This is a genomic window from Rhodospirillales bacterium (genome assembly GCA_016872535.1).
GTDB lineage: Bacteria > Pseudomonadota > Alphaproteobacteria > Rhodospirillales > 2-12-FULL-67-15 > 2-12-FULL-67-15.
Genome location: VGZQ01000015.1, coordinates 1 through 46150 on the forward strand (window position 1 = coordinate 1; position 46150 = coordinate 46150).

Genomic DNA, 46150 nt, shown 5'->3' on the forward strand with positions numbered 1-46150 from the left:
TTGAACGACCCGCAGAAAACGCACTTGCGGCCCCGCTCAAAGTTGGCCGCACACCCGAAAACCCTCGAACCCCCTATAACCATGCGCCTTTCCTCCTAGCACATGGTTACGAATCGCCCTAATTACCAATGTTTTTGTGGATAGGACTTTTGGGTTCGTTTCGCGATCCGACCGACCGGCGACGAACCCGTTTCCGGGTTTCGGAACGCCACCCAAACGACCGCCAGGTTTTGAGGAGAAACAGGATGTCGGAAGAATCACGACCGCTCTCCGGACGGGAGCGCACGTTCGCCAACGACGAGGTCATCGTCAGCAAGACCGATCTCAAGGGCAAGATCACCTACGCCAACCGCGTGTTCCTGCGGCTCGCCGACATGACCGAGAAGGAAGCCATCGGCGCGCCGCACAGCGTCATTCGCAATCCCACCATGCCGCGCTGCGTCTTCAAGCTGCTGTGGGACACGATCCAGAACGGCAAGGAAATTTTCGCTTACGTGGTCAACCGCTCCAAGAACGGCGACCATTACTGGGTCTTGGCGCACGTGACGCCGAGCCGGGATTCGTCGGGCAACATCGTCGGCTACCACTCCAACCGCCGCGTGCCCGACCGGCGCATCCTCGACCAGACCATCATCCCGCTCTACCGCAGTCTCCTGCAGGAAGAGGAACGGCACGCCAACCGCAAGGAGGGGATGCAGTCCGCCTACAACACGCTCGTCAACCTGCTCCAGGAAAAGAAGGTCGCCTATGACGAATTTATCCTCTCTCTCTAAAACCAACATGATGGCCGTCGCTACGGCCGTCATGGCGCTGGTCGCCTTAATCGATGAAATCGTATTGGGCGAACGGGCGATTTTGCTCATGACGCTGATGGTCATCACTTTGGCCCTGGCCGTCGGTGTCGTGTTCATGTCGCGCAAGGTCAGCGCGGCCGTCGTCCAAATGACCGCGGTGTGCAAGGCCATCGACCGCGGCGATTTTGAATCGCGCGTGGTCAACGTCACCGAAAAAGGCGACCTCGGCGAAATGATGCACGCCCTCAACGACGCGGTCGACCGCGCCGACGCCTACGTGCGCGAATCGGCGGCGTCGCTGGGCTACGTCGCCGAAAACAAGTATTTCCGCCGCATTCTCGAAACCGGCATGACCGGCGCGTTCCTCAACGCCAGCCGGGCGGTCAACGCCGCCGCCGGCGCCATCGAGAAGAAGGTCAAGGATTTCGGCAAGGTCACCCAGGCCTTCGAGACCAACGTCAAATCGGTGATCGGCACGGTCGCGGCCGCCGCGACCGAGCTGCAATCCACCGCCGAATCGATGGAAACCATCGCCAAGAACACCAGCGAGCGTTCGACCGCGGTTTCGGCGGCGTCCGAGGAGGCCTCGACCAACGTGCAGACGGTCGCGGCGGCGGCGGAGGAGCTTTCCGCTTCCATTTCCGAGATCAGCCGTCAGGTCAGCCAATCGAGCAAGATCGCGGCGACCGCGGTTGAAACCGCCAAGAACGCCGATGCCCGCATTCAAGGGCTGGCGTCGGCGTCGCAGAAGATCGGCGAGGTGGTGGAATTGATCACCTCGATCGCCGACCAGACCAACCTGCTCGCGCTCAACGCGACCATCGAGGCGGCCCGCGCCGGCGACGCCGGCAAGGGCTTCGCGGTGGTGGCGGCGGAAGTGAAGAACCTCGCCAACCAGACCGCCAAGGCGACCGAGGAAATCGGCACCCAGATCGGGGGCATTCAATCCTCGACCAAGGACGCGGTCGCCGCCATCGGCGAGATCAGCCGGATCATCGGCGAGATCAACCAAACCTCGTCGGCCATCGCCGCGGCGGTCGAGGAGCAGGGCGCCGCGACCCAGGAAATCGCCCGCAACGTCGAGCAGGCCTCCAAGGGCACCAGCGAGGTCGCGACCAACGTGGTCGAGGTCACCAAGGCCGCCGACGAAACCGGTCAGGCGGCCGCTCAGGTGCTGGAGGCGGCCTCCGAACTTTCCAAGCAATCCGAAGGCCTCGGCAAGAGCATCGACGACTTCCTGGTCGAACTGAAAAAAGTCGTCTGACATCCACAAAGCGAACTGTCCGCGCCGCGCCTCTATCAAGGCGCGGCGCGTTTCGTTTATGCTACCCGGGAATATCCGGAGTTTCCGTCATGCGTCCCCTCGCCGAATTTCCCGCCGCCGATCGCCGCCGCGTGACGCGGGTGATGGCCGACATCGACGACACCATCACCAGCGACGGCTTGGTGTCCTCGGCGGCGCTGGCGGCGATCGAGCGGCTGACGGCCGCCGGGATCGACGTCGTTCCGGTCACCGGCCGGCCGGCGGGCTGGTGCGACCACATCGCGCGCATGTGGCCGGTGGCGGCGGTGATCGGCGAAAACGGCGCCTTTTATTTCCGCTACGACCGCGAGCGGAAAACGTTGCAGCGGCGCTTTTTCCTCGACGCCGCGGCGCGCGCCGCCAACCGCCGCCGGCTCGAGGACCTCGGCCGCGACATCCTCGCCCGGGTGCCGGGCGCGGCGCTGGCCTCCGACCAGGCGTATCGCGACGCCGACCTCGCCATCGATTACTGCGAGGACGTGCCCCGCCTTCCGCAAACCACCGTCGACCGAATCGTCCGAACGATGACGGCGGCCGGCGCGCACGCGAAGGTCAGCTCGATCCACGTCAACGCCTGGTTCGGCGATTACGACAAGCTGACCATGGCCCGCATTTTGTTCCGTGAACGGTTCGCGGCCGACCTGGAAAGGGTCCGGGACACCGTCGTCTATGTCGGCGATTCGCCCAACGACGAACCCATGTTCCGGTTCTTCCCCTTCGCGGTCGGCGTCGCCAACGTTCGCGATTTCGGGGATCGCCTGAAAACCCGGCCGGCCTTCGTCACCCGCGCGCGCGCCGGGCTCGGCTTCGCCGAAGTGGCGGAAGCCTTGCTGGCGGCGAGAAAGGGTCGCCGCGTCAGCCGGTCTCGTTCGCGCCCTCGACCGCGTACACGACGGTCGGGGTCGCGCGCCCGCGCACGGTGATGGCGCCGATTTCGCGATAAGCGAATCGGTCGCCCGCCGCCACCCGGGTGCTGTGCGACGCCAGCACGTAGGTGCCGTGCTGCTTGTTGAGCTGTTCCAGCCGCGCCGCGACGTTGACTTCGTCGCCATGGCACGTAAACACCAGTTGCTCGCCCGCGCCGACCGCGCCGACGGTCATCGGACCGGTATTTATGCCGCAGCGGGTCTTGAGCGCGAGTCCGGGCCCGAACGACCGCGTTTCGCAAATTTTCCGGATTCCGAGGGCGGCGCGCAGGGCGTTGGCGGCGTGATCGGCATCCCCGACCACGGTATTGAACCCGACCAGCAGGGCGTCGCCCTGGAAATGGATGATGGCGCCGCCGTGGCGGACGATGACGTCGGACAGCGCGGTGAAATAGTCGTTGAGCATCGCCGACAGCGTCTGCGGCGAGACTTTTTCGGAAATGGTCGAAAAGCCCTCGATGTCCGTGAACAGCACCGTGGCGGTGCGCAACTCGCCCTCGCCCGCGCGGATGGGGCGTTCGGCCGACGCAATGCGCTCGGCGATTTCGGGCGACACGAAGCGCGCCAGGTCGCGGGCCGCGACACTGTCGGCGACCGCCCGCAACAACACGCGGCGGGCGCGCCCGACCGCGATCGCCAGGATCCCGGTGACCAGCAGGATGCTGAGAATTTTGTCGATCTCGCCGCCGACCAGAATCCTGTTCGAGGTCAGATAGGCGACGTAATCCCGGGTAACGGGATTCATGATCAGCATGCCGCCCGACACCGAATACCACAGCAGGCCGGCCCAACCGAGGGCGGCGACGACTCCGGCGACGATCACGTATTTCGGCTCGAACCTGAGCGCGCGCAGCGCGATGAAGATGAAGACGTACAGCAACGTCGGTGCCTTCAGGTAGAACGCCGGCGGCTGCATGTATTGAATGTGAAACGACCAGATCAGCCCCATCAGCAACGCCATGTCGAGGACGATGGAGGCCATCACCGCCCAGTCGGGCAGGCGGCCGCGATGGGCCGCGACCAGTCGCGCGGTCGTGAACGCAAGATAGGCGGTGAGCGCCCACGGCACCGGCTGAAACTCGGCCAGTTGCCCGGTCTTGGGCGCGACCGCCCACAGCGCCGCGAACACGAGGCCGAGGGCGAACTGCACCCAGCCGATCAGGATTTCGCCGTGGCGCTGCTGGCGGAGAATGATGTCCTGGACGCGGGCCGGTATCCGGCCGCCGGGCCGCTCGCCCAAAACCGCCGTCGCCAACCGGTCGAGAAACGCCGTCATGGGCGCGCGTTGTGCCGGCCCGTCGCCAGATTTTGTTTCCGCCCGCCGTCGTAACGGCGAACCGACTCTTTCAGCGCCTCCTGCTTGTTGATCAGATGGCGGCGGAGAACGGACGCCAGCGTTTCCCCGTCGCGGCTTTCGAGCGCGGCGAGCATTTGCCGGTGTTCCTCCATCGCCTCGTTCCAGCGCTCGGCCGACACGTTCGCCGCCTTGCGCGCGTGCCGCACGCGGCCCGCAAGCCCGAAATAGATGCGCGCCAACGTCGGATTGCGCGTCGCCGCCATGATCGCTTCGTGAATGCGCTGATTGAGGCGGAAATAGGAATCGAGATCGCCGCGCGCGTGATGTTCGGCCATTTGCCGATGGAGCGCGCGAATATCCGCGACTTCGTCGTCGGTGATGTGGCGGCACGCCAATTCGCCCGAGAGCGATTCGAGCGCGCCCATGATCGGAAACAGTTCGTCGATCGATTCGGCGGTAAGGGTGGCGATACGCGCGCCGCGCCGGGGCATCGGTTCCAGCAGCCCTTCGGCGGTGAGTTCGCGGAAGGCTTCGCGCAGCGGCGTGCGCGACACGCCGAGCTTGCGCGCGAGCGCGATCTCGGTGACGCGCGTTCCGGGTTCCAACTCGCCCGAATAGATCATGGCGCGCAGGCGTTCGGCGGTGACGCGATGCAGCGCGCCGCGCCGTCGCCCGCGATTGCGGCCTCTGGATTCGCGCGCGGGAGCTCCACGATCGTTCATGGTCGATTCTCCGTCAAGGATTGCTCGAGAAGCCTGGCGACGTGCATGGCGCTTTGTCCGGCGGCGTCGGCGATCTGGTGGCGGCAACTGGTGCCGTCGGCGACGACAATATCGTCCGCCCCGGCTTGCGCCAATGCCGGCAGCAGGGATTCCCGCGCCATGCGCATGGAAACGTCGAACGTATCGGCGCCGAAACCGAAGGCGCCCGCCATGCCGCAGCAGCCGGCGTCGATCGTTTCGACCCTGAGGCCGGGCACCAGACGCAACACCCGCTCGACGGCGGAAACGACGCCGAACGATTTCTGGTGGCAATGCGGATGCAGAAGCGCGCGCTTGGGCAAAGGCTTCAGCGGCAGCGCCAGCCGCCCGGCGGCGGCTTCCTCGGCGAGGAATTCCTCGAACAGCTTGGCGCGGTCGGCAAGCGCCTTGGCCTCGTCGCCGGGCAGGAGGGCAGGGATCTCGTCGCGGAGGCCGAGCAGGCACGAAGGCTCGAGGCCGACGATCGGCACGCCCCGCCTGGCGAACGGTACCAAATGGGCGAGCAGGCGGCCGGCCTCGGCGCGGGCCTCGGCCACCATGCCGGCGGCCAAATAGGTGCGCCCGCAGCAGAGCGGGCGCCCGCCGTCGTCGGGCTTGGCGAGATGGACGCGATAGCCCGCCGCCGCCAGCACGCGAACGGCGGCGCGCGCGTTTTCGGGCTCGAAATAGGTGTCGAAAGTATCGACCCACAGCACGATTTCGCGCGCGGCGGGATCGATGGGCGCGGCCGATGCGTCGCGCCTGGGATCGAACGGATCGGCCGCGAATTTGGGCAGCGAACGCCGCGCGCTCAAACCCAACACGCGCTCGGAAAGCGCCGCGAGGCCGGGAATCCGGTCGCGCAGCCGCATCAGCCACGGCATCCGCGCCATCACGGGCGCGTAGCGCGGCAGGTGCGCGATCAGCTTGTCTTTGAGCGGCACGCCCAGGCGGCGGGCGCGCTGGTACAGGACCTCGATCTTCATGCGCGCCATGTCGACGCCGGTCGGGCATTCGCGCCGGCAGCCCTTGCAGCCGACGCAGAGCTTCATCGCCTCCGCCATGTCGTCGGAGAGAAGCGCGTCGCGGCCGAGCTGGCCGGACAGGGCGAGGCGCAGCGCGTTGGCCCGTCCGCGCGTCACGTGCGCCTCGTCGAGCGTCGCGCGGTAGGACGGGCACATGACGCCGCCGTCGCGCTTGCGGCAGGCGCCGTTGTTGTTGCACATCTCGACCGCCGGGGCGAAGCCGCCCCATTCCGACCAGTCGAGCGCGGTCTCGAACTTTTCCGTCGCGTAGCCGGGCGGATAGCGGAACAGAGTCCGGTCGTCCATGCGCGGCGGATCGACGACCTTGCCGGGGTTCATCCGGCCCTCGGGGTCGAAGGCGCCCTTGACCTCGGCGAAGGCGCCGACCATGCGGCTCCCGAACATCGGCTGGTGGAACTCGGAACGCGCCAGGCCGTCGCCGTGTTCGCCCGAATGCGAGCCCTTGTATTCCCGCACCATCGCGAACGCCTCCTCGGCGATGGCGCGCATCTTCTTGACCTCGATCTCGGATTTGAGGTTGAGCACCGGGCGCACGTGCAGGCAGCCGACCGAGGCGTGCGCGTACCAGGTCCCGGTGGTGCCGTGCTTGCGGAAGACCGCGGTCAACCGGTCGGTGTATTCGGCCAGGTCTTCGAGCCGTACCGCGCAATCCTCGATGAACGAGACCGGTTTTCCATCGCCCTTCATCGACATCATGATGTTGAGGCCGGCCTTGCGCACGTCCCAGACGTCGCGCTGCAGTTTCGCGTCGGTGATTTCGATCACCGAGTCGGTTAGACCCAAATCGCCCATCAATTCGGAGAGGCGTTTCAGGCCGCGCAGTTGCTCGTCGCGATCTTCGCCCGCGAATTCGACCAGCAGCAGCGCTTCGGGCTCGCCCCGCACGAACTGGTCGACGGCGGCGCGGAACATGGGAATCGCGCGCGCGAGATCGATCATGGTGCGATCGACCAACTCGACCGCCGACGGATCGAGCCGGACGATGTGCTGGGCCGATGCCATCGCCTTGTAGAAGGTCGGAAAGTGACAGACGCCGAGCGCCCGGTGCGGCGGCAGCGGCGCGAGATCGAGCTCGAGGGCGGTGGTGAAGGCGAGCGTTCCTTCCGAACCGACCAGCAGATGGGCGAGATTGGCCGCCGCGCGGTTGTGGCCGCGGAGCGTGCCCGAGGCGGGCGCATCGCGCACCACGGCGTCGATGTTGTAGCCGCCGACCCGGCGCATCAGCGCCGGAAAGCGCGCCGCCACCTCGTCCGCCTCGCGCGCGCCCAGGGCGAACAGCTTTTCGGCCAATGGTCCGAGCGGCGCGGGGAGGCGGCCCAAGTCCGCGTCCCACGGGATTTCGCCGAAACGCACCGCCTGGCCGTCCGGCAACAGCGCCTCGATGGCGCGCACGTTGTCGCGCATGGTGCCGTAGCGAAGCGAGCGGGTGCCGCAGCTGTTGTTGCCGGCCATGCCGCCGAGGGTGGCGCGGTCGCCGGTCGAAATGTCGACCGGGAACCAGAGCCCGTGCGGCTTGAGGAAGGCGTTGAGCCGGTCGAGGGTAATGCCCGGCTCGACCGTGACGGCGCGGGCGCCCGCATCGAAGGCCAGCACCCGGTCGAGATACTTGGAGACGTCCACCACCACCGCCCGGCCGACCGTCTGGCCGCACTGCGAGGTGCCGCCGCCGCGCGGCAGCACCGGCGCGCCGGCATGGTGCGCGACTTCGAGCATGCGCCGGACGTCGTCGGCGGTGCGCGGCACCACCACGCCGAGCGGCTCGATCTGATAGATCGAGGCGTCGGTGGCGTAACGCCCGCGGCTGAAGGGATCGAACAGCACCTCGCCTGCGATCCGCGCCTTGAGGCGGCGGGCGAGGTCCGGATCGCCGGGCGAATAGGGAGATTTATTTTTCGCCGACGGGCCGAAATCGCGGCGGTGGACAAGGGTCGTGGTCATGGGATGTGGGCGAGCCTAAAGCGGTCGGTCCGAAACACAAGCCAAGGCGGCGGCTATGACGCAGCGCAATAAAAACATGTGCGTTTGCAAATGGTTAGCCCATCAGGGTAGGTCAAAACTACCCGTGCGCGGCGTTGTTGTCCCTGCCGCTGTATGCATAATGCCACCCTCCCGAAAAGTTTTGCATACAATCGAACAAAGGACTCCTCGCCCATGCCCCGTCAGCCCGGCCGCCATTTCCTCCAGATTCCCGGCCCCACCAACGTCCCCGACCGCATCTTGAGGGCGATCGACCAGGCGGTCATGGACCACCGCAGCGCCGAATTCGGCCAGTTGGCGCTCCGCGTGCTGGGCGAGGTCAAGAAGGTGTTCAAGACCAAGGGACCGGTGGTGATCTTTCCCTCCTCCGGTACCGGCGCGTGGGAAGCGGCGATGGTCAACACGCTCTCGCCCGGGGACACCGTTCTCATGTACGAGGTCGGCCAGTTCGCCATGCTGTGGGTGGACATGGCCAAGCGCCTCGGCCTGAAGGTCGAGTTGATCGAGGGCGACTGGCGCACCGGCGTCAACGCCGACACGATCGAGGAAAAGCTCCGCGCCGACAAGGCGCACGCCATCAAGGCGGTCTGCATGGTCCACAACGAGACCGCGACCGGCATCACCTCCAACGTCGCCGCGGTGCGCAAGGCGATGGATCGCGCCCATCACCCGGCGCTGTTGATGGTCGACACCATCTCCTCGCTCGCCTCCATCGACTACCGCCACGACGACTGGGGCGTCGACGTGGCGATCGGCGGCTCGCAGAAGGGGCTGATGCTGCCGCCGGGAATCAGCTTCAACGCCATCAGCGACAAGGCGCTGGCCGCCAGCAAGACCGCGAAGCTGCCGCGCGCCTATTGGGAATGGCAGATGATGCTGGAGCCGAACAAATCGGGTTTCTTTCCCTACACGCCGGCGACCAACCTGCTCTACGGCCTCGAGGAAGCGCTCAAGATGCTGTTCGAGGAAGGGCTCGACAATGTGTTCGCGCGCCACGAGCGCCACGCCGAGGCGACCCGGCGCGCGGTCCAGGCCTGGGGCCTCGAAAACCAGTGCGTCAATCCGGCCGAATATTCGGCGACCATCACGGCGATCCGCGTGCCCGACGGCTACGACTCGGATGCCCTGCGCGCCGTGATTTTGGAAAAATTCAACATGGCGCTCGGCACCGGGCTCGCCAAGGTCAAAGGCAAGGTGTTCCGCATCGGCCATCTCGGCGATTTCAACGACCTGATGCTCGCCGGGACCTTGTCGGGCGTGGAGATGGGCCTGCAGCTGGCCGGCATTCCCCACCAGCGCGGCGGCGTCGCGGCCGCCCTCGACTATCTCGCCACCGGCGACGCCCAGCGCGCCGCGCGGCCGAAACGGGTCGCAACCGCCTAATTTAAAGTAATTTTCCGGCGTTTTGGGCCCGGGACCTTGAGGTCCCGGGCCTTTGTTTTTGCGTTTTCGGGTCGGCTCCGGCAGGATTGCATACAATCGACCTCGGAGCCCTCGCCATGCCTCGCCGCGCGGGAAGGCATTTTCTGAACATCCCGGGCCCGACCAACGTGCCCGACCGGGTCTTGCGCGCGCTCGACCGCGCGGTCATCGATCATCGCGGACCCGAATTCGGCGAACTGGCCTGCGGCGTCCTCGACGCCGCGCGCAAGGTGTTCAAGACCAGGGGCCCGGTGGTGATCTTTCCCTCGTCCGGCACCGGGGCGTGGGAAGCGGCGCTGGTCAACACGCTCTCGCCGGGCGATGCGGTGCTGATGTGCGAGATCGGGCATTTCGCCACCTTGTGGGCGGAGCTCGCGCGCAAGCTCGGCCTCAAGGTCGAAGTCATCCCCGGCGATTGGCGCACCGGCGCCGCCGCCGACAAGATCGAAGAGAAACTCCGCGCCGACAAAGGCCACGCGATCAAAGCCGTGTGCGTGGTTCACAACGAAACCTCGACCGGGGTGGTTTCCGACGTGGCGGCGGTGCGCAAGGCCATCGCCCGCATCCGTCATCCGGCGCTGTTGCTGGTCGACACCATTTCGTCCCTCGGTTCGATCGACTATCGCCACGACGAATGGGGCGTCGATGTCACGGTCGGCTGCTCGCAGAAGGGCCTGATGCTGCCGCCCGGCCTCGGCTTCAACGCGATCGGCGAAAAGGCCCTGTTCGCCGCCAAGGGCGCGCGCTCGCCGCGCGCCTACTGGGACTGGCAGGGCATGCTGGAGCCGAACAAAACCGGCTTCTTTCCCTATACGCCGGCGACCAACCTGCTCTACGGCCTCGAGGAAGCGTTCAAGATGCTGTTCGAGGAGGGCCTCGACAACGTCTTTACCCGCCACGCGCGGCATGCCGAGGCGACCCGACGCGCGGTCCAGGCCTGGGGCCTCGAACTCCAGTGCGCCAATCCGGCCGAATATTCCGCTTCGCTGACGGCGATCCGCGTGCCCGACGGCCATGACGCCGACGCGGTGCGCCGCGTGATCCTGGAGCGTTTCGACATGTCCCTCGGCGCCGGGCTCGGCAAGATCAAGGGCAAGGTCTTCCGCATCGGGCATCTCGGTGATTTCAACGATTTGATGCTGGCGGGCACCCTTTCGGGCGTGGAAATGGGCCTGCACATCGCGGGCGTTCCCATCCAGCGGGGCGGCGTCGCGGCCGCCCTCGATTACCTCGCGGGCGGCGCATCCGGAAATAATTAGCGTTGGATCGCGGCCCGGAACGGGGCATAATTCCTGAAACTTTTGCATACAAAACAGGGAGGACGACCATGAAACCCAATCGCTTCATAATCGCCTTCGCCGCCGCCGCGCTGCTCGGCGCGTCGCCGGCGTTCGCCCAGGGTCTTGAGGTCAAGATCGGCCACGTGGGCGAGCCGGGGTCGCTGTTCGACATCTCGGCCAACGAATTCGCCAAGCGCGCCAACGCCAAGCTTGGGACCAAGGCCAAGGTCGTGGCCTACGGATCAAGCCAGCTCGGCGGCGACAAGGAGCAGATGCAGAAGCTGCTGCTCGGCACCCTCGAACTGGCGGTGCCCTCCACGGTCATGACCTCGGTCGTCGATCAGTTCGGCGTGTTCGAGATGCCGTATCTGGTCAAGGACCGCGAGCACATGAAGCGGATCGAAAAGGAAGTGGTGTGGCCCAAGCTCGCGCCGCTCGCCGCCGCCAAGGGCTACACCCTGATTGCGGTCTGGGAGAACGGCTCGCGCCACATCACCAACAACGTCCGGCCGATCGTCAAGCCCGAGGACCTGAAGGGCATCAAGCTGCGCGTCCCTGAGGGCAAGTGGCGGGTGAAGATGTTCCAGGCCTACGGCGCCAACCCCTCGGCCATGAAGTTCTCCGAGGTCTTCACCGCCCTCAAGACCGGGACCATGGACGGGCAAGAGAACCCCTATTCCCAGATCTACAGCGCCAAGTTCCACGAAGCGCAGAAATATCTTTCGATCACCGATCACGTCTACACCCCGGCCTACGTGATCGCCGGCACCAAGCGTTGGGAGGCGTTGCCCGCCGACGTGCGTAAGATCCTGGCCGATACCGCCAAGGAGACCCAGGCGTTCGTCTACGAAACGGCGGCGAAGATGGAGAAGGACCTGCTCGACAAGATCAAGGCCACCGGGGTCGCGGTGAACAACGCCGACAAGGACGCCTTCGTCAAGGCGAGCGCGGGCATCTACAAGGAATTCGGCGATTAGGTCGCCGGCGCGGGCGAAATGATCGCGCTGGCCAACAAGATCCGCTGACGGCGCCGGGTCGGCGCGGCGGGCGGACGCCATCGGCGTCCGCCGTCGCCCGCGTCCGCCCATGGGGGAACAACACGTGACCGTCAAGACCGCGCGCAGGGCCTTCGAGCGCCTGCTCGAAGGCATCGTCATCGTGCTCACGTCCGGCCTCTTTCTGCTGGTCGTGGTGGCGGTGATTTTCCGCAAGAGCGGCAATTCGATCATCTGGTACGACGAAATCGCCGAGGTGATGCTGGCCTGGCTCACCTATTACGGCGCGGCGCTGGCGGCGCTGAGGCGCGGCCATATCGGCGTCACCACCGTGGTCAACATGTTCCCGCGCTTCTGGCGGCTGGCGTCGTTCGTGGTCGCCGAGGCCACGGTCGCGGCCTTCTTCGTCCTGCTCGCCTGGGTCGGCTGGCGCGTGCTCGACGTGCTGACCATCGACTTTCTCGCCACCTTGCCCGAACTGTCGTCGGTCTACACCCATTCGGTAATTCCGATCGGCGCGGTGCTTTACCTGATCGCGCAGGGCTTGAGCCTGCCCGAAGGTTGGCGCGCGGCCCGGCGCGGCCGCGAGACGGCGGCGGAGGAGTTCTAGGCCATGCTGCTGCTGATCATGGTCGTGGCGCTGTTCGCGCTCGTTCTCATCAACGTGCCGATCGCGGTCGCGCTCGCCGTCGTCACCGTGGTGACGATGGTGGCGACGCAAGGAATCGATATTCTCCCCAACGTCGCGCTGGTGATGTACACCGGCGCGACCAAGTTTCCCCTGATCGCCATACCGCTGTTTATCCTGGCGGGCGCGATCATGAACGCGACCGGCATTTCGCGCCGCCTGATCGCGTTCGCCTCCGCCGTGCTCGGCTTCATCCGGGGCGGATTGGCGATGGTCAACATCGGCGCCTCGATGTTCTTCGCCGAGATTTCCGGCTCGGCGGTCGCCGACGTCGCGGCCATCGGCTCGATCCTGATTCCGGCGATGAAGAAGAAGGGCTATCCGGTCGCGTTCGCGACCGCGGTCACGTCCTCGGCCGCGACGCTGGCGGTCATCATTCCACCCTCGATCCCGATGATCCTCTACGCGGTGATGGCCGATACCTCGGTGACGCAGATGTTCGTGGCGGGCGTGATTCCGGGCGTGCTCGGCGGCCTCGGCCTGATGGGCGTGTCGTACCTGTTCGCGCGCCGCTACAACTACCCGGTCGAGGAAGTGTTCAACCTCTGCAACGTCTGGCGCACGTTCAAGGACGCCGCCTGGGCGTTGACCCTGCCGTTCATCATCCTGGGCGGCATCTTCTCCGGCTGGGTGACGGCGACCGAGGGCGCCGGGCTCGCCGTGTTCGCGGCCCTTTTCATCGGCGTGGTCATCTATCGCGAACTCGACGCCAAGCAGCTGGTCAAATCGGTGATCGAGGGCGGCGAGCAGACCGCCGTGGTCATGCTGCTGGTGGCCTCCTCCGCCCTGATCGGCGTCTACCTCACCGAAATCCGCATGCCGCAGGCGCTGGCGCAGGGCATCCTCGCCGTCACCGATTCCCAATGGGTGGTGCTGGCGATCCTGAATGTATTCTTTCTGGTCATCGGGCTGTTCCTCCATTCGGCGGCGGCGATCATCCTGGTGGTGCCGATCGTCATGCCGCTGGTGCTACAGATGGGGATCGACCCGGTCCATTTCGGCATCGTCGTCACCATCAACCTCGGCATCGGCCAGCAGACCCCGCCGGTGGCGAGCGTGCTGATGGCGGCCTGCGCCATTTCCAAGGCCGACATCTGGGAAGTGACCAAGGTCAACGTCTGGTTCGTCGGCGTGCTGGTCGCGGTGCTGCTGCTGGTGACCTACGTGCCCATCGTCGCCCTGTTGCCGATCGAGCTCTTCTACCGCTAGGCTCGCGTCATGACCGACACCGTTCTCGTCGCCCGCGACGGCGCCATCGCCACCGTCACCCTGAATGCGCCGGAAAAACTCAACGCCCTCGACCTCGCCGCCTGGACGCGGCTGGGCGAGGCGATCGGCGAATTGTCGGCGGACGAGGCGCTGCGCTGCGTGGTGATCCGGGGCGCGGGCGATAAGGCGTTCGCCGCTGGCGCCGACATTTCCGAATTCGCGACGGTGCGGAAGGATTCCAAGGCGTCCAAGGTCTACGGCCAACGGGTCGCCGCCACCATGCAGGCGGTGATGGATTGCCGTCACCCGACCGTGGCGCTGATCCGGGGTGCCTGCGTCGGCGGCGGGCTCGAGGTCGCGGCCTGCTGCGATCTCCGCATTTGCGGCGAATCCTCGCGCTTCGGGGTGCCGATCAAGAAACTCGGCCTGGTCATGGCCTACGGCGAGTTGTCGAAGCTGGTGGCGCTGGTCGGGCGCGCGGTTGCGCTCGAAATCCTGCTCGAAGGCCGCGTGTTCGGCGCCGCCGAAGCGATGGAAAAGGGTCTCGTTACCCGCGTCGTCCCCGACGCCGAAGTCGAGACGGAAGCCTACGCCGCGGCCACAAGGATCGCCGAAGGGGCGCCGCTGGTCGCGCGCTGGCACAAGAAATTCGTCAACCGGATGCTCGATCCTCGTCCCTGGAGCGAAGCGGAAAAGGACGAAGGCTTCGCCTGCTACGACACCGAGGATTTCAAGGAAGGCGTCAAGGCGTTCCTCGCAAAGCGCGATCCCGCCTTCAAGGGACGCTAACCATGCCGCGATCAAGCGGACCCGTGTGCCGATCATGCCACCCCCCACCCCAGCCCTCCCCCGCAAGGGGGGAGGGAGCTTTATTTCCAGAATTCCCCCTCCCCTCGCGGGAGGGGGTTAGGGGGAGGGGGTGGGTCTGGCGAATGTCGCTGGCTAGGCCATGACCGCGCGCCCGGGGAATCTCCAAGGTCCGCTCGCCGGCCTGAGGGTCGTCGAATTCGCCCACATCATGGCCGGGCCGGTTTGCGGCCTGATGCTCGCCGACATGGGCGCGGACGTGATCAAGGTCGAAAAGATTCCGGACGGCGACGATTCGCGGCGCTTTCTTCCGCCCCTGCAAGGGGGCGAGCCCGCCGCCTTCATGATGATGAACCGCAACAAGCGGGGCATCGCCCTCGATCTCAAGAACCCGGGCGGGCGCGAGGCGGCGCGGCGCCTGATCGCGCGCGCCGACGCGGTGATCGAAAACTACCGCAAGGGCACCATGGAAAGGCTCGGCCTCGGCTACGAGGCGTGCGCACGGGAAAACCCAGGCCTCGTCTGGTGCGAGCTTTCCGGCTTCGGCCGCACCGGCCCCTACGCCGACCGCGGCGGGTTCGACCTGATCGCGCAGGGGATGAGCGGGCTCATGAGCATCACCGGCGAAGGCGAAGGCCGCCCGCCGATGAAGGTGGGGGCTCCGCTCACCGACATCACCGCCGGCATCCTCGGCGCCATGGGCATCCTCGCCGCCATCCATGCCCGCGGCCAGACCGGCAAGGGCCAGCGCGTGGATACCTCGCTGTTCGAGGCGGGCATCGTCCACACCTATTGGCAATCGGCGATCGCGTTCGCCACCGGCGTTTCGCCCGGCGCGCTCGGCACCGCGCATCCCCTGAACGCGCCCTATCAGGCGTTCCACGCCGCCGACGGCTGGATCACCGTCGGCGCCGCCAACCAGGCCAACTGGCTGCGCCTGGTCGAGGCGTTGGAAGCGCCCGAACTTGCGAATGACGCCCGTTTCGCCGACAACGCCAAGCGGATGGCGAACCTGAAGGCGCTCGAAGCGGCGCTCGCCCCCCATTTCGCGCGGCGGACGGCGGCGGAATGGCTCGCGCGGCTCGAGGCCGCGGGCGTCCCCGCCGGGCCGGTGCTGGACATCGACCAAATGCAGCGCGATCCGCAGACGCTCGCGCGCGACATGGTGGTGACGGTCGATCACCCCAAGGCGGGCGCGGTGAAAACCTTGGGCCTGCCGGTGAAATTCTCGGCGACGCCCGGCAAGGTCGCGCGAGCGGCGCCGACCTTCGGCCAGCACAGCCGCGAAATCCTCGCCGAATGCGGCTATGCCGCGGCCGAGATCGAGAAACTGATCGCTTCCGGCGCGGTGGCGGCGGACTGAAATCGTTACTTCAGTTATTCGTAATAACTTTTGGCGGATTTGAAATCGTCCAAAAGACTACGGCTAACCGAGAAAAAATTATCAATCGCTTCCATCGTGCTACGCAGTTGTATCAGATCGATTATTTCAAGCGAAATGTGTAGGGGGCTTCCCCTGCGGTTCGTTGGATATCTAAAAGTTTCTGAAACTGGGTCAATTTTGGAAAATTCGGCGATGCATTGCTCGACAGCATCTATGCTATGTTCTTTAGGATCTTCAGCACCAACCTCTTTCAAAATTCCGCGAAAAGCTTTCCATAAATCCTCAAGCTTATGATGAGACCAGTTCGACGTGACAACGCTCGCCGAAGAGTATTCTTCCAACATACTTTTTAAAGTCAATTCCAAGAAGTGCCGATAACAAAAAATGATTGGATAAACCAACTTCTGTGTTTTCCAAGCCTCGGTATATGTATGCTCTATCAGAGTATCAGCGGCCAACTTGTAGCCTATTGTCATGTGATAAAGGCGTTCATTGGAAAACTGATGCAAAATTGCTCCAGACGCGGACAGGCTTTTGGAAAATAATTTGTCTCCAATCATTGGCCACTTGAACTCTTGTTCAAGCAGATCATTGAAATTCGATTCATTCATGACATGAAGGAAGAGTAGGACAAATTACGCCGCCCGTGCCCTGACCTCGGTCCGCACGCGGGATTCGGTCTTGCGCCGCGCGACCTCCAGATCGTAGTGCGCCTGAAGGTTGACCCACGACTGGGCGTCGGTGCCGAAATAGCGCGCGAGGCGGAGCGCGGTATCGGCGCTGACGGCGCGCTTGCCCGCGAGAATGGCGGCGACGCGGGTGAGCGGTACCTTGATGTCCTTCGCCAGGCGATACGCGGTGATGCCCATCGGGTCCAGCCAGTCCTCCTTGAGGATGCGTCCGGGATGAACCGGTCCCGTCCGGCGTCGCGACGCATCGGCCAGATCGCGATAATCGACGGTGGAATTGCGCGCAATGGGCATGACGATGGTCCTCAATGATAATCCGCGAACTCGACATCGTGGGCGTCGCCGTTCGCGAAGCGAAAGCACAGCCGCCATTGGTCGTTGACCCGGATGCTCATTTGCCCGGCGCGGTTGCCCTTCGACGCCTCGAGCCGGTTGCCGGGCGGAACGCGCAAAAACCGAAGATCGACGGCGGCGTCGATCTGTTGGAGTTTCATCCGCGCCCGGCGGGCGGCATTGGCGGGAACGCCCTTGACGGGGACGCCCTCGAACAGGGCCTTGGTCCGCCGATCGGCGAAAGTCCGGATCACGGATAGTAACGTATCGCGTAACCATGGGACGGTTCAAGGCTCGCCGCCGGGCGGCAACGGGCTGCGGGGGCGCGGCGCTTCCGTCGTCCGGCGCCGGAATGCTATAACCCGCTGACGCGGACAAAGCGGCGTATGCCGACCCCGTAGCTCAGCAGGATAGAGCAGCGGTTTCCTAAACCGCAGGTCGGAGGTTCGAATCCTCTCGGGGTCGCCACTCTCCGCCCGCGCGCGAAGCGCGCGAATCAATGATCCGCGCGACGCGCGCGTCAATGCGCCGACGCTTTTTCCGCGAGCCAGTCCATCAGCGCGAGCAGCACGCCCGACACCACGAACATGACGTGGATGCCGACCATCCAGGCGAGATGCCGGTCGGAATAGTCGTGGACGTTGAGAAACGCCTTCAACACCTGGATCGAGGAGATGGCGACGATCGAGGCGATCAGGCGGATCTTGAGCCCGCTCATGTCCACCTTGCCCATCCAGTCGGGGCGGTCGACATGGTCCTTGGTGTCGATCTTGGAAACAAAGTTCTCGTAGCCCGCGAACACCACCATCAGGATCAGGTTGCCGACCAGCGCGATGTCGACCAGCGTCAGCGCGGCGAGCACGATCTGCTCCTCCGGCACGTCGAGGATCGAGGGCACGATATGGAACAGTTCCTGGGCGAACTTGACCACCAGGATCAGCAGCACCGCCGTCAGCCCGACGTACACGGGCGCCAGCAGCCAGCGGCTCTTGAAAATCACCTGTTCGAGGAACCGTTCGACGATCATGCGCGCCCCCTGCCCCCTGTCGTTGCGCGCGGCACTCTAGGCGATTCCGTCCCCGGCGGCTATGGGGTCGATGGCGTCGTCGCCCTCTTGATGCCGCCCGTCCGGCGCGCTATGTCGCCGTCATGGCCGATCCCGTTTTCAAGCCGCAACTGACCCCGAAGAAGATGCTGGAACTCGGCGTCTTCGGCGGCTGGTATTTCGAGGGCGACCATCGCGATCTTCCGGCCGCCTGGTTGAAGAAAGCGAAGTTGTCGCCGAAGGGCTTCGACGTAAAACTCAACTGCTTCGGCGTCGCCTCCGGCCAAAGCCGCGCGGTGTGGCGGGCCAAGGGCTGGATCACGCCCGAAGATCCGCTCGGCTGGTTCCAATGGTATTGCCGCTACGCGCAAGGGCGGCGGCTGCCCGGGGTCGATCGTTTCCAGATCAGGCGCTGGAAGGCGTTCGGCGACCGCCACGCGCCGCAGGTGCGCGCCAATTGCGATCCCGGCGACGTGTTTTGCCGCCCGCGCCAGCGCCAGGCGCTTTTGCAGTGGGCCTATGATCCTTTCATATAGGTCGGATCGGTCGGCGGTGCGGTAAAATACCCGGCATGTCGGATGAAAATCGCCGGGTGAGGGTCTGGGACCCGTTCGTGCGGACGGCCCATTGGGTTCTCGCCGCCGCGTTTTTCGCGGCGTACGCGATCGAGGACGCCTGGATGTCGGCGCACGCGTGGCTCGGCTATCTCGCGGGTGCGATCGTGATCGTGCGCGCCCTGTGGGGCCTGGTCGGCCCGCGTCACGCGCGCTTTGCCGATTTTCTCCATCCGCCGCGCGTCGTGCTCGGCTATCTCGCCGATCTCGCCGCTTTCCGCGCCCGGCGCTATCTCGGCCACAGCCCGGCGGGCGGCGCGATGGCGGTCGCGCTCTGGCTCGGCGTCGCCGCCAGCGTCGCGAGCGGCATCGTCGCCTACGCCTACCAGGGCAAGGGACCGCTCGCGCCCTATTTCGGCCCGGCGGCGCAGGTTGCATCGGCGCAAGTTTCGCCGGCTCAGGTTTCAGCCTCGCCCGCGCTCGTTTCCCCGGCTTACGCCAACGACGACGAAGGCAAGCGCGCAAAAGGCAAAACGCCGAAAAGCCGCGCCGCCAAGGCGTGGGAGGAAATCCACGAAGCGTTTGCGACGCTGACGCTCTGGCTCGTCGTCGTCCATATCGGCGGCGTGCTGTGGGCGAGCCTGGTTCACCGCGAAAACCTTACCCGCGGCATGATCGACGGCTTCAAATGGATCGACCAAGGTCCGGAGGCCCCGCGCGCGAGCCCGTAAGACTCGTAAGAGAGGTTATGTTCCCGTTTACGGCATGAAAGGAAACGCCATGAAAACCATCGTTCGCAACTTATCCGTCGCCGCGCTGGCGCTGCTCGCGCTCGCCGTCGCGCCCGGCGCCGCGCCCGCCGCCGATCCCGGCGTCCGTCTCGGCATGCTGGCGTGCGAGGCGGTGCCGGGCACGCGCTTCAATCTGCTGATCATGTCGTCGGTGGACGTGAAATGCGAGTTCGCCGATGTCAACGGCCGCGAACGCTATCGCGGCGAGACCGGCATCGCGCTCGGCGCCGACCTCAACCTCAAGGGCATGGAGAAAATCACCTTCGCCGTGCTGGCGGCGACGTCCGACTACAAGATCGGCTCCTACGCGCTCGCCGGCAAGTACCTGGGCGCCAAGGCTTCCGCCAGCGTCGGCATCGGCGGCGGGGCGGCGGTGCTGCTCGGCGGCGGCGCCAGGAATTTCTCGCTCCAGCCGGTCGCGCTCGAAGGCAACATCGGCCTCGGCGCGGCGGCCGGGCTCGGCTACCTCTACATCGAGCCGGAGCGGAAGTAAGTTCGCGCCCCGGCCCGGCGCGTTCAGTTCTTGCCGCCGAACAGGCCGGTGATGGACGACAGCGGGACCGAGTAATTGAGCATCAGCGATTCGGTGCCGGGGTTCTTGTCGCCGATGCTGGCGTTCGACATGTGTCCGAACGACACGCCGAGGCGCGAACGGTCGTCGAAGCGGTAGGCCACTTCGAGCTGGGAGCGGAACTCGACCGCGTGGCCGAGGTCGTAGCCCGACCCGCGCGCGTAATAACCGGGCGCGAAGCTCGGCGTCACCACGATCCGCCGGCCGAGAAACACGTCGATCAGGATGCCGGCGTAGTAATAAGACGCGCCGTCGGTCGTGGCCATCGCCCCGGCGAACGGCTTGAACACCCAAAATTTCTTGTCGGAGCGGTATTCAAGCCGGAACTCGCCCGCGTCCTCCTTTTGGCGGTTCATGTCGAACCAGCCGCCGGCGACGGTGACGAAATCCGGGTCGTCGGCCCGGGCCGCGGGAACCGAGGACGTCCACGCCAGCGCCGCGAACGCAAGCCCCGCGGCCAGGATTCTGAGTGGAGTCATGTGGCGTCCCGCCCCTTCCGATCCCGGCATGATAGGGGAAAACCGGCGCGATTCAAGGGTTTGGAAGGCTCTGGAGGGCGCGCCCCGCGGCGTCCTTGCGGGCCGCGTCGATTTCGGCGCGGGCCTGGGCGCGGATGCGACGCTTGGCCGCGAACGAGGACGCCCAGGCGACGCCCGCGCCGGCGAGGAACCCGACGAGCAGGGCGAGCAAAACGAACAGGTACAGCGGCGCCTCAACCGTCCACGGCAGCGGCCAAAGATCGGCGGCGACCGGGGTGCGGTTGGCGGCGGCGAAGGTCGCGGCGGCGGCGGCGAACGGAACGCCGATCAGCCAGCCGAGCAGCCTGCCCACCGGAGACTCCGGCGGGTCAGCCCCGGCCGTTCAGCTTGTCGCGGAGCTGCTTGCCGGTCTTGAAGTAGGGAACGAATTTTTCGGAGACCTTGACCGAGGTTCCGGTCCGGGGGTTGCGCCCGGTGCGGGCGCCCCGCTGCTTGACCGAAAAGGCGCCGAAGCCGCGCAACTCGACCCGGTCCCCGCGCGCGAGCGCGTTGGTGACTTCGTCGAAGATCGTGGACACGATCCGCTCCACGTCCCGTTGGTAGAGATGGGGGTGGGCCTGCGCCAGCCGCGCGATCAGTTCCGACTTGGTCATTCGGCGACTTTGCCTCCGGGCCGTTACCGCAGGGAAGGGTGCCAAACGGCAATCGCCCCGTCAAGCCTAAGTCTTTCAGAAAACAAAGCTTTTCCGACCGTCTCGTCGAACATCTCGCGCCAAAGCTCCCGCTCGCGCTTGAGGGCGACCTTGCGGACCGGGAGGGTCCTGGCGACCGACCGGCTTTCGGACAGCCAGTCGCGGGCCTCGGTCTCGTCGCCGATAGAATCGACCAGCTTCAGGTCCACGGCGTGCCGGCCGGAGAAGATGCGCCCGTCGGCGATCGCCGCCACTTGGGGCCGGTCCAGGCCGCGGCGTTCGGCGACCATGTCGACGAACATGCCGTGCAGTTCGCGCACGAAACCCTCGGTCGCCTCGCGCGCGGCGGGACTGACCGGCTCGAACGGATTGGGTTGGGCCTTGAGCGGCCCGCTCTTGAAGGTTTCGGGCTTGATTCCGATCTTGTCGAGCAGGCCGGTGACGTCGGCGGTTTGGAAGATGACCCCGATCGAACCGGTGATGGTGCCGCGCGCGGCGACGATGTGATCGGCCGCGATCGCCGCCATGTAGCCGCCCGAGGTCGCGACGCCGTCCATGACCGCGACCACCGGTTTGGCTTCCGCCACGCGCCGGAGCGCGCGATGGAGCGCCTCGCTGCCGACGAACGTGCCGCCGGGGCTGTCGATGCGGACGATCAGGGCCTTGACCCGGTCGTCGCCGGCGATGTCGGCCAGCATCTCGTCGCGGCGCGGGTCGTGCAGGATCAGGCCGTCGACCTCCAGCCGCGCGACGTAGTCGGTAAGGAGGTAACGGCCGTCGAAGCGCGCCAGCCCGACCACCGCCGCCACCGCCGCGGCGGCCAACGCCGCCAGCCGCCAGAACAGGAGCCCGCGCTTGAGGCGGCGGCGGTCGACGTAGGCGTCGCTGTCGAGCGTCATGTCACGACATCGGGTCAGGCGTCGGTATCGTCGCTCTTCTTCGCCTTCTTGGCCTTCTTCGGCTTGGCCTCGACGGCGGCTTCCCCTTCGCTCGCCGACTTGGCGGCTTTGGCCTTCTGGATCGCCGCGCCGAGAATGTCGCCGAGCGAGGCGCCCGAATCGGACGAGCCGTATTCGGCCATCGCTTTCTTTTCTTCCTCGACTTCGAGCGCCTTGATCGAGAGCGTCAGGCGGTGCGATTTGGCGTCGACCTGGGTCACCTTGGCGTCGACCTTCTCGCCCGGCGCGAAGCGGGCCGGGCGCTGCTCGGCGCGGTCGCGGGACAATTCGGCCTTGCGGATGAAACCGTGCTGGCCGCCGGTGACGGTGACCTCGACGCCGCCGTCGGTGACGGCGGTGACGGTGCAGGTCACCACGTCGCCCTTGTTGAACTTGGCGGCGGTCTCGGCGCGGCCGCCTTCCTCGACTTGCTTGATGCCCAGGCTGACGCGCTCCTTGACCGGATCGACGTCCAGGATCTTGGCCTTGACCATCTGGCCTTTCTGGTATTCGGCGATCGCCTTCTCGCCCGGGGTCGTCCAGGAAATGTCGCTCAAATGGCACATGCCGTCGATATCGCTGGTGAGGCCGATGAACAGGCCGAATTCGGTGATGTTCTTGACCTCGCCCTCGATGATCGAGCCGACCGGGTACTTCTCGCGGAAGGTGTCCCAGGGATTGGCCTGGCACTGCTTGAGGCCGAGGCTGATGCGGCGCTTGTCGGGATCGACGTCGAGCACCATCACCTCGACTTCCTGGCTGGTGGACACGATCTTGCCCGGATGGACGTTCTTCTTGGTCCAGCTCATTTCGGAAACGTGGACCAGGCCCTCGACGCCCGGCTCCAGTTCGACGAACGCGCCGTAGTCGGTGATGTTGGTGACGCGGCCCTTGAACCTGGTGTTCTTCGGGTACTTGAGGGCGACGCCCTGCCACGGGTCGGCTTCGAGCTGCTTCATGCCGAGAGAGATGCGCTGCGTCTCGGAGTTGAAGCGGATGACCTGGACCTTGACGTTCTGGCCGACGTGCAGCGCCTCGGACGGATGGTTGATGCGTTTCCAGGCGATGTCGGTGACGTGCAGCAGCCCGTCGACGCCGCCGAGATCGACGAACGCGCCGTAGTCGGTGATGTTCTTGACTACGCCGTCCATGACTTGGCCCTCGCGCAATTGCGAGATCAGCTCCGAGCGCGCTTCGGTCCGGGTTTCCTCAAGCACCGCGCGGCGCGAAACGACGATGTTGTTGCGGCCGGCGTCCATCTTCAGGATCTGGAACGGCTGCGGCACGCCCATCAGCGGCGTGATGTCGCGCACCGGGCGGATGTCGACCTGGCTTCCGGGCAGGAACGCGACCGCACCGGCGAGATCGACGATGAAGCCGCCCTTGACGCGGCCGAAGATGGTGCCGTTGACGCGCTGGCCCTTCTGGAACGCCTTTTCGAGATCGTCCCACGCTTCCTCGCGCCGGGCCTTCTCGCGGCTGAGCCGGACCAGGCCTTCCTTGTCCTCGTAGCGTTCGATGAACACGTCGACCGTGTCGCCGGGCTTGATCTCCGGCGCCTGGCCGGCGGCGGCGAATTCCTTGAGGGGCACGCGGCCTTCGGACTTGAGGCCGACGTCGATCACGGCGAAGTCGTTTTCGAGGCGGACCACGGTGCCCTTGTGCACCTGGCCGGCGAAGGTGGGACGCTGGGCGAGGGATTCCTCGAGCAGCGCGGCGAATTCCTGGGTCGAGGCGGCGGGAACAGCGGTGGCGGCGGAACGGGGACGAGGCACTGGGACAAATCCTTTCTTCGGGTTCGTTGTTCGGGCCATCCGGTTGGTTCCGGAGGTCTTGACGGGGTTGACGCGGACGCGGAGTTACTCAGCCCGGTCTGCGCGCGGCGATATGGCGGAGCGCCAAGTCGAACACGGCGTCGGCGTCGAGGGTACTGGTGTCCAGCACCAACGCGTCCTTGGCCGGGATCAGCGGGGCAACGGCACGGGCCCGGTCGCGGGCGTCGCGCTCGTTCAAGTCCTGCAAAACGCGCGCATATATAGCTTCGAGGCCCCTCTCCCGCAACTCCTTAACGCGCCGTTCGGCCCGCACTTCGGGGGTCGCCGTTAGGAACAATTTCACTTGGGCGTCGGGGCAGACCACGGTGCCGACGTCGCGGCCGTCGAGCACGGCGCCCTTGGCCCCGCCCGGCGGCGAGGCCGCGAAGCGCCGCTGGAACTCGAGCAGGGCGGCGCGCACCGCCGGGATGGCGGAAACCTTGGAGGCGGCGTTGGCCGCCTCGTCGCCGCGAAGGGCGGGGTCGGCGAACATGGCCGGGTCGAGGGCCTTGGCCGCGCGCTCGGCCGCCGCCTGGTCCTCGGGATCGAGCCCCGCGCGCAGCATGGCGTGGCCGACCGCCCGGTAGATCAGGCCGGTATCCAGGTGGGCGAAACCGAAATGCGCCGCCAGCCGCTTGGCGAGCGTGCCCTTGCCCGACCCGGCCGGTCCGTCGATGGCGACGATCATGGCGCGGGCTCGATGCGCGCGCCGAGCCCGTTCATGAGGGCGACGAACCCCGGAAAGCTGGTTTCGATCGGGCGGGCGTCGTCGATGGCGACGCCGTCGCGGCTGGCCATGCCGAGCACCAGGAAGGCCATGGCGATGCGGTGATCGAGATTGACCGCGATCCTGGTCCGGCCGCCGGGCGGGGCGCCCGCGCCCTCGACCGCGAGCCAGTCATCTCCTTCCTCGACCTTCACGCCGCAGGCGGCGAGGCCGCGGGCCATGGCCGCCAGCCGGTCGCTCTCCTTGACCCGCAGCTCTTTAAGTCCGTTCATGCGCGTCCGGCCGCGCGCGCAGGCCGCGGCGACGGCGAGGATCGGGTATTCGTCGATCATGCTGGGCGCGCGTTCGGGCGGAACGTCGACGCCCATGAGGGGGGCATGGGCGCAGGTGACATCGGCGACCGGCTCGCCGCCTTGCTCGCGCGGGTTGGCGAGGGCGATGTCGGCGCCCATGTCGCGCAAGGTGTCGATCAAGCCGGCGCGCAGCGGATTGACGCCGACGCCCGTCACCGTCACGCGCGAGCCGGGCACGATCGCCGCCGCGGCCAGCGGGAACGCGGCCGAAGAAACGTCGCCGGGAACGCGCACGTTCGCGGCGCGCAGTTCCGGTTGGCCGACTACGCTTGCGCGCCGGCGTCCGTCGCCGAGATCCTCGACCGTCACCTCGGCGCCGAAATGGCGGAGCATGCGCTCGCTGTGATCGCGGGTCGGTTCGCTTTCGACGACGCTGGTCGCGCCCGGCGCGGCCAGGCCGGCGAGCAGGACCGCCGACTTCACCTGCGCCGACGGCACCGGCAGTGCGTATTCGATCGGCACCGGTTCGGCGGTGCCGGTGATCGCGAGCGGCATGCGCCCGCCGTCGCGGGATACGAACGTCGCGCCGATCCGCCTCAACGGTTCCATCACCCGGCCCATGGGGCGGCGGCGGAGCGAGCCGTCGCCGGTCAGCGTCGCGGTGAACGGGTGCGCCGCCAGGATCCCCATCAGCAGCCGGGCCGAGGTGCCGGAATTGCCGAGATCGAGCACGTCGTCGGGTTCGACCAAGCCGCCGACGCCCCGGCCGGCGACCCGCCAGGCCCCTTCGCCCAGGCGCTCGATCCCGGCGCCGAGGGCGCGCAGCGCGCGCGCGGTGGCGACCACGTCCTCGCCTTCGAGCAGGCCGTCGATGCGCGTTTCGCCGACCGCCAGCGCCCCGAACATCAGGGCCCGGTGCGAAATGGATTTGTCCCCCGGCGCCGCGACGGCGCCGGTCAGCGCACGGGCGGGACGGGATAAAAGGGGCGAAGGAGAGGTCATGCGGCGGGCGCTTTCGGGATGGTCCTAACACGCCGTCTGGGCCGGCGGTAGGGCCTCGAAATCCGGGCCGCGGGCGGGTTTCGCGGGGGTATGGGGCGCGTTTTTTTGGTTTTGACACCCGGGCGGGAAAATGGCAAAGGCTCTGCCCACGCCCGAACCCGGGCGCGCGGCAACCCGCCAAGCGCGGCGCGCGCGATAGTCGGGCGGTGGATTGGCGCAGGAAAAGAGGAGAAGCGCGCGTGAGCAAGCCGGAATGGGGCACGAAACGGATTTGTCAGGGGTGCGGCGCGCGCTTCTACGATCTCAACCGCTCGCAGATCGTTTGTACGAAATGCGGCACCGAAAACAGCGCCGAGCCGCCGACCAAACTTCGCCGGGCGCCCGCGCGCCCGGTCGAGCCGGTCAAGCCGGTGCCGGTGGCGGTCGAACCGGAGGCGACCCTGATCGCCGAAGGCGACGACGCTTCTCTCGAAGTGGCCGCGACGGCGGAAGACGAGGAAGAGGACGAAGAGGTCATCGAGGATACCTCGGACCTCGGCGAGGACGAGGACGACGTGGCCGAAGTCAAGGACCACATCGAGACCGAGGGCGGGCGCTGACGCCTGTCCGATGAAGGCCGGAGGTTTTTTCGCGAAGGGGCCGTAGCTCAGTTGGGAGAGCGCTTGAATGGCATTCAAGAGGTCGGCGGTTCGACTCCGCTCGGCTCCACCACTTTTCTCGTAAGCGGGGGCTAGAGATCGCCCCCGGCTCAAGCCGCCGCAGTGTCGCACGTCCATTTACGCCTATCGCATATCGTGCTACATAAGGGCCGATGATCCGGAGCTTTCGGCACAAGGGCCTCGCGGAACTGTTCGGGGCGGGGTCGTCGGCGAAGGTGCGGCCCGACCTGCATAAACGGGTCATGCGGCTGCTCGATGCCTTGCACCGCGCCCGCGCCGTGGCAGACTTGAACCTTCCGGGGGTTCGCCTTCATCCCCTCAAGGGATTGCCACGCCGGTGGGCGATGGCGGTCAACGGGCCGTGGCGGATCACGTTCGAGTGGGAGGGCGAGGATGCCCTTCGGGTCGATTTGGAACAGTATCATTAGGAGGAACGGTAATGGCGCGAGAATACCCTGTGATGCGGGAGCCCCGCCGGCCGCCGACCCATCCGGCGGCCCTGTTGCGCGAGGACGTGCTGCCCGCGCTGGACTTGAGCGTCGCGCAAATTGCGCGCGATCTCGGTGTCACCCGGCAGACGCTGCACCGGCTGCTGGCGGAAAAGATCGGGGTCTCGCCGGAAATGGCGGTGCGCCTCGGCAAATTCTGCGGCAACGGGCCGGGTTTGTGGCTCCGGATGCAGGCGGCCCACGATATTTGGCACGCGGAGAGGAAGATGAAGGCCGAGATTTCCCGTATCCCGACCCGCCGGGCCGAAAAAGCGGCGGCGTAGGCGGACGAGAAAAAACCTGGGCGGCACGATCGGCAACCGGAATACGCCTTAACTTCGCCGCCAACCTGTCCAAACAAGCGGGACCAGCTCACCTTTCCCCCGTTCCGGCGGGCTCCCCGGGCCGTTGACACTCCCTTAATCGCGCCCAAATTAGAGTCACGGCCGGAACGCCGCGGGTCGGGTTCCGGTCCGGGAGGCGCGCGGATCGCGCCTTCCGGGATGCTCGCTCATCAACGAGGAGTCGATCCATGACGCGCTTTGCGGGCTTCAACAGTCCCCTTTTGCTCGGCTTCGAACATTTCGAGCGCCTGCTCGACCGGGCGTCCAAGACGTCGGCCGAGGGCTATCCGCCCTACAACATCGAGCAGATGGGCGAGAACGGGCTGCGCATCACGCTCGCGGTCGCCGGCTTTGCCGAGGACGATCTTGCGGTCACGGTCGAGGACAACCAGTTGGTGATTCGCGGCCGCCAGGGCGCCGACGATTCCGATCGCGTATTCCTCCATCGCGGCATCGCCGCGCGGCAATTCCAGCGGGCGTTCGTGCTGGCCGAAGGAATCGAGGTCGCGGGCGCGTCGCTCGCGAGCGGATTGCTGCACGTGGACTTGGTGCGGCACGTGCCGGAACCGGAGGTCCGCACGGTAAAGATCTCGACGGGCAAGGGCGCCGCGTCGTCCGCCAAGCGCGCCGCCGGAACCATCGACGTCAAGGCCGAAGGCTGAAGAGCCTCGGAACGTCAACCCACGGGAGAACCCGCCATGAACCATCGCAACGACAAGCCGCACGCCGCGACCCCGCCGATTCCTTCGTTGACCGCCGCCGACCTGGAACTTTGGGGCGTCAACGCCGTCGCCTACGTCAAGAAGATCGAAACCGACACCGGCGTCGCCTATGCGATCCACGCCGCCAACGGCGAGCCGCTCGGGCTGGCCGGCAGCCGCGACGTGGCGTTCGCCGGGCTCCGGCAGAACGACCTCGAACCGGCCAGCGTTCACTAAACGTGAGGGCGACGCTCAGGCCGCGCGGGTTTCGCGCGATTCCGTGAGCAGGGCGTAGATCGGCTCGCTTTCCTCGGTTCCGCGCAGCTTTTCGCAGACCGATTTGTCGCGCAGCAGGCGCGAGACGCGGGCCAATGCCTTGAGATGATCGGCGCCGGCGGATTCGGGCGCCAGCAGCAGGAAAATCAGGTCGACCGGCTGGTCGTCGATCGATTGGAAATCGATCGGGCGTTCGAGCCGGGCGAACAGGCCGTGCAGGCGATTGAGGCTCGGCAGCTTCCCGTGCGGAATGGCGATGCCGTTGCCGACGCCGGTGGTGCCGAGCCGTTCGCGATCCATCAGCACGTCGAAAATCGCCCGTTCGTCCAACCCGGTCAGCGCCGCCGCCCGGCGCGACAATTCCTGCAGCGCCTGTTTCTTGCTGGTGGCGCGCAAGGCCGGAATGACGGCGTCCGGGGTCAGGATATCGGCGATTTCCATGAAGATGGCTCGCGCGGGGCGATGGTGGGGGGAACCGTCAGCGCCGTTCCGCGGCGCTGGGATCGATCCAGCCGATGTTGCCGTCGGCGCGGCGGTAGACGACGTTGAAGGCGCCGTTGGCGCGGCTGCGGAACATGATCACCGGCGCGTCGGCCAAGTCGAGACGCATGACCGCTTCGCTGACCGTGAGGGTGGCGATGTCGTGCGGCATTTCCGCCACGATGACGGGCGGCGCCTCTTCGGCCGGAACCTCGGCCTCGGCGTTTTCCGGCGCGATCACGAACTGCTGGGCCCGCACAATGTCGCTTTCGGCCGCCTCCTTGTGGCGGTCGTTGAGGCGCCGCTTGTAGCGGCGCAACTGCTTGTCGATGCGCGCGAGCGCGACGTCGAACGCGGCGTAGGCGTCGCCCGCTTCGGCGCTGCCCTGGACGACCAGGCCGCGCCGGGGATGGACCGCGATGTCGGCGCGGAAATCGTGCGCCGCGCGGCTGAAGGTGGCGTGCGCGTTGATCGCCCGGCCGAAATATTTGGCGACGTGGGATTTCAGGTTGGATTCGACGTGGCCGCGCAGGGCGTCGCCGACATCCATTTGCTTGCCGTGAATGAGGACTTCCATGGGGACGAGGCCTTGCCCTTGGTGTTCTTGAAACTGATGTGGTCCGGTTGGCGGGCCGTGGCAATGGGGAAAACGGTGGAGGGCCGAAAACGGCGGCCCTGGGGGCAATTCCTCCGAGCCGGGGCCTCGTGAGGGGCGGGAAGGTAGGTCCGGCCCTGTCCCGGTGTCAATAGCGGCGGGAGGGCCCGAACCCTCTTGACCTATATCTAGAGGGCGCGTCCGGCCCCCGGGGTCAGCCGTGGCGCGGTCGGGGCGGCGAGTCAGGAATGGCGGCCGGGCCAGCCGGAATTTTTTTCGCGCCGGCGCTGGATCGACGACGCGATTCCGAGCCCCTCGCGGTATTTCGCCACCGTCCGGCGCGCGACCTCGATTCCCTCCCTCTTGAGGAGATCGACGATCTGGTCGTCGGACAGGATCGCGTCGGCGCGCTCGGCCGCGATCAAAGCGCGAATACGGTGGCGCACCGCTTCGGCGGAATGCGCCTCGCCGCCCCCCGCCGCCGGCAGGGCGGTGGTGAAGAAAAACTTGAGTTCATAGATGCCGCGCGGCGTGGCGATGAATTTGTTGGATGTGACCCGGCTGACCGTACTTTCGTGCATTTCGATCGCGGCGGCGATGTCGCGCAGCACCATCGGCCTCAGATGGGCGACGCCGCGCGCGAAGAACGCCTCCTGCTGGCGGACGATTTCGGCCGCGACCTTCAGGATCGTGGTCGCGCGTTGGTGCAGGGACTTGACCAGCCACGCGGCGCTTTGCAGCTGCTCGGCGATGTAGTGGCGCTCCTCCTTGGTGCGCGCGGCGCGGCTGACGCGCGTGTGGTAGGCGTTGTTGATCAGGACGCGCGGCAGCGTGTCGGGGTTGAGTTCCACGATCCATTCCCCGCCCGGCTGCGGTCGCATCAGGACGTCGGGGATGACCGGCTCGGCCGGCGCGGGATCGAACGCGAGTCCCGGTTTGGGGTTGAGGGAGCGGATTTCGCCGAGCATGTCGGCGATGTCCTCGGCGTCCACGCCGCACAATCGCGACAGGGCGGTAAGTTCGCGCCGGGCGATCAGGTCGAGATGGCCGAGCAGGGTCTGCATCGCCGGGTCGAGCCGGTCTTTTTCGCGCAGCTGCAACGACAGGCATTCGGCGAGGTCGCGGGCGAAGACGCCGGCCGGGTCGAACTGCTGCAGCCGGGCCAGCGTCGCCTGCACGCGCGCGATATCGCAGCCGAGACGTTCGGCGATCGATTCGAGATCGCCGGTCAAGTAACCGGCGTCGTCCAGGGCTTCGATCAAATGAACGCCGATCAGCCGATCCCGTGGATCGGCGATCTCGACGCCGAGTTGGGCAAGCAGATGCTCGCGCAAGGTGAGATCGCGGGTCAGCGTATCCTCGACCGGTGCGCGGTCGCCGCCGCCGCCCGCGCCGAGCCCGCGCAGGCTCGGCAGGCTCGGATCGGCGCCGGCGGAATCGCCCCCGGCGCCGTCGTTGTTCGCCCAATCGTTGTCGTAATCCACGTCGAGCGCCTGGGCCGCCGTTTCGGGCGCGGCCTGGTCGGTGGCGATGCGGGCGGAATCGCCGGCTTCCGGCCCGGTTCCGTCCGCCTCGCCCGCGCCCGTTTCGCCCAAGGTTGGGTCGTTCGCGTCCGCGGCGCCCGCGCGCTCGGCGTCTTCGCGTTCGAGCAGCGGGTTCCGTTCCAGTTCCGCCGCCACGTACTCGGCGAGTTCGAGGTTCGACATTTGCAGCAGCTTGATCGCCTGCTGCAGTTGCGGCGTCATCACCAGCGCCTGGGTTTGCCGCTGGTCGAGCCGGGGTGTCAGGGCCATGGCGTCGTCTTACGTTGCTGGGCCATGTGTCGCCGGCGGTTCCGCCGCGCCCCCGCTAGAGGGAGAAGCGGTCGCCGAGATAGACCCGCCGGACGTCCTCGTTGCCGACGATGTCGCGGGGCCCGCCCTCCATCAGCACCTGGCCGTCGTGGATGATGTAGGCGCGGTCGATGACGTCGAGGGTGTCGCGCACGTTATGGTCGGTGATGAGGACGCCGATGCCGCGGTCCTTGAGATGCGCGACCAGGTCGCGCAGATCGCCGACGGCGATCGGATCGATCCCGGCGAACGGTTCGTCGAGCAGGACGAAATGCGGATTGGACGCCAGCGCGCGGGCGATCTCGACCCGCCGCCGCTCGCCGCCCGACAGCGCGAGCGCGGGCGCGCGGCGCAGATGGGTGATCGAGAACTCGGCGAGCAGGGCGTCGAGGATGGCCTCGCGCCGGTCGCGGATCGGCTCGATCGTTTCGAGCACCGCGCGGATGTTTTCCTCGACGTTGAGGCCGCGGAAGATCGACGCTTCCTGCGGCAGATAGCCGATGCCGAGCCGGGCGCGGCGATACATGGGCAGATCGGTGATGTCGTCGCCGTCGAGAACGATCGAGCCGTAATCGGGCGGGATCAGCCCGGTGATCATGTAGAAGCACGTGGTCTTGCCGGCGCCGTTGGGGCCGAGCAGGCCGACCACCTCGCCGCGCTGGATCGCGAGGGTGACGCCGCGCACCACCGGCCGCTTCTTGAACCGCTTGCCGAGGTTGGTCGCGACCAGGCCCCGGTTGTCCGCGACCAGGCGCGGCGACGCCGGGGGCCGGGGCGGAGGCGAGGGGGGCGGGCGCAAGGGGCGGTCGACCATGACGCGGATGCCGGTTCCGATCTCTCAGGGTTTCGTCGATTTGGGCGCCGTGGCGCCCTTGCCGGTCGCCGGGGCAGATTGCGACTTGGGACCTTTCGTCGGGGTCAGCACGCCGCGCACGCGGTCGGTCGGGCAGGCGAACATCTTGCTGATGTTGGTCTTCAAATTGACCTCGGTGCGGCAGCCGGTCAGAACGTTGTTGTCGCGCTCGACTTTAACCGATCCGGTCAGGGTGGCGATACCGCTTTCGACGTTGTAGACGCCGCGATCGCCGTTGGCGGTTTCGGTCGCGGTCCGGATCACGACCCGATCGAAGGCGTCGACCCGGAACACGCTGTTCTTGCCGGCTTCGTCCTTGCGGAAATAGGCGGCGAGCGTCTCGGCGCGCAGCGTGCGGTCCTCGCGGGTGGCGGTGGCGTTGCCGCGCGCGACCGCCATTTGCTTCTGCTCCCAGTATTCGATCTGCCGTTCGGCGACGACGATGTCGTCGCCGCTGCGGAACCTGGGCGTCGATCCGGTCAGCACCAGGACCGCGCCGTCGACGTCGTAGACGGCTTGCGCGGCGGTGCCTTCCTGGGTGGGGGAAACGATGCGGACGTTACCGATGGCGTCGAGGCGGAAAATCTCGCTGCCGCCGTCGGGCTTCTCGCGGTAATAGGCGCGCAGCTCGTCGCCGTGGACCGTGACCTCGCCGCGCACGGCGCGCGCGTTGCCGCGGGCGAGAAAGAGCAGATTCTCCTGCTGCCACTCGATGCCGTCGTCGGCGAAAATCTCGATCGGTTGGTCGGATTCGCCGGCGCCGAAGTTGAGCGTTTGCGCGCCGGCGCCGGACCAAGCGCCGGCGACGGCGAGGATCAAAAGGAACCCGCGGAGGCCGTGGCGGATCATGAGGGGTTTGTCCGGAACCCCGGCCAGATCGTCAGCTTGGATTTGCCGGTGAAATGAATGACCTTGCCCTTGTCGAGCAGGATAAAGCCCTCGGCGCGGAGGTCGCCGAACGGGCCTTGCCCGTGCACCGGCTGGTCGCCGGCGGCGGTGCCCTGGTCGAGGTCGACGTAGGCGCTGTCGGTGCGGATTTCGTAGCCGCTGTCGTGAAACAAGGTCACGCCGCCGGTGAGATCGAGGGTCTTGGCGGTCCGGGCGTAAACGCCGGCATCCGCCGACAGCATGAGCCAGGTTCCGTCGTTGAGGACGATGTCGCCTTTCGGCACCTCCAGGTCGATCTTCATCCGGTCGGCGGGCGAGTTGCGGGCGACGTTGGAGGTGATGGAGTAGGGCTGCTGGTTCTTGTCGGTGCCGACGTAGCGGGGGTTGATCATGCTCGGCCCCGCGGTTTCGCGGGTGACGAAATCGGAAAACCCGAGGCGGAAACGCAAATCGCCGCCGCGCAGGTTCGGCCACGCCCACACCAGGGCGAACAGGGCGACCGCGACCAGGGGCAAAACGAGCTTGGCGATCGCGACGAACCGGCTGTACCCCCCGCGCCGGCCGGGCGCCGGGGCGGCGGCGGGGGCCTCGATTCCGCCGCCGGGGCGGATGGCCTGGGGAATCGACGGAACGGGGGGACTCATGGCGCGGACCCGATCGGATGCCACGGTCACGCCACGCCCGCGCGCAGGCAATCGTGGATGTGCAGGATTCCGACCGGTCGGCCGTCTTCGACCGCGAACAGCGCGGTGATCGCCTTGGCGTTCATGATGTGCAGCGCTTCGCTCGCGAGCGCGTCCGGCCGCACCGTCTTGACGTTGCGGCTCATGACGTCGCCGGCGGTGCGTCGCAGCAGGTCGGCATCCGAGATGTGCCGGCGGATGTCGCCGTCGGTGATGATGCCGCTCAAGCGGCCGGAAGAATCGACGATGCCGACGCAGCCCAGGCTCTTGCCGGTCATTTCGACGATGGCGTCGGTCATCGGCGCCGACGGCGGGAGCAACGGTATGCGGGCGCCGGTGTGCATGATGTCGGCGACGCGGAGCAAACGCCGCCCGAGCTTCCCGCCCGGATGGAGTTGGCGGAAGTCGTCGGCGGAAAAGCCCTTGCCTTCCAGCAGCGCGACCGCGAGCGCGTCGCCGAGCGCGAGCATCAGGGTGGTCGAGGTGGTCGGCGCGAGGCCCATCGGGCAGGCCTCGTCGGCGGCCGGGTAGACCAGGGCGACGGTCGCGGCGCGGGCCAGCGCGCTGGCGGGATCCGACGTCATCGCGATCAACGGTATGGCGAAGCGCTTGGCGTAGGCGACGATGTCGGCGAGTTCGGCGGTCTCGCCCGAATTGGACAGCGCCAGCACCGCGTCCTGGCTCGTCACCATGCCGAGATCGCCGTGACTGGCCTCGGCCGGGTGCACGAACAGCGCCGGCGTTCCGGTTGAAGCCAGCGTCGCCGCGATCTTGCGCGCGATGTGGCCGCTCTTGCCGATGCCGGTGACGATCACGCGCCCGGTGACGGCGGCGAGAGTATCGAGCGCGGCGGCGAAACTGGACCCCAGGCTGGCGGCCAGCGCGCGCAGCGCGTCCGCTTCGGTCGCGAGAACCCGCCGCGCGGTGGCGATGCCGGCGTTGTCCTCGGTCGCGGCGGAGAGCTTGGCTTCGGTCGTTCCCATATGCGATCGGATCCGTGTTCGCGGGTTTCGGCGCCTGCCGGGGGATTTCGGCAACGGCTCGCCGGGAGCCGCCGCAACGCCAGGGCCGAGCCGGAACGCCTTGGCCTGATTACGCCACCCGGGACCTTAATAGTTCGCGAGTATGCCTTTAACCCTATGATTCGTCAATAAAAGCCGGGAACCGGCCCCATTGCCGAACCGTCGGGACGCCCGCGCCCGCGCCCCGGGGCAGCCCGATCAAACGTGGGCGAAAAAGTCCTCGGCCTCGAACCCGGCGAGGTCGAGTTCGACGCGCATCGGCAGGAAGGCGAAGCACGCGTCGGCCATCCGGGTGCGGTTCTCGCGCCCGAGCATGGCGTCCAGCTTTTCCCGCAGGGCGTGCAGATGCAGCACGTCGGCCGCCGCGTATTGGACTTGCGCCGGGCTCAGGGTTTCCGCCGCCCAGTCGGAGGATTGCTGCTCCTTGCTCAGTTCGATGCCGAGCAGCTCCTTGCACAAATCCTTGAGGCCGTGCCGGTCGGTGTACGTGCGCACCAGCCGGGACGCGATCTTGGTGCAGTAGGCCGGCACCGCCATGACGCCGAGATGCTGGCGCATGATCGCCATGTCGAAGCGCGCGAAGTGGAAGATCTTGGTGATCCGCTTGTCGGCGAGCACCGCTTTCAGGTTGGGAGCGTCGTATTCGGGTTCGGGAAAGTGGACGAGATGCGCGGTGCCGTCCCCCGCCGACAGTTGCACGACGCACAACCGGTCGCGGCGCGGATGCAACCCCTGGGACTCGCAGTCGACGGCGATCGCGCCTTCGAACGACAGGCCCTTCGGCAAATCGCCGCGATGGACTTCGATGGCGGGCTTGCGAGATTTCACCGGCGCTGCGTTCCTGCGGGGGCCGATGCGCGCGGCCCCGATGGTGCCCAGGAGAAGACTCGAACTTCCACGACCTCGCGGCCACAGGTACCTGAAACCTGCGCGTCTACCAATTCCGCCACCTGGGCATCGGGCGAAAACCTAAGGGGTATCGGTACGTCGGCGGTCCCGAGCGCCCCAAGCGCCCACGTCGTTAATCCGAGGGGGGCTCGCTGTCAACCGAGATCGCCCCTTGGGGCGCGCTTGGAGGCGCCGGGATCGGGCGGCGGGCGCGGGGATGGCCGATCCGCAAGGCTTGTGGCAAAATACCGCCTTCGGCTTGGCGTTCGGACCGGCTCCGAAGCGCCCCGCCCGGAAGGTCTGGGATCATGCGCCGCCAGGTGGTGACGGTTTTCGGGGGTTCGGGTTTTCTCGGGCGGCACGTGGTTCAGCGCCTGTGCCGGGAAGGCGCGATCGTGCGCGTCGCGGCGCGGGACCCGGAACGGGCATCGATATTGAAGCCGCTCGGCGACGTCGGCCAGGTGGTGCCGTGGAGCGCCGACGTGACCGACGCCGCGTCGGTCGGCCGCGCGCTCGCCGGCGCCGGCGCGGCGGTCAATCTGGTCGGCATCCTGTTCGAACGCGGCCAGCGCACTTTCGCCCGCGTGCATGCCGAAGGCGCGGCCAACGTGGCGCGCGAGGCGGCGGCCGCGGGCGTGACGCGGCTGGTGCATGTGTCCGCCCTCGGCGCCGACGCCGAGTCGGAATCGGCCTACGCCCGCAGCAAGGCCGAGGGCGAAGCGCGCGTGCGCGCCGCGTTTCCGGACGCGGCGATCCTGCGCCCGAGCGTGGTGTTCGGGCCCGAGGACGATTTTTTCAACCGCTTCGCCGCGCTGGCGCGCTTTTCGCCGGCGCTGCCGGTGATCGGCGCGCCGACGTTTCCCGCCCTGCGCCGCGGCGAAGGGGCGTTGCCGTTCGTGCTCGATTTCTTCGGCGCGGGCGGACCGAGGATGCAGCCGGTGTTCGTCGGCGACGTGGCGGATGCGGTCGTCGCCTGTTTGAAACGTCCGGAGACGCGGGGCCGCACGTTCGAGTTGGCCGGACCGCGCGTCTACAGCTTCAAGGAGATCATGGAGCTCGTGCTCGCGGCGACCGGTCGCTGCCGGCTGCTGGTGCCGATGCCCTACTGGCTGGCCGAGATCGAAGCCATGATCCTGCAATGGCTGCCGAAGCCGTTGCTGACGCCCGACCAGGTGCGGCTGTTGACGGTGGACAACGTCGCCGGCGGAACGGCGCCGGGGCTTGCCGACCTCGGCATCGCGCCGACGCCGGCCGAGGCGATCGTGCCCGGATACCTCGCCCGCTACCGGCCGCCGTCCCGCCGCGCGACGAAGTCGCCGTAGACGGACCCTAGAGCGTAGTTCCATAATATAGAATCGGCTGCGTTGCGCCGTGGCGCGGCGATCCGCCAGGCGCGCCGCGAAGAGCGATGCCGGAGCATCAGTCGAGCGGCGCAACGAAGCGGGCGCCCGCCACGGCGCAACCCCTTGCGGGCCGGGGGCTTTTGCGGCACGGGTTCGTCGCGGAGCTTGCCCGTAAGCACCGCTACGGGCTTCGCCCCGCTCCTGCCCGTGACGCAAAATCCCTCCGGCGCAGCGGTTCCATATTATGGAACTACGCTCTAAGGCAGCTGGCGCGCGGCGCCGACGATCAGCTCGCCGAACTCGCGCAGGAACACGGAACCGCGCACCGTGCGTTGCACCAGCACGCTGCGCCGGTCCTGTTCGTCGATCTTGCGGCGGACGAATTCGATTTCGGTCAGCCGGTCGATCGCGCGCGTGACCGCGGGCTTGGAAATGCCGAGCAGGTTGGCGAGCCCGCGCACCGTGTGCGGCGGCGGCGTCAGGTACACCGTCAGCAGGATGGACATCTGGCGCGCGGACAGGTCGGGCGCCTCGAGGCGAACGCTGGCGCTGAGCGCGCGCCGCCAGATGTCGAGCGCCTGGATCTCGTCGAGCTGAACCGCCATTCGATTTCCCCGGCCGTCCGCGCGGCGATCAGGGCGCCGCAAAATCGTTCCGCCTTCAAAACTTTTTATCGGGAAATGCCTGACTCCGCAACAGAATTTCCGGAACGTCCTCGCGCGGAAACGTTCAATATGAATTACGATTTGCGCGCGCGTCCGTAACGGTCCGCGAGCAGGGCGAAAAGAGCGCGCATGCCCATCGCCTCGCCCCCTTCGGGGCGGCCGGGGCTGGCGGCGACGTTCCACGCCATGATGTCGAGGTGGACCCAGTGAACGGAGGATTCGACGAACCGTTCGAGAAAGAGCGCCGCCGTGATCGCGCCCGCGAACCCGCTGTCGGGCGCGTTGGTGATGTCGGCGGTCTTGCCCTCGATCATCTTGCCGTAGGGCGCCCACAGCGGCAGCCGCCACAGCGGATCGAAAGCGGACTTGCCGGCGGCCAGCAGCGCGTCGGCGACGCCGTCGTCGTTGCAGAACAGGGCGGGCAACTCGGGGCCGAGCGCGGCGCGCGCGGCGCCGGTCAAGGTCGCGAAATCGACGATCAGGGCCGGGCGCTCGTCCGCCGCCTCGGCGAGCGCGTCGGCCAATATGACCCGGCCTTCGGCGTCGGTGTTGCCGATCTCGACGGTCAGGCCCTTGCGCGTCCGCACGACGTCGAGCGGACGCATGGCGTCGCCCGACACGCTGTTCTCCACCGCCGGGATCAGCACCCTGAGCCGCACGTCGAGCTTCGCCGCCATCACCATGTGGGCGAGGCCGAGGGCGTGTGCGGCGCCGCCCATGTCCTTTTTCATCAATTTCATGTTGGCCGACGGCTTGAGGTCGAGCCCGCCGGTGTCGAAGCAGACTCCCTTGCCGACCAGCGTCACGCGCGGCGCGCCGGCGCGGCCCCAGTTCAGGTCGATCAGCCGCGGCGCGCGCCCCGGTCCCGCCGCGCGGCCGACCGCGTGCACGGCCGGATATCCTTTTTTGAGGAGGGCATTGCCGACGATTTCGGTCACGCGCGCGCCGTGGCGGCGGGCGAGCGCGCGCGCGGCGGCGGCCAGATCGCCCGGGCCCATGTCGTTGGCCGGCACGTTGACAAGATTGCGCACCAGGTAGGTCGCCTCGGCGGCGCGCACGACGGCGGCCCGGTCGGCGGTTTTCGGCCAGACGAGGACGGCGCCGTCCGACGTATTCTTTTTCTTTGGGCTGCGGTAACGGTCGAAGCCGTAGGCCGCCAGCGCCCAGCCGAGCGCCAGGGCGTCGGCCGCGGCGGGCGGGGTGTCGCCTTCCAGGCGATAGGCGCCGGGCGAAAGCTTGGCCGGGAGGCGGGCATAATCCCACGGCCCCGCGTCGTCGGTCTGGACGAAGGCCACGCGGGCGATTTCTCCCTCGCGGCCGGGCACGGGCAACACCGCGCCGGCCTCGGCCCGGAAATGGGTGGCGCGCGCCCAGCGCCGGAGGCGCGCCGGCGCTCCCTTCAGCCAACCGGGAAACGCCTCGGGCGCGACGCGAACGACGGGCACCGCGCCGCGGGCGCGATCGGCGAACGGCAGGGAGGCCGGGAACAGGGGAAGCGATGAGGGCATGGCGATACCGATGGTTTGAAGGCCGAGGGGCCCGCCGAATCTTATAAGCGAGCCCGCCGGGCCGCGAAAGGGAGCGGCCCGCCCCGGTTGGCGCGGAAGCGCGCCGGCATGTTAGTATCGCCCGCGGGTGTCGGGCTGGAACACGGCTTGTGACGTTCGGCGCTTTACGCCACTCGGCCCGCGAACCATGACCGCGCTTACCCTCGTCATCGGCAGCAAGAACTATTCGTCCTGGTCGTGGCGGCCGTGGCTCGCGCTCAAGCGGACCGGCGCGCCCTTCGAGGAAGTCCTGATCCATTTGGACGACGCCGACAAGGTCGCCCGGATCGGAAGCTATTCGCCGACCGGGAAAGTGCCGGTGCTCGTGCACGGCGAGGTCAAGGTCTGGGAGTCGCTCGCGATCTGCGAGTATCTCGCCGAGCTGTTTCCCGAAGCCAAGCTGTGGCCCGAGGATCGCGCGGCGCGCGCCCGCGCCCGCGCGGTCGCGACCGAAATGCACGCGGGTTTCGGCGCCCTGCGCGCGACGCTGTCGATGAATTTGCGCGGGCGCTCGACCCGGCCGCGCGATAAGTTGAACCTGTCGCCCGAGGTCTGGGCCGACATCGAGCGCATCGTCGCCTTGTGGGACGACTGCCGCCGCCGCCACGGCCGCGGCGGGCCGTTCCTGTTCGGCGACTTCACGATCGCCGACGCCATGTACGCGCCGGTGGTCGGGCGCTTCCGCACCTACCAGGTGCCGTTGCCGCCGTCGGCCCGGGAATACGGCGACGCGGTGTGGGCGTGGCCCGCGGTCCGGGAATGGCTGGACGCCGCGCGCAGCGAACCGCCGATCCCCCGCTATGACGTCCTCCTCGCCGCCTGACGCCGCCGTTCCCTACGACGGCCGGCGCTCGATCCGCGAGATGCTCGCCGAACTGCTCGCGCGCCACCGCGAGGACGACATCGTGCTCGGCGACATTCTCGCCTTCCTCGGCGAGCGCGCGTTCGGCGCGCTGCTGCTGATCCTGGCGCTGCCGATGGCGACGCCGCTGTCGGCGATTCCCGGCGTGTCGTCGGTGTTCGGATTGCCGATGGTGATCATCTGCGCGCAACTGATGCTCGGCTACGCCCGCCCGCTGCTGCCCGACGCGCTGGCGCGCCGGACGGTGCGCCGCGAGGCCCTGGTCCGCGCGCTCGAACGGGCCGATCCGTGGCTGATCCGGATCGAGCGCGCGGTTCACCCGCGCATGCCCTCCTTGACCGGACCGAGGGCCGAACGCGCGATCGGCGCGGCGGCGACGTTCATGGCGACGCTGCTGGCGCTGCCGATTCCGGGCGCCAACCAGCCGCCCGCGCTCGCCGTCTCCCTGTTCGCGGTGGCGCTGATCGAACGGGACGGCGTGTTCGCCATCCTCGGCTGGATCGCCGTGTTCGCGGCGATCGCGATTTTCGTCGCCATCTACGGCGTGCTGTTCGCGGCCGGCATGTTCATGTTCGGAAAAGTCGCCGGATGACCGCCGGGCGCCGGCGGATCCCGGTTATTTATTGTTCGCGCACGGGCTGTTCGCGAACCAATGGGCGAGCACGGCGATCTGGTCTTCGGGCACCAGCAGCGCCTGGGTCCCCATGATCCCGGCCGAACGCGCGACGTCGGCGCCGATGAACACCTCGCCGCGCTCGGCCGAGCGCATCTTTTTGATCTGGTCGGCGAGGTACAGCCGATGCTGTCCGGCGAGATTGGGAACATGCGGCGTCGAGCCGGTGCCGTCCTCGCCGTGGCAGACGGCGCAGCGTTCGACAATGGCGGTCCGCGCGCCGCGATCCATGCCGGGTGGCGGGCACATGCGCGGCTTGGCGGCGAAATATTCGGCGATCGCCCGTATATCGGATTCCGTGAGCATGGCCGTCTGCCGGGCCATGGTCCGGTTTTCGCGATGGTCGGTCCACAACGCGTGATGGCCCTCGCGCGGACCTTCTTCTTTCCAGGTGCCGAGGCCGAGCAGGGCGCTCGCGCTCAGGTGCAAATGGGTGATTTGCTTGACCAGGTAATCGGCTTTTTGGCCGGCGAGATTGGGAATTCCGGGCAGAGTGGATATGCCGTCGTTGCCGTGGCAGACGGCGCACGGGCGCACCGGCAGCGGAAGACGCGATCGCTCGTCGGCGGCTTCGCCCGCGCCCGCCGCGACGACCGTCAGGATCGCCGCCAGAACGGCCGATTTCACGGCTTGGGCACTCCGCGCGTGGTGGAGTACTCGAAATGGAACGCCTCGCCCGGCCGCAAATGGGCCCGCGCGGCGTGGGCGGCGAGCGCCGCCTCGGCGAAACCCGAAAGAATAAGCTTCAGCTTGCCGGGATAGGCGGCGATGTCGCCGACGGCGAATATGCCCGCGATGTTGGTCGCGCAGGTGGCGGGATCGACCTTTATCAGGTTCCGCTCGACGTCGAGACCGAAACCGGCGATCGGCCCCAAATCCTGGGCGAGGCCGAAGAACGGCAGCAACGCGTCGGCGGGCAACCGGCGCGTTTGGCCGTCGAGGCTCTTGACGATCACCGCGTCGAGGTTGCCGCCGGAACCTTCGAGTGCCTCCAGTTGATACGGCACCACCAGCTCGATCTTGCCGTCGGCGGCGAGCGCGCGCAGGCGCCGCTCGCTGTCCGGCGCGGCGCGGAACTTGTCGCGCCGATGGACGACGGCGACGCCGCGGGCGATCGGTGCCAGCGACAGCGCCCAATCCACCGCCGAATCGCCGCCGCCGGCGATGACGATCCGCTTGCCGGCGAAATCGTCGCGCCGCTTGACGAAGTATTGCACCGCGCCCGTCGCCTCGAACCGGGCGAGGTTCGCAAGCGGCGGCCGGTTGGGGCCGAAGGCCCCGACCCCGGCGGCGACGATGACGGCGCCCGCCTCGACCGCGCCGCCGCCGGCGGTGGCGAGGCGGAAACCCTTTGCCGTCTTGGCGAGCGACGTCACCGGATTGCCGAGACGGAAATCGGGGCGAAACGGTCGCGCCTGGGCGAGCAGGTTCTCGATCAGCGTGCCGGCGGCGATCTCGGGGTAGCCGGGAATGTCGTAGATCGGCTTTTCCGGATAGAGCGCGATGCATTGGCCGCCCGGCGCGTCGAGGGCGTCGAGCACGGCGCAGCGCAACCCCAGCATTCCGCATTCGAACACCGCGAACAGGCCGACCGGCCCCGCGCCGACGATGGCGACGTCGGTCTCGACGACGGTGCCGGGCGGGGCGGGCGAATCGGTGTCGCGGCGGGTGTCGGCCATGGTGCGGCGGATCGGCCTCTTGTTGGCCTCTGGGGGCCGGAAAGTTGCACCCCGCCGAGGGCGGGGGAAGGGGGCTGACGGGAACGGCCCCGCCGTGCCAATAGAAAGAATAAGATGACGGCGGGAAAGCCAGGGCGCAACCCCGCGCGGGCCGAAGCCCCCGTTCCGGCCGGAGGGAAAAGACCCTTGAGCATTCGACTCGATCTGCCCGACGAGGCGGCGACGCGGGCCTTGGCCGTGCGCCTCGCCGCCGCCGCGCGCGCGGGCGACGTGTTCGGCTTGAAGGGCCCGCTCGGCGCCGGCAAGACCGCGTTCGCGCGCGCGTTCGTCGCCGCCCGCGCCGCGCTGGCGGGAGTCGACGTCGCCGAAGTGCCGAGCCCGACCTTCACCCTGGTGCAGACCTACGACTTTCCGGGCGACCCGGGACAATCGCCGACCGTGTTTCACATCGACCTCTATCGCATCGAAAGCCCGGCCGAGGCGGTCGAGCTCGGCCTCGACGAAGCGTTCGCGACCGGCATCTCTTTGGTCGAATGGCCCGAGCGGCTCGGCGATCTCCTGCCGCGCTCGCGAATCGAGATCGCCTTCGCGCCCGGGCCGGACGACAACGCGCGAATCGTCGAGATCGAAGGTTTCGGCGAAGGCCGGAAACGGCTCAAGGAGGCCGGATACCGTGACCGCTGACGGCGAACGCCAGGACAGGCTCCGCGCCTTTCTCGCCCGCCACGGTTGGGGCGACGCGCGCCGTTCGCCGCTCGCGGGCGACGCCAGCTTCCGGCGCTACGAACGGCTGGAACGCGACGGCCGCCGCGCGATGCTGATGGACGCGCCGCCGCCGAAGGAAGACGTGCGGCCGTTCGTCGCCGTGGCGCGACACCTGCATGCGCTCGGGCTGGCGGCGCCCGAGGTGCTGGCCGAGGACGCCGAACTCGGCGCCTTGATCCTGGAGGATTTCGGCGACGCCACCTTCACCCGCGTGCTGGCCGAGCGTCCGGCGGAAGAACGCGCGCTCTACCAACTCGCGACCGACGTGCTCGTCCGGTTGCACGGCCTCGCGCCCGCCCAGGCGGTGCCGAAGGGGCTCGCCCCTTACGACCATAAACGATTGCTCGACGAGGCGATGCTGCTGTTCGACTGGTATTATCCGGCGGTCCTCGGCGCGCGCCCGTCGGTCGAGGCGCAGCGCGATTACGTCCGGGCCTGGCTCGGCGCGGCGTTCATGGGGCTTTCCGATCTGCCGCCGACGCTGGTGCTTCGCGACTTCCACGTGGATAACTTGATGGTGCGCGTGGGCGGTGAGGGAATCGGCCGTTGCGGCCTGCTCGACTTCCAGGACGCGCTCGAAGGCCCCCGCGCCTACGACCTGATGTCGCTCTTGGAGGACGCCCGGCGCGACATCGACCCCGAACTCGCGGCGGCGATGACCGGGCGCTACCTCGCCGCTTTTCCCGGTCTCGACCGCGCCAAGTTCCTGGACGATTTCGCGATCCTGGCGGCGCAGCGCCATGCCAAGGTGATCGGCATCTTCACCCGCCTGCTCGCGCGCGACGGCAAGCCCGACTACTTGGTTCATATTCCGCGCGTGTGGCGGTTGCTGGAGCGGCGGCTGGATCATCCGGCGCTGGCGGGCGTTCGCGATTGGCTCGCGCGACATCTGCCGCCCGCCAACCGAGTCGTTCCCGCGCGCGCGCTGGCGGGCAAGGGGGTGCCGCGATGACCGCGATTTGCAACGCCATGGTGCTCGCCGCCGGGCTCGGCACGCGGCTCCGGCCGTTGACCGACCGCTTGCCGAAACCGCTGGTGCCGGTCGCCGGCCGGACGCTGCTCGACCACGCGCTCGACCGGCTCGCGGCCGCGGGCGTGACGACGGCGGTGGTCAACCTGCACCATCTCGGCGACATGATCGCGGAACACCTCAAGGGTCGGTCCGCGCCGAAAATCATCCTGTCGCGCGAGGAACGGCGCCTGGAAACCGGCGGCGGCGTGCGCCACGCGCTGCCGTTGCTGGGCGCGGGCGCTTTTTTCGTGGTCAACGCCGACGTGCTGTGGCTGAACGGGCCCTACGACGCTCTCGCCCGCCTGCAAAACCATTGGCGCGAATCCGAGATGGACGCGCTGCTGCTGCTGCTCGAAACCACGGCGGCGTTCGGCTACGACGGCGCCGGCGATTTTCTTACCGACCCGGCCGGGCGGCTCGCGCGTCGGCCCGAACGCGAGATCGCGCCCTATCTGTTCACCGGCGTGCAGATCCTCCATCCGCGCCTGTTCGAGGACGCCCCCGCGGGCGCGTTTTCGCTCAACGTCCTCTACGATCGCGCGCTCGCCGTCGGGCGTCTTTACGGCGTCGTCCACGACGGCGAATGGTTCCACGTCGGCACCGCCGAGGGCCTCGCCGAGGCCGAGGATTTCTTGCGGGTGCGTTATCCGGGCACCAAGCGGCGGCGATGAGCGCCGACCCGGCACCCTCCGGCGTTTTCACCATCCCCTCGGGCCTGCCGTTCGCCGATGCGCTGGCCGCCGGCCTGTTGGCGCGGACGGGCGGCGATCCGCTCGCGCTTGCCGCCGCGCAAGTTTTTCTGCCCACCCGGCGCGGCGCGCGCGCGTTGACCGAGGCGTTCCTGCGCCAGACGGCGGGCCGCCCGACCGTTTTGCCGGCGATCCGCACGCTCGGCGATGCCGACGAGGACGAGTTGATCTTCGCGGCGGAAGACGAGGCCGTGGACGGCGTCGGCGCCGATCTTCCGCCCGCCATCGGCGAACTCAGGCGCCTGTTGCTGCTGGCGCGCCTGGTGCGCGCCGATCCGACCCGCCACGCCGCCGCCGACCAGGCGGCCGGGCTCGCGCGCGAACTCGTCCGCCTGATCGATCACGCCGAAACCGAGCGGCTCGATTTCGCCCGCCTCGGCAAACTGGTGCCGGAGGAATACGCGGCCCATTGGCAGCAGACGCTCAAGTTTCTCGGCATCGTCACCGAGGCCTGGCCGAAGGCGCTGGCCGAGGAGGGCAAGCTCGGCCCGGCCGAGCGGCGCAACCGGCTGCTGGCCGCGCGCGCGGCGCTGTGGCGCGCGGCGCCGCCCGCCGGCCTCGTCGTCGCCGCCGGCACCACCGGCAGCGTGCCGGCGACCGCCGATCTCCTGGAAACGATCCTCGGGCTAGCGCGCGGGTTGGTGGTGCTGCCGGGACTGGACCGGGAATTGGACGACGCGGCGTGGGCCGCGTTGGAGCCGACACACCCGCAATTCGGCATGGCGCGGCTGTTGCGGCGCCTCGGTATCGAACGCGCCCATGTGCGCGACTGGGACGCGCCCGGTATCGCGCGCGTGCCGCCGCACCGCGCGCGGCTCGCGGCCGAGGCGCTGCGCCCGGCCGCCGCCGGCCCGCCGGTCCGCCCGGTCCACGCCAGCGCCCTCGACGGCGTGACGCGGATCGATTGCCCGACCCCGCACGAGGAAGCGGGCGTGATCGCGCTGGTGATGCGCGAAGCCTTGCAGAAGCCGGAACGCACCTGCGCGCTGGTCACGCCCGACCGCGCGCTGGCGCGGCGGGTGGCGGCCGAACTCGGGCGCTTCGGCGTCGCCGTCGACGATTCCGCCGGCGTGCCGCTCGACCAGACCCCGCCCGGCGTGTTCCTCCGCCTGCTCGCGCGCGCGGCGGCCGAATCGTTCGCGCCGGTCGCGCTGCTGGCGCTGCTCAAGCACCCGCTCGCCGCGTGCGGGTTCGCGCCGCCCGAATTCCGCGCCCGCGTGCGCGCGCTCGAAACGTTCGCGCTGCGCGGCCCGCGCCCGGCGGCGGGCCTCGCCGGCGTGACGCGGATCGATTGCCCGACCCCGCACGAGGAAGCGGGCGTGATCGCGCTGGTGATGCGCGAAGCCTTGC

At 67.7% G+C, this 46150-nt stretch carries 51 protein-coding genes and 3 tRNA genes; 27 read left to right on the top strand and 27 right to left on the bottom strand.

The features are described 5' to 3' along the window. Nucleotides 1–245 precede the first annotated feature (245 nt). From FJ311_04505 to FJ311_04515, 3 genes are all read left to right on the top strand, one after another. Nucleotides 246–773: a PAS domain-containing protein gene (locus FJ311_04505; protein MBM3950698.1), complete on the top strand. Its 528-nt coding sequence runs from the start codon at nt 246–248 to the stop codon at nt 771–773. Next, a complete protein-coding gene (locus tag FJ311_04510) occupies nt 748–2058 on the top strand; it encodes a HAMP domain-containing protein (GenBank protein MBM3950699.1) in 1311 nt (436 codons plus the stop codon). Before FJ311_04505 ends, FJ311_04510 begins: the two co-directional genes overlap by 26 nt. 89 nt (nt 2059–2147) lie before the next feature. Then, entirely contained in the window at nt 2148–3020 is an 873-nt protein-coding gene (locus FJ311_04515; GenBank protein MBM3950700.1) for an HAD-IIB family hydrolase, read from the top strand. Here the strand turns inward: FJ311_04515 and FJ311_04520 are convergent. The 3 genes from FJ311_04520 to FJ311_04530 are packed head-to-tail and all read right to left on the bottom strand — an operon-like array spanning nt 2953 to nt 8044. Further along, nucleotides 2953–4299: an adenylate/guanylate cyclase domain-containing protein gene (locus tag FJ311_04520; protein MBM3950701.1), complete on the bottom strand. Its 1347-nt coding sequence runs from the start codon at nt 4297–4299 to the stop codon at nt 2953–2955. The genes FJ311_04515 and FJ311_04520 overlap by 68 nt on opposite strands. Then, complete coding sequence (locus tag FJ311_04525) at nt 4296–5042, bottom strand: GntR family transcriptional regulator (protein ID MBM3950702.1); 747 nt, start codon at nt 5040–5042, stop codon at nt 4296–4298. Before FJ311_04525 ends, FJ311_04520 begins: the two co-directional genes overlap by 4 nt. Next, nucleotides 5039–8044, bottom strand: a complete 3006-nt coding sequence (locus FJ311_04530; protein MBM3950703.1) for an FAD-binding protein — start codon at nt 8042–8044, stop codon at nt 5039–5041. The genes FJ311_04525 and FJ311_04530 overlap by 4 nt, the downstream gene beginning before the upstream one ends. 213 nt (nt 8045–8257) lie before the next feature. Between FJ311_04530 and FJ311_04535 the strand changes: the two genes are divergently transcribed. From FJ311_04535 to FJ311_04565, 7 genes are all read left to right on the top strand, one after another. Beyond that, nucleotides 8258–9466: an aminotransferase class V-fold PLP-dependent enzyme gene (locus FJ311_04535; protein MBM3950704.1), complete on the top strand. Its 1209-nt coding sequence runs from the start codon at nt 8258–8260 to the stop codon at nt 9464–9466. Nucleotides 9467–9582: 116 nt separating this feature from the next. Beyond that, a complete protein-coding gene (locus tag FJ311_04540; GenBank protein ID MBM3950705.1) occupies nt 9583–10764 on the top strand; it encodes an aminotransferase class V-fold PLP-dependent enzyme in 1182 nt (393 codons plus the stop codon). Between the two features lie 68 nt (nt 10765–10832). Further along, complete coding sequence (locus FJ311_04545) at nt 10833–11762, top strand: TRAP transporter substrate-binding protein (GenBank protein ID MBM3950706.1); 930 nt, start codon at nt 10833–10835, stop codon at nt 11760–11762. 109 nt (nt 11763–11871) lie between these two features. Then, complete coding sequence (locus FJ311_04550; protein ID MBM3950707.1) at nt 11872–12390, top strand: TRAP transporter small permease; 519 nt, start codon at nt 11872–11874, stop codon at nt 12388–12390. A 3-nt stretch (nt 12391–12393) separates the two neighbouring features. Continuing rightward, nucleotides 12394–13677 carry a TRAP transporter large permease gene (locus FJ311_04555; GenBank protein ID MBM3950708.1) on the top strand — a complete coding sequence of 428 codons (1284 nt, stop codon included), beginning with the start codon at nt 12394–12396 and terminating at the stop codon, nt 13675–13677. A 9-nt stretch (nt 13678–13686) separates the two neighbouring features. Then, nucleotides 13687–14466, top strand: coding sequence for an enoyl-CoA hydratase/isomerase family protein (locus tag FJ311_04560; protein MBM3950709.1), 780 nt, complete (start codon nt 13687–13689; stop codon nt 14464–14466). Between the two features lie 160 nt (nt 14467–14626). After that, on the top strand, nt 14627–15847 hold the full coding sequence (locus FJ311_04565) for a CoA transferase (GenBank protein MBM3950710.1): 1221 nt from the start codon (nt 14627–14629) through the stop codon (nt 15845–15847). 14 nt (nt 15848–15861) lie between these two features. Here the strand turns inward: FJ311_04565 and FJ311_04570 are convergent, their stop codons facing one another. From FJ311_04570 to FJ311_04580, 3 genes are read right to left on the bottom strand one after another with little or no spacing between them, the layout of a single operon-like run. Next, on the bottom strand, nt 15862–16479 hold the full coding sequence (locus tag FJ311_04570; protein MBM3950711.1) for a hypothetical protein: 618 nt from the start codon (nt 16477–16479) through the stop codon (nt 15862–15864). A 24-nt stretch (nt 16480–16503) separates the two neighbouring features. Beyond that, entirely contained in the window at nt 16504–16851 is a 348-nt protein-coding gene (locus FJ311_04575; protein ID MBM3950712.1) for a HigA family addiction module antidote protein, read from the bottom strand. A gap of 11 nt (nt 16852–16862) precedes the next feature. After that, on the bottom strand, nt 16863–17144 hold the full coding sequence (locus FJ311_04580; protein ID MBM3950713.1) for a hypothetical protein: 282 nt from the start codon (nt 17142–17144) through the stop codon (nt 16863–16865). Nucleotides 17145–17281: 137 nt separating this feature from the next. On the opposite strand from FJ311_04580, the gene FJ311_04585 reads away from it, so the two are divergent. Beyond that, nucleotides 17282–17358 (top strand) — tRNA-Arg (locus tag FJ311_04585). A 52-nt stretch (nt 17359–17410) separates the two neighbouring features. Here FJ311_04585 and FJ311_04590 read toward each other — a convergent pair. After that, nucleotides 17411–17914: a TIGR00645 family protein gene (locus FJ311_04590; GenBank protein MBM3950714.1), complete on the bottom strand. Its 504-nt coding sequence runs from the start codon at nt 17912–17914 to the stop codon at nt 17411–17413. A gap of 125 nt (nt 17915–18039) precedes the next feature. Between FJ311_04590 and FJ311_04595 the strand changes: the two genes are divergently transcribed. From FJ311_04595 to FJ311_04605, 3 genes are read left to right on the top strand one after another with little or no spacing between them, the layout of a single operon-like run. Continuing rightward, entirely contained in the window at nt 18040–18471 is a 432-nt protein-coding gene (locus tag FJ311_04595; GenBank protein MBM3950715.1) for a hypothetical protein, read from the top strand. Nucleotides 18472–18506: 35 nt separating this feature from the next. Then, entirely contained in the window at nt 18507–19220 is a 714-nt protein-coding gene (locus FJ311_04600) for a cytochrome B (GenBank protein MBM3950716.1), read from the top strand. A gap of 34 nt (nt 19221–19254) precedes the next feature. After that, complete coding sequence (locus FJ311_04605) at nt 19255–19773, top strand: DUF992 domain-containing protein (GenBank protein MBM3950717.1); 519 nt, start codon at nt 19255–19257, stop codon at nt 19771–19773. A 23-nt stretch (nt 19774–19796) separates the two neighbouring features. Here FJ311_04605 and FJ311_04610 read toward each other — a convergent pair whose 3' ends face one another. From FJ311_04610 to aroA, 7 genes are read right to left on the bottom strand one after another with little or no spacing between them, the layout of a single operon-like run. Further along, complete coding sequence (locus tag FJ311_04610) at nt 19797–20330, bottom strand: acyloxyacyl hydrolase (protein ID MBM3950718.1); 534 nt, start codon at nt 20328–20330, stop codon at nt 19797–19799. Between the two features lie 52 nt (nt 20331–20382). Further along, on the bottom strand, nt 20383–20682 hold the full coding sequence (locus tag FJ311_04615; GenBank protein MBM3950719.1) for a DUF1049 domain-containing protein: 300 nt from the start codon (nt 20680–20682) through the stop codon (nt 20383–20385). A 16-nt stretch (nt 20683–20698) separates the two neighbouring features. After that, entirely contained in the window at nt 20699–20983 is a 285-nt protein-coding gene (gene ihfB, locus FJ311_04620; protein ID MBM3950720.1) for an integration host factor subunit beta, read from the bottom strand. A 23-nt stretch (nt 20984–21006) separates the two neighbouring features. Then, the gene (gene sppA, locus FJ311_04625) at nt 21007–21921 is read right to left on the bottom strand and encodes a signal peptide peptidase SppA (protein ID MBM3950721.1); all 915 of its coding nucleotides are present in this window, start codon (nt 21919–21921) and stop codon (nt 21007–21009) included. Nucleotides 21922–21935: 14 nt separating this feature from the next. Beyond that, nucleotides 21936–23774, bottom strand: a complete 1839-nt coding sequence (locus FJ311_04630; GenBank protein ID MBM3950722.1) for a 30S ribosomal protein S1 — start codon at nt 23772–23774, stop codon at nt 21936–21938. A 49-nt stretch (nt 23775–23823) separates the two neighbouring features. After that, nucleotides 23824–24462: a (d)CMP kinase gene (locus tag FJ311_04635; protein MBM3950723.1), complete on the bottom strand. Its 639-nt coding sequence runs from the start codon at nt 24460–24462 to the stop codon at nt 23824–23826. Continuing rightward, nucleotides 24459–25796, bottom strand: coding sequence for a 3-phosphoshikimate 1-carboxyvinyltransferase (gene aroA / locus FJ311_04640; GenBank protein MBM3950724.1), 1338 nt, complete (start codon nt 25794–25796; stop codon nt 24459–24461). Before aroA ends, FJ311_04635 begins: the two co-directional genes overlap by 4 nt. Nucleotides 25797–26035: 239 nt before the next feature. On the opposite strand from aroA, the gene FJ311_04645 reads away from it, so the two are divergent. The 6 genes from FJ311_04645 to FJ311_04670 all read left to right on the top strand — a co-directional run bounded on the left by FJ311_04645 (nt 26036) and on the right by FJ311_04670 (nt 28225). Further along, on the top strand, nt 26036–26395 hold the full coding sequence (locus tag FJ311_04645; protein ID MBM3950725.1) for a TIGR02300 family protein: 360 nt from the start codon (nt 26036–26038) through the stop codon (nt 26393–26395). Between the two features lie 36 nt (nt 26396–26431). Further along, nucleotides 26432–26507 (top strand) — tRNA-Ala (locus tag FJ311_04650). A gap of 100 nt (nt 26508–26607) precedes the next feature. Further along, nucleotides 26608–26883: a plasmid maintenance system killer gene (locus FJ311_04655; protein ID MBM3950726.1), complete on the top strand. Its 276-nt coding sequence runs from the start codon at nt 26608–26610 to the stop codon at nt 26881–26883. An 11-nt stretch (nt 26884–26894) separates the two neighbouring features. Continuing rightward, a complete protein-coding gene (locus FJ311_04660; GenBank protein MBM3950727.1) occupies nt 26895–27227 on the top strand; it encodes a HigA family addiction module antidote protein in 333 nt (110 codons plus the stop codon). Nucleotides 27228–27475: 248 nt separating this feature from the next. Further along, nucleotides 27476–27949 (top strand): Hsp20 family protein, encoded by a 474-nt coding sequence (locus tag FJ311_04665; protein MBM3950728.1) that lies wholly within the window; start codon nt 27476–27478, stop codon nt 27947–27949. Between the two features lie 36 nt (nt 27950–27985). Beyond that, nucleotides 27986–28225, top strand: a complete 240-nt coding sequence (locus tag FJ311_04670; protein MBM3950729.1) for a DUF1150 family protein — start codon at nt 27986–27988, stop codon at nt 28223–28225. A 15-nt stretch (nt 28226–28240) separates the two neighbouring features. Here the strand turns inward: FJ311_04670 and ptsN are convergent, their stop codons facing one another. The 9 genes from ptsN to FJ311_04715 all read right to left on the bottom strand — a co-directional run bounded on the left by ptsN (nt 28241) and on the right by FJ311_04715 (nt 35573). Next, on the bottom strand, nt 28241–28705 hold the full coding sequence (gene ptsN / locus FJ311_04675) for a PTS IIA-like nitrogen regulatory protein PtsN (protein MBM3950730.1): 465 nt from the start codon (nt 28703–28705) through the stop codon (nt 28241–28243). Between the two features lie 37 nt (nt 28706–28742). Beyond that, nucleotides 28743–29321: a ribosome-associated translation inhibitor RaiA gene (gene raiA, locus FJ311_04680; protein ID MBM3950731.1), complete on the bottom strand. Its 579-nt coding sequence runs from the start codon at nt 29319–29321 to the stop codon at nt 28743–28745. Nucleotides 29322–29581: 260 nt separating this feature from the next. Then, nucleotides 29582–31132 (bottom strand): RNA polymerase factor sigma-54, encoded by a 1551-nt coding sequence (gene rpoN, locus FJ311_04685; GenBank protein MBM3950732.1) that lies wholly within the window; start codon nt 31130–31132, stop codon nt 29582–29584. Between the two features lie 55 nt (nt 31133–31187). Next, entirely contained in the window at nt 31188–31985 is a 798-nt protein-coding gene (gene lptB, locus FJ311_04690; GenBank protein MBM3950733.1) for an LPS export ABC transporter ATP-binding protein, read from the bottom strand. Nucleotides 31986–32009: 24 nt separating this feature from the next. Further along, nucleotides 32010–32873, bottom strand: coding sequence for a hypothetical protein (locus FJ311_04695; GenBank protein ID MBM3950734.1), 864 nt, complete (start codon nt 32871–32873; stop codon nt 32010–32012). Next, nucleotides 32870–33556, bottom strand: a complete 687-nt coding sequence (locus FJ311_04700; GenBank protein ID MBM3950735.1) for a hypothetical protein — start codon at nt 33554–33556, stop codon at nt 32870–32872. The genes FJ311_04695 and FJ311_04700 overlap by 4 nt, the downstream gene beginning before the upstream one ends. 26 nt (nt 33557–33582) lie before the next feature. Next, nucleotides 33583–34578, bottom strand: a complete 996-nt coding sequence (locus FJ311_04705; GenBank protein MBM3950736.1) for a KpsF/GutQ family sugar-phosphate isomerase — start codon at nt 34576–34578, stop codon at nt 33583–33585. 237 nt (nt 34579–34815) lie between these two features. After that, on the bottom strand, nt 34816–35424 hold the full coding sequence (locus FJ311_04710) for a ribonuclease D (protein MBM3950737.1): 609 nt from the start codon (nt 35422–35424) through the stop codon (nt 34816–34818). Nucleotides 35425–35486: 62 nt separating this feature from the next. Further along, nucleotides 35487–35573 (bottom strand) — tRNA-Leu (locus FJ311_04715). Nucleotides 35574–35813: 240 nt separating this feature from the next. On the opposite strand from FJ311_04715, the gene FJ311_04720 reads away from it, so the two are divergent. Then, complete coding sequence (locus FJ311_04720) at nt 35814–36827, top strand: complex I NDUFA9 subunit family protein (protein ID MBM3950738.1); 1014 nt, start codon at nt 35814–35816, stop codon at nt 36825–36827. Between the two features lie 278 nt (nt 36828–37105). Here FJ311_04720 and FJ311_04725 read toward each other — a convergent pair whose 3' ends face one another. Both FJ311_04725 and FJ311_04730 read right to left on the bottom strand, forming a co-directional pair. After that, nucleotides 37106–37453 (bottom strand): MarR family transcriptional regulator, encoded by a 348-nt coding sequence (locus FJ311_04725; protein MBM3950739.1) that lies wholly within the window; start codon nt 37451–37453, stop codon nt 37106–37108. Between the two features lie 134 nt (nt 37454–37587). Next, on the bottom strand, nt 37588–39021 hold the full coding sequence (locus FJ311_04730; GenBank protein MBM3950740.1) for a leucyl aminopeptidase family protein: 1434 nt from the start codon (nt 39019–39021) through the stop codon (nt 37588–37590). Nucleotides 39022–39208: 187 nt separating this feature from the next. On the opposite strand from FJ311_04730, the gene FJ311_04735 reads away from it, so the two are divergent. Both FJ311_04735 and FJ311_04740 read left to right on the top strand, forming a co-directional pair. Continuing rightward, the gene (locus FJ311_04735; protein MBM3950741.1) at nt 39209–39883 is read left to right on the top strand and encodes a glutathione S-transferase family protein; all 675 of its coding nucleotides are present in this window, start codon (nt 39209–39211) and stop codon (nt 39881–39883) included. Next, on the top strand, nt 39861–40514 hold the full coding sequence (locus FJ311_04740) for an exopolysaccharide biosynthesis protein (GenBank protein MBM3950742.1): 654 nt from the start codon (nt 39861–39863) through the stop codon (nt 40512–40514). The genes FJ311_04735 and FJ311_04740 overlap by 23 nt, the downstream gene beginning before the upstream one ends. A gap of 24 nt (nt 40515–40538) precedes the next feature. On the opposite strand, the gene FJ311_04745 is transcribed toward FJ311_04740, so the two are convergent. Together FJ311_04745 and FJ311_04750 are read right to left on the bottom strand one after the other, a co-directional pair. After that, nucleotides 40539–41222: a c-type cytochrome gene (locus FJ311_04745; GenBank protein ID MBM3950743.1), complete on the bottom strand. Its 684-nt coding sequence runs from the start codon at nt 41220–41222 to the stop codon at nt 40539–40541. After that, nucleotides 41219–42274, bottom strand: coding sequence for an NAD(P)/FAD-dependent oxidoreductase (locus FJ311_04750; protein ID MBM3950744.1), 1056 nt, complete (start codon nt 42272–42274; stop codon nt 41219–41221). Before FJ311_04750 ends, FJ311_04745 begins: the two co-directional genes overlap by 4 nt. Before the next feature lie 114 nt (nt 42275–42388). Between FJ311_04750 and tsaE the strand changes: the two genes are divergently transcribed. The 4 genes from tsaE to FJ311_04770 form a co-directional block, all read left to right on the top strand. Then, nucleotides 42389–42958, top strand: coding sequence for a tRNA (adenosine(37)-N6)-threonylcarbamoyltransferase complex ATPase subunit type 1 TsaE (tsaE, locus tag FJ311_04755; GenBank protein ID MBM3950745.1), 570 nt, complete (start codon nt 42389–42391; stop codon nt 42956–42958). Continuing rightward, nucleotides 42948–43991 (top strand): aminoglycoside phosphotransferase, encoded by a 1044-nt coding sequence (locus FJ311_04760; protein MBM3950746.1) that lies wholly within the window; start codon nt 42948–42950, stop codon nt 43989–43991. The genes tsaE and FJ311_04760 overlap by 11 nt, the downstream gene beginning before the upstream one ends. Further along, entirely contained in the window at nt 43988–44722 is a 735-nt protein-coding gene (locus FJ311_04765; protein MBM3950747.1) for a nucleotidyltransferase family protein, read from the top strand. The genes FJ311_04760 and FJ311_04765 overlap by 4 nt, the downstream gene beginning before the upstream one ends. After that, nucleotides 44719–46150: double-strand break repair protein AddB (locus FJ311_04770; GenBank protein MBM3950748.1), on the top strand; the 1432-nt coding region annotated here is incomplete at its 3' end. The genes FJ311_04765 and FJ311_04770, both read left to right, overlap by 4 nt.

What these genes read in the sequence shown, in the direction of transcription:
- FJ311_04520 (MBM3950701.1), bottom strand. Translation starts at nt 4,299, where the DNA reads ATGACGGCGTTTCTCGACCGGTTGGCGACGGCGGTTTTGGGCGAGCGG.
- sppA (MBM3950721.1), bottom strand. Translation starts at nt 21,921, where the DNA reads ATGACGCTCGACAGCGACGCCTACGTCGACCGCCGCCGCCTCAAGCGC.
- rpoN (MBM3950732.1), bottom strand. Translation starts at nt 31,132, where the DNA reads ATGGCCCTGACACCCCGGCTCGACCAGCGGCAAACCCAGGCGCTGGTG.
- FJ311_04540 (MBM3950705.1), top strand. Translation starts at nt 9,583, where the DNA reads ATGCCTCGCCGCGCGGGAAGGCATTTTCTGAACATCCCGGGCCCGACC.
- FJ311_04695 (MBM3950734.1), bottom strand. Translation starts at nt 32,873, where the DNA reads ATGATCCGCCACGGCCTCCGCGGGTTCCTTTTGATCCTCGCCGTCGCC.
- FJ311_04705 (MBM3950736.1), bottom strand. Translation starts at nt 34,578, where the DNA reads ATGGGAACGACCGAAGCCAAGCTCTCCGCCGCGACCGAGGACAACGCC.
- FJ311_04700 (MBM3950735.1), bottom strand. Translation starts at nt 33,556, where the DNA reads ATGAGTCCCCCCGTTCCGTCGATTCCCCAGGCCATCCGCCCCGGCGGC.
- FJ311_04530 (MBM3950703.1), bottom strand. Translation starts at nt 8,044, where the DNA reads ATGACCACGACCCTTGTCCACCGCCGCGATTTCGGCCCGTCGGCGAAA.
- FJ311_04730 (MBM3950740.1), bottom strand. Translation starts at nt 39,021, where the DNA reads ATGCCCTCATCGCTTCCCCTGTTCCCGGCCTCCCTGCCGTTCGCCGAT.
- tsaE (MBM3950745.1), top strand. Translation starts at nt 42,389, where the DNA reads ATGACGGCGGGAAAGCCAGGGCGCAACCCCGCGCGGGCCGAAGCCCCC.
- raiA (MBM3950731.1), bottom strand. Translation starts at nt 29,321, where the DNA reads ATGGAAGTCCTCATTCACGGCAAGCAAATGGATGTCGGCGACGCCCTG.
- FJ311_04555 (MBM3950708.1), top strand. Translation starts at nt 12,394, where the DNA reads ATGCTGCTGCTGATCATGGTCGTGGCGCTGTTCGCGCTCGTTCTCATC.
- aroA (MBM3950724.1), bottom strand. Translation starts at nt 25,796, where the DNA reads ATGACCTCTCCTTCGCCCCTTTTATCCCGTCCCGCCCGTGCGCTGACC.
- FJ311_04740 (MBM3950742.1), top strand. Translation starts at nt 39,861, where the DNA reads ATGACGTCCTCCTCGCCGCCTGACGCCGCCGTTCCCTACGACGGCCGG.
- FJ311_04600 (MBM3950716.1), top strand. Translation starts at nt 18,507, where the DNA reads ATGTCGGATGAAAATCGCCGGGTGAGGGTCTGGGACCCGTTCGTGCGG.
- FJ311_04720 (MBM3950738.1), top strand. Translation starts at nt 35,814, where the DNA reads ATGCGCCGCCAGGTGGTGACGGTTTTCGGGGGTTCGGGTTTTCTCGGG.
- FJ311_04765 (MBM3950747.1), top strand. Translation starts at nt 43,988, where the DNA reads ATGACCGCGATTTGCAACGCCATGGTGCTCGCCGCCGGGCTCGGCACG.
- FJ311_04595 (MBM3950715.1), top strand. Translation starts at nt 18,040, where the DNA reads ATGGCCGATCCCGTTTTCAAGCCGCAACTGACCCCGAAGAAGATGCTG.
- FJ311_04575 (MBM3950712.1), bottom strand. Translation starts at nt 16,851, where the DNA reads ATGCCCATTGCGCGCAATTCCACCGTCGATTATCGCGATCTGGCCGAT.
- FJ311_04735 (MBM3950741.1), top strand. Translation starts at nt 39,209, where the DNA reads ATGACCGCGCTTACCCTCGTCATCGGCAGCAAGAACTATTCGTCCTGG.
- ihfB (MBM3950720.1), bottom strand. Translation starts at nt 20,983, where the DNA reads ATGACCAAGTCGGAACTGATCGCGCGGCTGGCGCAGGCCCACCCCCAT.
- lptB (MBM3950733.1), bottom strand. Translation starts at nt 31,985, where the DNA reads ATGGTCGACCGCCCCTTGCGCCCGCCCCCCTCGCCTCCGCCCCGGCCC.
- FJ311_04750 (MBM3950744.1), bottom strand. Translation starts at nt 42,274, where the DNA reads ATGGCCGACACCCGCCGCGACACCGATTCGCCCGCCCCGCCCGGCACC.
- FJ311_04660 (MBM3950727.1), top strand. Translation starts at nt 26,895, where the DNA reads ATGGCGCGAGAATACCCTGTGATGCGGGAGCCCCGCCGGCCGCCGACC.
- FJ311_04725 (MBM3950739.1), bottom strand. Translation starts at nt 37,453, where the DNA reads ATGGCGGTTCAGCTCGACGAGATCCAGGCGCTCGACATCTGGCGGCGC.
- FJ311_04610 (MBM3950718.1), bottom strand. Translation starts at nt 20,330, where the DNA reads ATGACTCCACTCAGAATCCTGGCCGCGGGGCTTGCGTTCGCGGCGCTG.
- FJ311_04570 (MBM3950711.1), bottom strand. Translation starts at nt 16,479, where the DNA reads ATGAATGAATCGAATTTCAATGATCTGCTTGAACAAGAGTTCAAGTGG.
- FJ311_04515 (MBM3950700.1), top strand. Translation starts at nt 2,148, where the DNA reads ATGCGTCCCCTCGCCGAATTTCCCGCCGCCGATCGCCGCCGCGTGACG.
- FJ311_04545 (MBM3950706.1), top strand. Translation starts at nt 10,833, where the DNA reads ATGAAACCCAATCGCTTCATAATCGCCTTCGCCGCCGCCGCGCTGCTC.
- ptsN (MBM3950730.1), bottom strand. Translation starts at nt 28,705, where the DNA reads ATGGAAATCGCCGATATCCTGACCCCGGACGCCGTCATTCCGGCCTTG.
- FJ311_04560 (MBM3950709.1), top strand. Translation starts at nt 13,687, where the DNA reads ATGACCGACACCGTTCTCGTCGCCCGCGACGGCGCCATCGCCACCGTC.
- FJ311_04665 (MBM3950728.1), top strand. Translation starts at nt 27,476, where the DNA reads ATGACGCGCTTTGCGGGCTTCAACAGTCCCCTTTTGCTCGGCTTCGAA.
- FJ311_04635 (MBM3950723.1), bottom strand. Translation starts at nt 24,462, where the DNA reads ATGATCGTCGCCATCGACGGACCGGCCGGGTCGGGCAAGGGCACGCTC.
- FJ311_04525 (MBM3950702.1), bottom strand. Translation starts at nt 5,042, where the DNA reads ATGAACGATCGTGGAGCTCCCGCGCGCGAATCCAGAGGCCGCAATCGC.
- FJ311_04670 (MBM3950729.1), top strand. Translation starts at nt 27,986, where the DNA reads ATGAACCATCGCAACGACAAGCCGCACGCCGCGACCCCGCCGATTCCT.
- FJ311_04550 (MBM3950707.1), top strand. Translation starts at nt 11,872, where the DNA reads ATGGGGGAACAACACGTGACCGTCAAGACCGCGCGCAGGGCCTTCGAG.
- FJ311_04510 (MBM3950699.1), top strand. Translation starts at nt 748, where the DNA reads ATGACGAATTTATCCTCTCTCTCTAAAACCAACATGATGGCCGTCGCT.
- FJ311_04535 (MBM3950704.1), top strand. Translation starts at nt 8,258, where the DNA reads ATGCCCCGTCAGCCCGGCCGCCATTTCCTCCAGATTCCCGGCCCCACC.
- FJ311_04655 (MBM3950726.1), top strand. Translation starts at nt 26,608, where the DNA reads ATGATCCGGAGCTTTCGGCACAAGGGCCTCGCGGAACTGTTCGGGGCG.
- FJ311_04565 (MBM3950710.1), top strand. Translation starts at nt 14,627, where the DNA reads ATGACCGCGCGCCCGGGGAATCTCCAAGGTCCGCTCGCCGGCCTGAGG.
- FJ311_04630 (MBM3950722.1), bottom strand. Translation starts at nt 23,774, where the DNA reads ATGGCCCGAACAACGAACCCGAAGAAAGGATTTGTCCCAGTGCCTCGT.
- FJ311_04605 (MBM3950717.1), top strand. Translation starts at nt 19,255, where the DNA reads ATGAAAGGAAACGCCATGAAAACCATCGTTCGCAACTTATCCGTCGCC.
- FJ311_04505 (MBM3950698.1), top strand. Translation starts at nt 246, where the DNA reads ATGTCGGAAGAATCACGACCGCTCTCCGGACGGGAGCGCACGTTCGCC.